Source organism: Mycetocola sp. Y791, assembly GCF_059445325.1.
Genome location: NZ_JCAIUC010000004.1, coordinates 285092 through 341604 on the forward strand (window position 1 = coordinate 285092; position 56513 = coordinate 341604).

Annotated in this window: 51 protein-coding genes and 1 tRNA gene (1 of these 52 cut by a window edge); 34 read left to right on the plus strand and 18 right to left on the minus strand. The window is 64.6% G+C overall.

The genetic code is table 11. The features are described 5' to 3' along the window. Positions 1–134: 134 nt before the first annotated feature. A complete protein-coding gene (locus tag AC1C2N_RS14435) occupies positions 135–560 on the minus strand; it encodes a DUF1801 domain-containing protein (protein ID WP_495434362.1) in 426 nt (141 codons plus the stop codon). Positions 561–645: 85 nt separating this feature from the next. Next, a complete protein-coding gene (locus AC1C2N_RS14440; RefSeq protein ID WP_483404725.1) occupies positions 646–1911 on the minus strand; it encodes a DUF445 domain-containing protein in 1266 nt (421 codons plus the stop codon). 250 nt (positions 1912–2161) lie between these two features. On the opposite strand from AC1C2N_RS14440, the gene AC1C2N_RS14445 reads away from it, so the two are divergent. Then, positions 2162–2782 carry an NADPH-dependent FMN reductase gene (locus AC1C2N_RS14445; RefSeq protein WP_483404724.1) on the plus strand — a complete coding sequence of 207 codons (621 nt, stop codon included), beginning with the start codon at positions 2162–2164 and terminating at the stop codon, positions 2780–2782. 27 nt (positions 2783–2809) lie between these two features. Here AC1C2N_RS14445 and AC1C2N_RS14450 read toward each other — a convergent pair whose 3' ends face one another. Further along, positions 2810–4018: an MFS transporter gene (locus AC1C2N_RS14450; RefSeq protein WP_495434363.1), complete on the minus strand. Its 1209-nt coding sequence runs from the start codon at positions 4016–4018 to the stop codon at positions 2810–2812. A 386-nt stretch (positions 4019–4404) separates the two neighbouring features. On the opposite strand from AC1C2N_RS14450, the gene nrdH reads away from it, so the two are divergent. The 4 genes from nrdH to nrdF are packed head-to-tail and all read left to right on the plus strand — an operon-like array spanning position 4405 to position 8214. Continuing rightward, the gene (gene nrdH, locus AC1C2N_RS14455) at positions 4405–4638 is read left to right on the plus strand and encodes a glutaredoxin-like protein NrdH (RefSeq protein ID WP_108391604.1); all 234 of its coding nucleotides are present in this window, start codon (positions 4405–4407) and stop codon (positions 4636–4638) included. Between the two features lie 38 nt (positions 4639–4676). After that, complete coding sequence (gene nrdI, locus AC1C2N_RS14460; protein WP_495434364.1) at positions 4677–5078, plus strand: class Ib ribonucleoside-diphosphate reductase assembly flavoprotein NrdI; 402 nt, start codon at positions 4677–4679, stop codon at positions 5076–5078. A gap of 14 nt (positions 5079–5092) precedes the next feature. Next, the gene (gene nrdE, locus AC1C2N_RS14465; RefSeq protein ID WP_483404980.1) at positions 5093–7210 is read left to right on the plus strand and encodes a class 1b ribonucleoside-diphosphate reductase subunit alpha; all 2118 of its coding nucleotides are present in this window, start codon (positions 5093–5095) and stop codon (positions 7208–7210) included. A gap of 29 nt (positions 7211–7239) precedes the next feature. Beyond that, positions 7240–8214 (plus strand): class 1b ribonucleoside-diphosphate reductase subunit beta, encoded by a 975-nt coding sequence (gene nrdF / locus AC1C2N_RS14470; RefSeq protein WP_108962271.1) that lies wholly within the window; start codon positions 7240–7242, stop codon positions 8212–8214. Between the two features lie 165 nt (positions 8215–8379). Here nrdF and AC1C2N_RS14475 read toward each other — a convergent pair whose 3' ends face one another. Next, entirely contained in the window at positions 8380–8595 is a 216-nt protein-coding gene (locus tag AC1C2N_RS14475) for a transcriptional regulator (protein ID WP_108391600.1), read from the minus strand. Positions 8596–8681: 86 nt separating this feature from the next. After that, complete coding sequence (locus AC1C2N_RS14480) at positions 8682–9683, minus strand: serine hydrolase domain-containing protein (RefSeq protein WP_495434365.1); 1002 nt, start codon at positions 9681–9683, stop codon at positions 8682–8684. 443 nt (positions 9684–10126) lie between these two features. Between AC1C2N_RS14480 and AC1C2N_RS14485 the strand changes: the two genes are divergently transcribed. Next, entirely contained in the window at positions 10127–11179 is a 1053-nt protein-coding gene (locus AC1C2N_RS14485) for a M23 family metallopeptidase (RefSeq protein ID WP_483404720.1), read from the plus strand. A gap of 20 nt (positions 11180–11199) precedes the next feature. Here AC1C2N_RS14485 and AC1C2N_RS14490 read toward each other — a convergent pair whose 3' ends face one another. Beyond that, positions 11200–11577, minus strand: a complete 378-nt coding sequence (locus tag AC1C2N_RS14490; RefSeq protein WP_483404719.1) for a DUF2255 family protein — start codon at positions 11575–11577, stop codon at positions 11200–11202. 205 nt (positions 11578–11782) lie between these two features. On the opposite strand from AC1C2N_RS14490, the gene AC1C2N_RS14495 reads away from it, so the two are divergent. From AC1C2N_RS14495 to AC1C2N_RS14505, 3 genes are read left to right on the plus strand one after another with little or no spacing between them, the layout of a single operon-like run. Then, the gene (locus tag AC1C2N_RS14495) at positions 11783–12664 is read left to right on the plus strand and encodes an ABC transporter substrate-binding protein (RefSeq protein ID WP_108391597.1); all 882 of its coding nucleotides are present in this window, start codon (positions 11783–11785) and stop codon (positions 12662–12664) included. A 5-nt stretch (positions 12665–12669) separates the two neighbouring features. Further along, positions 12670–13635, plus strand: coding sequence for an amino acid ABC transporter permease (locus AC1C2N_RS14500; protein WP_108962268.1), 966 nt, complete (start codon positions 12670–12672; stop codon positions 13633–13635). Continuing rightward, entirely contained in the window at positions 13632–14399 is a 768-nt protein-coding gene (locus tag AC1C2N_RS14505; RefSeq protein ID WP_483404718.1) for an amino acid ABC transporter ATP-binding protein, read from the plus strand. The genes AC1C2N_RS14500 and AC1C2N_RS14505 overlap by 4 nt, the downstream gene beginning before the upstream one ends. A 48-nt stretch (positions 14400–14447) precedes the next feature. Here the strand turns inward: AC1C2N_RS14505 and hrpA are convergent, their stop codons facing one another. Continuing rightward, positions 14448–18284, minus strand: a complete 3837-nt coding sequence (gene hrpA / locus AC1C2N_RS14510) for an ATP-dependent RNA helicase HrpA (protein ID WP_495434366.1) — start codon at positions 18282–18284, stop codon at positions 14448–14450. Between the two features lie 134 nt (positions 18285–18418). Here hrpA and AC1C2N_RS14515 point away from each other — a divergent pair, with 134 nt between their 5' ends. The 4 genes from AC1C2N_RS14515 (at position 18419) to AC1C2N_RS14530 (ending at position 22600) form a co-directional block, all read left to right on the plus strand. Continuing rightward, positions 18419–19258 (plus strand): aldo/keto reductase, encoded by an 840-nt coding sequence (locus AC1C2N_RS14515; RefSeq protein ID WP_495434367.1) that lies wholly within the window; start codon positions 18419–18421, stop codon positions 19256–19258. Positions 19259–19272: 14 nt separating this feature from the next. Next, positions 19273–20088 carry a DUF1684 domain-containing protein gene (locus AC1C2N_RS14520; protein ID WP_495434368.1) on the plus strand — a complete coding sequence of 272 codons (816 nt, stop codon included), beginning with the start codon at positions 19273–19275 and terminating at the stop codon, positions 20086–20088. Between the two features lie 63 nt (positions 20089–20151). Continuing rightward, a complete protein-coding gene (gene msuE / locus AC1C2N_RS14525; RefSeq protein WP_495434369.1) occupies positions 20152–20748 on the plus strand; it encodes an FMN reductase in 597 nt (198 codons plus the stop codon). A gap of 49 nt (positions 20749–20797) precedes the next feature. Continuing rightward, positions 20798–22600: a thioredoxin domain-containing protein gene (locus AC1C2N_RS14530; RefSeq protein ID WP_495434370.1), complete on the plus strand. Its 1803-nt coding sequence runs from the start codon at positions 20798–20800 to the stop codon at positions 22598–22600. A gap of 46 nt (positions 22601–22646) precedes the next feature. Here AC1C2N_RS14530 and AC1C2N_RS14535 read toward each other — a convergent pair whose 3' ends face one another. The 5 genes from AC1C2N_RS14535 to AC1C2N_RS14555 form a co-directional block, all read right to left on the minus strand. Beyond that, entirely contained in the window at positions 22647–24011 is a 1365-nt protein-coding gene (locus AC1C2N_RS14535) for an L-serine ammonia-lyase (protein WP_483404712.1), read from the minus strand. Between the two features lie 138 nt (positions 24012–24149). Continuing rightward, the gene (locus tag AC1C2N_RS14540) at positions 24150–24716 is read right to left on the minus strand and encodes a CoA-binding protein (RefSeq protein ID WP_483404711.1); all 567 of its coding nucleotides are present in this window, start codon (positions 24714–24716) and stop codon (positions 24150–24152) included. 3 nt (positions 24717–24719) lie between these two features. Next, positions 24720–26009, minus strand: coding sequence for an O-acetylhomoserine aminocarboxypropyltransferase/cysteine synthase family protein (locus AC1C2N_RS14545; RefSeq protein WP_483404710.1), 1290 nt, complete (start codon positions 26007–26009; stop codon positions 24720–24722). 70 nt (positions 26010–26079) lie between these two features. Beyond that, positions 26080–27090 carry a YeiH family protein gene (locus tag AC1C2N_RS14550; protein WP_495434491.1) on the minus strand — a complete coding sequence of 337 codons (1011 nt, stop codon included), beginning with the start codon at positions 27088–27090 and terminating at the stop codon, positions 26080–26082. Positions 27091–27115: 25 nt separating this feature from the next. After that, positions 27116–28753: a dolichyl-phosphate-mannose--protein mannosyltransferase gene (locus AC1C2N_RS14555; protein ID WP_483404708.1), complete on the minus strand. Its 1638-nt coding sequence runs from the start codon at positions 28751–28753 to the stop codon at positions 27116–27118. 170 nt (positions 28754–28923) lie between these two features. Here AC1C2N_RS14555 and rsmI point away from each other — a divergent pair, with 170 nt between their 5' ends. The 6 genes from rsmI to AC1C2N_RS14585 all read left to right on the plus strand — a co-directional run bounded on the left by rsmI (position 28924) and on the right by AC1C2N_RS14585 (position 36109). Beyond that, on the plus strand, positions 28924–29742 hold the full coding sequence (gene rsmI / locus AC1C2N_RS14560) for a 16S rRNA (cytidine(1402)-2'-O)-methyltransferase (RefSeq protein ID WP_495434371.1): 819 nt from the start codon (positions 28924–28926) through the stop codon (positions 29740–29742). Positions 29743–29851: 109 nt separating this feature from the next. Continuing rightward, a complete protein-coding gene (gene metG, locus AC1C2N_RS14565) occupies positions 29852–31447 on the plus strand; it encodes a methionine--tRNA ligase (RefSeq protein WP_495434372.1) in 1596 nt (531 codons plus the stop codon). A gap of 45 nt (positions 31448–31492) precedes the next feature. Then, positions 31493–32419, plus strand: coding sequence for a TatD family hydrolase (locus tag AC1C2N_RS14570; RefSeq protein WP_495434373.1), 927 nt, complete (start codon positions 31493–31495; stop codon positions 32417–32419). Continuing rightward, positions 32416–33276, plus strand: coding sequence for a 16S rRNA (adenine(1518)-N(6)/adenine(1519)-N(6))-dimethyltransferase RsmA (rsmA, locus tag AC1C2N_RS14575; protein ID WP_483404704.1), 861 nt, complete (start codon positions 32416–32418; stop codon positions 33274–33276). The genes AC1C2N_RS14570 and rsmA overlap by 4 nt, the downstream gene beginning before the upstream one ends. A 47-nt stretch (positions 33277–33323) precedes the next feature. After that, positions 33324–34262, plus strand: a complete 939-nt coding sequence (locus AC1C2N_RS14580) for a 4-(cytidine 5'-diphospho)-2-C-methyl-D-erythritol kinase (RefSeq protein ID WP_483404703.1) — start codon at positions 33324–33326, stop codon at positions 34260–34262. 32 nt (positions 34263–34294) lie between these two features. After that, positions 34295–36109, plus strand: a complete 1815-nt coding sequence (locus tag AC1C2N_RS14585) for an ABC-F family ATP-binding cassette domain-containing protein (RefSeq protein ID WP_483404702.1) — start codon at positions 34295–34297, stop codon at positions 36107–36109. 175 nt (positions 36110–36284) lie between these two features. On the opposite strand, the gene AC1C2N_RS14590 is transcribed toward AC1C2N_RS14585, so the two are convergent. Further along, on the minus strand, positions 36285–36488 hold the full coding sequence (locus AC1C2N_RS14590; RefSeq protein WP_090712708.1) for a cold-shock protein: 204 nt from the start codon (positions 36486–36488) through the stop codon (positions 36285–36287). Positions 36489–36816: 328 nt separating this feature from the next. Between AC1C2N_RS14590 and AC1C2N_RS14595 the strand changes: the two genes are divergently transcribed. The 7 genes from AC1C2N_RS14595 (at position 36817) to AC1C2N_RS14625 (ending at position 44220) form a co-directional block, all read left to right on the plus strand. Beyond that, positions 36817–37911 (plus strand): fatty acid desaturase family protein, encoded by a 1095-nt coding sequence (locus AC1C2N_RS14595; protein WP_495434374.1) that lies wholly within the window; start codon positions 36817–36819, stop codon positions 37909–37911. Positions 37912–38017: 106 nt separating this feature from the next. Beyond that, entirely contained in the window at positions 38018–39361 is a 1344-nt protein-coding gene (locus AC1C2N_RS14600; protein ID WP_495434375.1) for an extracellular solute-binding protein, read from the plus strand. 56 nt (positions 39362–39417) lie between these two features. Then, on the plus strand, positions 39418–40317 hold the full coding sequence (locus tag AC1C2N_RS14605) for a carbohydrate ABC transporter permease (protein WP_483404979.1): 900 nt from the start codon (positions 39418–39420) through the stop codon (positions 40315–40317). Next, complete coding sequence (locus AC1C2N_RS14610) at positions 40314–41216, plus strand: carbohydrate ABC transporter permease (RefSeq protein ID WP_495434376.1); 903 nt, start codon at positions 40314–40316, stop codon at positions 41214–41216. The genes AC1C2N_RS14605 and AC1C2N_RS14610 overlap by 4 nt, the downstream gene beginning before the upstream one ends. Positions 41217–41553: 337 nt before the next feature. Beyond that, positions 41554–42456: a MetQ/NlpA family ABC transporter substrate-binding protein gene (locus tag AC1C2N_RS14615; protein WP_495434377.1), complete on the plus strand. Its 903-nt coding sequence runs from the start codon at positions 41554–41556 to the stop codon at positions 42454–42456. Between the two features lie 73 nt (positions 42457–42529). Continuing rightward, positions 42530–43558 carry a methionine ABC transporter ATP-binding protein gene (locus AC1C2N_RS14620; protein WP_483404697.1) on the plus strand — a complete coding sequence of 343 codons (1029 nt, stop codon included), beginning with the start codon at positions 42530–42532 and terminating at the stop codon, positions 43556–43558. 2 nt (positions 43559–43560) lie between these two features. Further along, on the plus strand, positions 43561–44220 hold the full coding sequence (locus tag AC1C2N_RS14625; RefSeq protein WP_483404696.1) for a methionine ABC transporter permease: 660 nt from the start codon (positions 43561–43563) through the stop codon (positions 44218–44220). Here AC1C2N_RS14625 and AC1C2N_RS14630 read toward each other — a convergent pair. Further along, entirely contained in the window at positions 44207–44725 is a 519-nt protein-coding gene (locus AC1C2N_RS14630; protein WP_483404695.1) for a MarR family winged helix-turn-helix transcriptional regulator, read from the minus strand. The genes AC1C2N_RS14625 and AC1C2N_RS14630 overlap by 14 nt on opposite strands. 85 nt (positions 44726–44810) lie before the next feature. Here AC1C2N_RS14630 and AC1C2N_RS14635 point away from each other — a divergent pair. The 3 genes from AC1C2N_RS14635 to AC1C2N_RS14645 all read left to right on the plus strand — a co-directional run bounded on the left by AC1C2N_RS14635 (position 44811) and on the right by AC1C2N_RS14645 (position 47432). After that, positions 44811–44882: transfer RNA gene (locus AC1C2N_RS14635), tRNA-Gln, on the plus strand. Positions 44883–44963: 81 nt separating this feature from the next. After that, positions 44964–46415 (plus strand): bifunctional UDP-N-acetylglucosamine diphosphorylase/glucosamine-1-phosphate N-acetyltransferase GlmU, encoded by a 1452-nt coding sequence (gene glmU, locus AC1C2N_RS14640; RefSeq protein WP_495434378.1) that lies wholly within the window; start codon positions 44964–44966, stop codon positions 46413–46415. Positions 46416–46454: 39 nt separating this feature from the next. After that, on the plus strand, positions 46455–47432 hold the full coding sequence (locus AC1C2N_RS14645; protein ID WP_108391572.1) for a ribose-phosphate diphosphokinase: 978 nt from the start codon (positions 46455–46457) through the stop codon (positions 47430–47432). A gap of 251 nt (positions 47433–47683) precedes the next feature. Here AC1C2N_RS14645 and AC1C2N_RS14650 read toward each other — a convergent pair whose 3' ends face one another. The 3 genes from AC1C2N_RS14650 to gnd all read right to left on the minus strand — a co-directional run bounded on the left by AC1C2N_RS14650 (position 47684) and on the right by gnd (position 50415). After that, a complete protein-coding gene (locus AC1C2N_RS14650; protein ID WP_483404693.1) occupies positions 47684–47932 on the minus strand; it encodes a hypothetical protein in 249 nt (82 codons plus the stop codon). A gap of 64 nt (positions 47933–47996) precedes the next feature. Continuing rightward, positions 47997–48824, minus strand: a complete 828-nt coding sequence (locus AC1C2N_RS14655) for a CPBP family glutamic-type intramembrane protease (RefSeq protein ID WP_483404692.1) — start codon at positions 48822–48824, stop codon at positions 47997–47999. 142 nt (positions 48825–48966) lie between these two features. Beyond that, complete coding sequence (gene gnd, locus AC1C2N_RS14660; protein WP_483404691.1) at positions 48967–50415, minus strand: NADP-dependent phosphogluconate dehydrogenase; 1449 nt, start codon at positions 50413–50415, stop codon at positions 48967–48969. Between the two features lie 394 nt (positions 50416–50809). Between gnd and AC1C2N_RS14665 the strand changes: the two genes are divergently transcribed. The 4 genes from AC1C2N_RS14665 (at position 50810) to AC1C2N_RS14680 (ending at position 55057) form a co-directional block, all read left to right on the plus strand. Further along, positions 50810–51655, plus strand: coding sequence for a sugar phosphate isomerase/epimerase family protein (locus AC1C2N_RS14665; RefSeq protein ID WP_495434379.1), 846 nt, complete (start codon positions 50810–50812; stop codon positions 51653–51655). After that, positions 51652–52695, plus strand: coding sequence for a Gfo/Idh/MocA family protein (locus AC1C2N_RS14670; RefSeq protein WP_495434380.1), 1044 nt, complete (start codon positions 51652–51654; stop codon positions 52693–52695). The genes AC1C2N_RS14665 and AC1C2N_RS14670 overlap by 4 nt, the downstream gene beginning before the upstream one ends. Then, positions 52692–53858 (plus strand): Gfo/Idh/MocA family protein, encoded by a 1167-nt coding sequence (locus AC1C2N_RS14675; RefSeq protein ID WP_495434381.1) that lies wholly within the window; start codon positions 52692–52694, stop codon positions 53856–53858. The genes AC1C2N_RS14670 and AC1C2N_RS14675 overlap by 4 nt, the downstream gene beginning before the upstream one ends. 128 nt (positions 53859–53986) lie before the next feature. Further along, positions 53987–55057 carry a LacI family DNA-binding transcriptional regulator gene (locus tag AC1C2N_RS14680; RefSeq protein ID WP_495434382.1) on the plus strand — a complete coding sequence of 357 codons (1071 nt, stop codon included), beginning with the start codon at positions 53987–53989 and terminating at the stop codon, positions 55055–55057. Positions 55058–55135: 78 nt separating this feature from the next. Here the strand turns inward: AC1C2N_RS14680 and AC1C2N_RS14685 are convergent, their stop codons facing one another. Further along, positions 55136–55996 (minus strand): sugar phosphate isomerase/epimerase family protein, encoded by an 861-nt coding sequence (locus AC1C2N_RS14685; protein WP_495434383.1) that lies wholly within the window; start codon positions 55994–55996, stop codon positions 55136–55138. 166 nt (positions 55997–56162) lie between these two features. Between AC1C2N_RS14685 and uxaC the strand changes: the two genes are divergently transcribed. Continuing rightward, positions 56163–56513, plus strand: the start of a protein-coding gene (gene uxaC / locus AC1C2N_RS14690) for a glucuronate isomerase (protein ID WP_495434384.1). The gene runs 1062 nt beyond the window's last position; the window shows 351 of its 1413 coding nt (coding positions 1–351); its start codon is at positions 56163–56165; its stop codon lies beyond the right edge, outside the window.

Below are 56513 nucleotides of genomic sequence, written 5' to 3' on the forward strand. Positions count from 1 at the left end.
ACCCGGCGGTTACCGGTGTGGTTCGTCGGTCCCGCATTTCCAATGTAAGAGCGCGAGGTGAACGCGAGAAAGCCTCAGGATTTCAGTCGTGTAAACACTCCCTGACAGCAACCAGGCGCGCAGGGGTCACGTTCTCACGGGTCTGAATGGAGCGAACCATCCGCTTCCGCGAACGCGTGGACGATGAGTTCACGCAGGACATCGAGGTCGATATCGTCGAGTCGCTTGATGTAGACACAGCCCTTGCCGATGGTGAACTTTCCCAGCGAGGCCAGAAGATGCTCGCTCCGCATGTGACCCTGCAGTCCGTACAGGGTGAGTGCGTTCTTCCGCGGGGCGAACCCGACCCTCATCGTGTCACCCTCCCGCCCGGTGGCGTAACGGTAGTGAAACGAGCCGAAACCGATGATCGACGGGCCCCAGAGCTGTGGTTGCTCACCCGTTGCATCGGCTATCAGGTGGGTGAGGCGCGCTGCGTCTGCCCGTTTGCGCTCATCTTCGATCGTCTCGATGAGCGCCTGGGGATCCCCGTCACCTGACGGGGTCTTCGGGGCGGTCATGGTCTCATGCTGGCACCGTCGTGTGGCACGGTCAACGGCCTTCTGGGTCTTTCCGCCTGAGCGTTGCCCGGGCGACAAGGGCGGGTCAGCCGCCGAAGACGAGGGTGGCGACCGTGTAGATCGCGAGCCCGGCCAGGGCACCGACCACCGTGCCGTTGATGCGGATGAACTGGAGGTCCCTTCCGACCTGGAGCTCGATTTTCTCGCTCATCTCGCGGGGGTCCCAGCGCTCGACCGTGTCGGTGATGACGCTCGCGATCTCGTGACGGTAGGTGTTAACGAGGTACACCGCTGCATCCGTCACCCAGAGATCGAGCTTGGTGCTGAGGCGCGAATCGGTGGAAATGCGGCTGCCGAGGTCGTTGACCGTGCGCGCCAGCTGCACTCGCAAACCGCTCCCGGGGTCGTCGAGGGAGTCGATGAGGGCCGCCTTTGTGGTGTTCCAGGTCGATGAGGCGAGCTCGCGCACCCGGGGGCTGTCGAAGAGTTCGGATTTCGCGCTCTCGAACCTGGCGATCATGAGCGGGTCGTTCTGCAGGTTGTCGGTGAGCGTCAGCAGGTAGTTGTCGATGGCGCGGCGGGCCGGATCGAGTTCGTCATCCTTCATCCGGCGGACGAATCCGAGCGCTTCGCGGTATAGCCGGTCGTCGACGACGCGGTCAAGGAACGAGGGAACCCACGAGGGAAGGCGGGATGACACGAGTCGAGCGAAGGCCTCCGGGTTGTTCACCAGCCAGTCGTCGATGCCGTCGAGGACGAGTCCAACGGCCGCGTGATGACCGCCGCCAGCCACGACGCTCTCGCCCCACGCACCGACTGACTCGCTCCACGGCTGCTCGATGAGGTGCGTCCGCGCGAGCTTCTCCAGGACGTCGCGCACGTCGTCGTCGTCGAGCAGCGAGAGGATTCCCTTCGCCCCAACCGATACCTCGTCGGCAAGCCTCGTGGCATTCTCCGGGCGCGCGAGCCAGTCCCCGAGCTTCTGGCCGATGTGGGTCGATTCCAGCTTGTGACGGACGACCGGTTCTGAGAGGAAGTTCGACTCGACGAAATCGCCGAGGCTCGCCCCGATCTCATCCTTGCGGCGGGGAATGATCGCCGTGTGCGGAATCGGTAATCCGAGCGGATGCCGGAACAGCGCCGTCACGGCGAACCAGTCGGCGATCGCCCCGACCATGCCGCCCTCACTTGCCGCGCGGACCCAGCCGAGCCACGGGATCTCGTCCTGGAGCGCGAAAGAGACACAGAAGATCACGGCCATCAGGATGAGCAGAGCGGTTGCGGTGCGCTTCATGGATACGAGGCCCCTGCGCCGTTCGAGGTCTTCCGGGGTGAGGAGGGGGATCGTCATTGGGCAATCGTACGTCGGGTTACCGGCCTGCCGTCAGGCGGTTGCGCCCCGGGCTTTGTTGCCTCATACGTCGTCCACGTTCTGGCGGCATCCGTCGGATTCGGTTACGTGGTACCCGCTTGGGGGGCTTGTGCTCTCATCTCACACAGCCAAGCTTGGTAACACACAGAGTGGACTGCCCCGCCGCTCGTGGCCCCGACCCTCGCGAGGACTGCTGCCCCCAGTTGTTCGCCGTTGCAGGAGTTGCCCAATGATGTTTGAAGAACGTATTGCAGTTCCAGAGAGCCGAACCCCGATCAGGCTCATGGTGGTTATCGGAAGTGTGCGACCCGGCCGTTCAGGCCTGGCCGTTGCCCTTTGGGTCCACGAGTGTGCGACAAAATTCGGCGGGTTTGACATCGACTTCGTTGACCTGGCCGAACTGGACCTTCCGTTCATGAATGAGCCGAAGCACCCGAAGCACCAGGAATACCGCCACAGGCACACGATCGCGTGGGGAGAGCGCGTCAGCGCCGCAGATGCGTTCCTGTTCGTGACCCCCGAGTACAACCACAGCTACTCGCCCGCGCTCAAGAACGCGCTCGATTATCTGCACCACGAGTGGTCGGGGAAGCCGGTCGGCCTGGTCAGCTATGGCGGGCTGGCCGGAGGCACCCGTGGTGCGGCAGCACTTCGACCGGTGCTCTCGGCGCTCGCCATGGTTGGCACTGAGTCGAACGTCGAGATTCCCTACGTCTCCCGTCAGATCGACGATGGGTTCTTCGAGCCGACCGACGGGCAGGCAGACAAGCTCACGCTCATGCTGGACGAGTTCGGCCGGCTTTCACCGGCCCTCAGCAGTGTCAGGGGTCGCGGGCTCCTCGCCGTGTAGCTGACGGCCCGGCTCAGGAGGCCCGGTTCAGGAGGTCTGGATCTGGATCGGCTCTGTGTCAGGGATCGGGCCCCCGTCCCGACCCCTGAGGTCGGGGTGCCACCGTTTTCCGAGAAGCGGCACCATGAAGCCGAGGAAGGCGAGGGCGCTCGCGGCCCAGAATGCGCCGATCGCTCCGTTCGAGTCGATGAGAATGCCGGCGACGGCTGAGCCGAGCGCTGCGCCGATGAGCTGCCCGGTTCCCATCCAGCCGTACGCCTCGGCGGTGTCGCTGAACTTCACGCTCGACGACACCATGGCGAAGAGCACGGTGAGCGCCGGGGCGATCCCGATGCCAGCGACGAACAGCACGATCGACAGGGCGACGATGTCTGAGAACAGGGTCGACAGCGCGATGCCGGCGAAGACGATGAACATCCGTCTGGCAAGTGCCCACGGTCCGATGGCGATGTGCCCGAGTGCGAGGCCACCGGCGAGGCTGCCGAGTGAGAGGATGCCGAGGACGATTCCCGCTTCAAGTCCGCTGTGTCCGAAGACTGCGACGACACCGACCTCGAGTGCGGAACAGGCGCCGATGAGGAGGAAGCCGACAACCGTCGCGAGCAGGACGGCCGGTCGTTTCAGGACCTGGCCGATCTTGCGCTTGCTGCGCGGGATGCGAACCCGCCCGACTTCCGGCGAGGCGATGAACCAGGTTCCGCCGATTGCCAGGATGCCAACGGCGGTGAGGATGCCCCACTCGGTGCCGACCTGGGTCGAGATGAACGTCGTGATGACCGGGCCGAGGACCCAGATGATCTCCTGCGCGCTCGCGTCGAGTGAGAACAGCGGGGTGAGCTGCTTTGAGTTGACCATCTTGGGGTAGATGGTGCGAACCGCGGGCTGGACAGGGGGTGTTGACAGACCGGCCAGGAAGGAAAAGGCCATGTACCACGGGACGCTCATCTCGATGAGCGCGACCGCGGTTACCGTTGCTCCGCAGACGATGACGGTCAGCACGAGGACGGGGCGCATACCCCAGGTGCCCATCCACCTGCTCGTCAGCGGGCCGGCGAGTGCCTGGCCGACGCTCGATGCAGCGAGAACGATACCAGCGGCGGCGTACGAGCCGGTGACCTGCTCGACGTGAAGGAGGAACGCGAGCGACAGCATCCCGAACGGGAACCGCGCGACCAGCTGGGCAAGGATGATTCGAGCGACGCCCGTTGTTTTCAAAAGGCTGGAATATGCGCTCATGTGTCAAGTCTATTGACAGCGAGACGCCCCTCCTGTTGCTCCCCGGCGGGAACGGAGACGGGGAACTGCGACACGCCGATGGCCCGAATTGGGGACAGATTTAATGTCGGTGGTGGCCCGTAGCGTTGCAACTGTGGAGAACCGCGGATGTGACGCCCGGCACTCGCAGAAATACGGCATTCCGCCCCGGATCCGGGTGTGGAGAGACCGGTGGATAAATGGTGGATAACGGAAGAAAACGGTGGAATCACTTGTTGATAACTACAGGGGTGTAACTACTAGCTCTAGGGGTGCTCCCCAAAGCGACCAACTATATGTAGTATTGGACCACCGGCAGGCACTGCCGAGAAGATCAGGATTTTTTCCAGGAAAGGGGCCAGAGTCACATGACAATTACGGTCTACACAAAGCCTTCATGCGTGCAGTGCACTGCGACCTACCGTGCCCTCGACAACAAGGGCATCGAGTACAACATCCTCGACCTTTCTGAAGACGAGAATGCGCTTGAGGCTGTCAAGGCGCTCGGCTACCTTCAGGCGCCTGTCGTCATCACGGACGAAGACCACTGGTCCGGATTCCGCCCCGACAAGATCAACGAGCTGGCATCACGCCTGTCCTGATCCCGTCACACCACGATTTCGACTCGGCGGGGCAGAAGATGGCCAGGCTGGTGTATTTCTCCAGCGTCTCCGGTAACACCCAGCGATTCGTTTCGAAGCTCGGTGTCCCCGCCAAACGGATCCCGCTGCACGCGAAAGATCCGCACCTCGCCGTGAGCGATCCGTACATTCTCGTCACCCCGACCTACGGCGGGGGCGACGGCAATGGAGCGGTGCCCAAGCAGGTGATCAGGTTTCTCAACGATGAGAACAACCGCGGCCTGCTTCGGGGGGTCATTGCCGCCGGCAATACCAACTTCGGTGCTGCCTATGGGCTTGCGGGGGATGTCATCTCCGCCAAGTGCAAGGTGCCGCACCTTTATCGATTTGAAGTATTCGGAACACCGGATGACGTGCGTGTCGTCCACGATGGATTGGAATCATTTTGGCTGGAACAGTAGTAACAGAGGTGCCGATGGACACCGGCATGGACTACCACTCGCTCAACGCGATGCTCAACCTGTACGGCCCGAACGGCGAGATCCAGTTCGACAAGGACCGTGAGGCGGCGCGGGAGTTCTTCCTGCAGCACGTCAACCAGAACACCGTGTTCTTCCACTCGCTGCGCGAGCGCCTCGACTACCTCGTCGAGAAGGAGTACTACGAGGCTGCCGTCATCGACGCATACTCGTTCGACTTCATCCAGAGCCTCAACGACCTCGCCTACTCCAAGAAGTTCCGCTTCCAGACCTTCCTCGGTGCGTTCAAGTACTACACGTCGTACACGCTGAAGACGTTCGACGGTAAGCGGTACCTCGAGCGTTTCGAAGACCGCGTCGTCATGACGGCTCTCGGACTCGCCCAGGGCGACGAGAAGCTCGCAGTCGCGCTGGTCGAAGAGATCATTGCCGGCCGGTTCCAGCCCGCGACGCCCACCTTCCTCAACTCGGGCAAGGCCCAGCGCGGCGAACTCGTTTCCTGCTTCCTGCTTCGCATCGAAGACAACATGGAGTCGATCTCCCGCGGCATCAACTCGTCGCTGCAGCTCTCCAAGCGTGGCGGCGGCGTCGCACTCCTCCTCTCGAACATCCGTGAGGCCGGAGCGCCGATCAAGCAGATCGAGAACCAGTCAAGCGGAATCATCCCCGTGATGAAGCTCCTCGAAGACTCCTTCAGCTACGCCAACCAGCTCGGTGCCCGCCAGGGTGCCGGTGCCGTCTACCTGCAGGCGCACCACCCGGACATCATGCGGTTCCTCGACACCAAGCGTGAGAACGCCGACGAGAAGATCCGTATCAAGACGCTCTCCCTCGGTGTCGTTGTTCCCGACATCACCTTCGAGCTCGCGAAGAAGGGCGAGGACATGTACCTGTTCTCGCCGTACGACGTGGAGAAGGTGTACGGAGTGCCGTTCGCCGACATCTCGATCACCGAGAAGTACCACGAGATGGTCGACGACGCGCGGATCAAGAAGACCAAGATCAAGGCGCGTGACTTCTTCCAGACCCTCGCCGAGATCCAGTTCGAGTCCGGTTACCCGTACATCATGTTCGAAGACACGGTGAACAAGGCGAACCCGATCAAGGGTCGCATCAACATGTCGAACCTGTGCTCGGAGATCCTCCAGGTCAACACGCCGACCACATACAACGCCGACCTGTCGTACGACGTGATCGGCAAAGACATCTCCTGCAATCTCGGATCGATGAACATCGCACTGTCGATGGACTCGCCCGACTTCGGCAAGACGGTGGAGACCGCCATCCGCGGCCTCAGCTCGGTGTCAGACCAGAGCCACATCGAGTCAGTGCGTTCGATCGAAGACGGCAACGACAAGTCCCACGCGATCGGCCTCGGCCAGATGAACCTGCACGGCTACCTTGCTCGTGAGCGCATCTACTACGGCTCCGAAGAGGGCATCGACTTCACGAACATCTACTTCTACACGGTGCTCTACCACGCACTGCGCGCATCCAACCGGATCGCGATTGAGCGTGGAATCGCATTCGACGGATTCGCTGACTCGACCTACGCCTCCGGTGAGTTCTTCACCAAGTACACCGACCAGGTGTGGGAGCCGGCAACCGCCCGCGTCGCCGACCTGTTTGCGAACTCGGCCGTTTCGATCCCGACGCAGGCCGACTGGGCAGCGCTGAAGGCATCCGTCATGGAATTCGGGATCTACAACCAGAACCTGCAGGCTGTCCCGCCGACCGGCTCGATCTCGTATATCAACAACTCAACGTCGTCGATCCACCCGATCGCGTCGAAGATCGAGATCCGCAAGGAAGGCAAGCTCGGCCGCGTCTACTACCCGGCGCCGTTCATGACGAACGACAACCTGGACTACTACCAGGACGCGTACGAGATCGGCGCGGAGAAGATCATCGACACCTACGCCGCTGCGACCCAGCACGTCGACCAGGGCCTGTCGCTCACGCTCTTCTTCAAGGACACCGCGACGACCCGCGACATCAACAAGGCGCAGATCTACGCATGGCGCAAGGGCATCAAGACGATCTACTACATCCGCCTGCGCCAGCTTGCGCTCGAGGGCACCGAGGTTGACGGCTGCGTCAGCTGCATGCTCTGATCTCGATCTTCGACTACTAAGGAACAACAATGATTGAGAAGCTCAAGCTGGTCGACCACGTCCAGGCGATCAACTGGAACAAGATCGAAGACGAGAAGGATGTCGAGGTCTGGAACCGGCTCGTCAACAACTTCTGGCTGCCGGAGAAGGTCCCGCTGTCGAACGACATCCAGTCGTGGAACACGCTCACCCCTGAGGAGCAGCAGCTCACGATGCGCGTGTTCACGGGGCTCACGCTTCTTGACACCATTCAGGGCACCGTCGGCGCTGTTTCCTTGATTCCGGATGCCGTCACGCCGCACGAAGAAGCGGTGTACACCAATATCGCGTTCATGGAGTCGGTGCACGCCAAGAGCTACTCGTCGATCTTCTCGACGCTGTGCTCGACGAAGGAAATCGACGAAGCGTTCCGGTGGTCGGTCGAGAACGAGAACCTTCAGAAGAAGGCCGCGATCGTCATGGATTACTACACCGGTGACGACCCCCTGAAGCGCAAGGTCGCCTCGACGCTGCTCGAGTCGTTCCTGTTCTACTCGGGCTTCTACCTGCCGATGTACTGGTCATCCCGTGCAAAGCTCACCAACACCGCAGACCTGATCCGCCTCATCATCCGTGACGAGGCAGTTCACGGTTACTACATCGGCTACAAGTTCCAGAAGGGTCTCGAGAAGGAGACCGAGGAGCGCCGCCAGGAGATCAAGGACTACACGTTCAACCTCCTGTTCGAGCTCTACGACAACGAGGTGCAGTACACGCAGGACCTCTACGACGGAGTCGGCCTGACCGAAGACGTCAAGAAGTTCCTGCACTACAACGCCAACAAGGCCCTCATGAACCTCGGCTACGAGCCGATGTTCCCGAAGACCGTCACCGACGTGAACCCGGCGATCCTCTCGGCGCTCTCGCCGAACGCCGACGAGAACCACGACTTCTTCTCGGGGTCGGGCTCGTCGTACGTCATCGGCAAGGCAGTTGTCACCGAAGACGAGGACTGGGACTTCTAGCGCCCCAGATGATGCCGGCCCGTAAAGGGCAGCTCAAAGGCCCGGACCCGCAGGATTCTGCGGGTCCGGGCCTCTTTTGTGCCTGCTCTCGTTGGACAACCGGAATCCGATGCGTCGAGTCGTGGCGCGAAATCGCCGCCAGGCAGAGCGTCGAGCGCCCGTCCGCTATCGTTTGCCGTACTTCCGGTGGACCGCCTGCTTGCTCACGCCGAGCCCCTGGGCAATGGCCTCCCACGATAACCCGGCCTGGCGAGCGCTTCGGACCAGGCCTGCCTCTGTGCGAGCTACTTCCCGATGCAGCTCAGCGACGACTCGCAAGGCCTCGACTGGCCCCTTGCCGTCCATTGATCCAACAAGGGTCTTCATCCTCTCGGTCTCCATCCGTCAAGGGTAGTTGACGAGCGACGTCGCCGGTAGGCACTGCAATCTTCGGAGTCTGCGAATGCCGCTGGGGATACGCCCGATCATCATGCTGATCCGCCCGTGATCGCGGGTGGCGGGGGCACCGTTCCGGGTGTTGTGAACTCCGTAAGCAGCCGAAACCCCTGTCTGTCCACGGAGCGGTGAGCCGCTGAGAGCACAACGACTCCGGTGCCGGCGTCTCGGTCGACCCCTATCCAGCTGCTAAACCCGCCGGTGCTGCCGTTGTGCCACGTGATGTCGCGGTCCTTGTACCTGAGCGTGATCCACCCCGCGCCAATACTGACGCGGGGCGTGAATTCCGCGACCGGGTCGAGTGCGGTGAGACCCCGAGTTGTCCCGTCGAGGACCGCGCGAAGAAAGTCCCGCATGGTAGTTATGCTGGCGCGGATGCCACCCGCCGGAGCGAGGGCTTCACCCACCCATGCGGGCACGGGACGTCCGAATCGGCTGGATCCCCTCAGGTCCATGGGTCCCAGGTCGTCGGCGTTTGCTGGAGTGGAGAACCCAGCACCCATGACGTCGCGCAGAAGTCGTCCGTAGGTACCTCCGGCTGCGTTCGCCACAGCGTGCCCGAGCAACTGGAAACCGAGGTTCGAGTATCTGGTCCGAGGGGTGCCAAGGCGCACGTCGCGGGTCTGCTCGAGCAACTCCGTTAGAGAATCGCCGTAAGGGTTGTCTCCGCGGGTGAGGACTCGAATATTTCGGCGAAGGGGATGCATCCCTGGGGGCAAGCCAGGAAGGCCGGAGCGGTGAATGGCCAGGGAGCTGAGCGTTACGGAGCCGACTTCTCCGTGGCCATCGAGTGGCAGCAGATCACGCAGGACGGTCGACGGCGAAATAAGGCCTGACTCTGTCGCATCCCGGTACAGCATGCCCGTGAGCGCCTTGGAGATCGAGCCAATCTCGAAGGACGAGTAAAGGTCGGAGCCCACCGTCGCGATCATCTCGCGATGAGGGGCAACAACCGCCACGGCTACCGCAGAGGAGCGAAACGCTCCATCCACAGCGTCCACAAGCTCGGCATCCCCCGTCCATTTCGTGGTCACGATTGATCTCCTCTCTCAATATCCTGACCGCCTGCGATTGCCCACAAGATGCGATTCAAGGGGTCGGATACGTCAACACTCGCTGACGGCGTCTTTGGTCAACTCTAGGCGACGAGAACCGGAAGCGTCAATAATTGTTGACGCGAATCTGCATGGTCGACGGGCTCGCCAGACAGCCAGGCATAGAGGCGATGGACCCGGTGCCCGCCGTCTCTTTTTGCACTCGGACGCGTTTCTGGCAGTGAAAATGTGAATACCTGCTGAGATCACGGCAGAGGGGTGACGCCGCAGGGAAGTTGACATAGTCTCAGGGCAGCTGGACACGTCAGTGCATGGTGGAGGATGTTCCTCGTTCACGGGCGATCCCCGGGGCGCGACCCCGCGGGCGTGAGACTGACGACCTGCCCGGCAGGCGGGGTGTCGACGATGCGAGCGCAGCGCGGATGAGCAGGCGGGCCGATCGCGTGATGCGCGCGGACCAGGACCAGGGAACGAACCAGTCGCTCCCGGAACCGGAGCGCCACCGGTCCATCTTCAGGTCGCACCCACACCGGGCAGCCCACGCCCTGCCTCGAGCGAGCGAGCACCAGCAGGCGCGCCAGCTGCAGAACCGCGGCAAGGCACGGCATGCCAGGCCCGGGAGAGCCCACGGCGGCGGACTCCGAACGGCGTTCGCCGTGATGCTCGCCCTGCCCGGTCTTTTCCTCACCGCCGCTCTTCCGTACCAGGGGGCCTCGCCGGCAGCCGCAGGCGGAACCGACGTCCTGAGCGAAACCGGACTGCAGTCCTTCACCGTTTCCGTGGGCACGCAGCCGGATGTCGAGCGCGATCTCTACTCAGCCACGAGTATGGAAGAACTGATCGCGGCTCGTGCGGCCGCTGCGGCCGCGCTTGCCGCGGCGGAAGCGGAGGCCGAGGCAGTGGAAGCTGAAGCTGCGGCGGTGGCGGCCCTCGCGGCGCGGGAGAAATTCAACGACGACGCCGAATGGTCCGGCTCGGATTCGCGCCCGTCTGACTCCTCCGACACGTACTTCGACCTCGACGACGGTGAACTGAGTGAGTTTCTCGTTGGCAGGTCGGGATCATGGGTGCGACCCGTCGAGGCGCCGGTCTCCTCGCCGTATGGGCCCCGTCACATCATCTGCAACGCCGCGGGGTGTTCCAACTCCTTTCACGACGGTGTCGACTTCGGTGCGAGCTGCGGAACCCCGGTGGAGGCCGTCTCGGCCGGTCGGGTGGTGTTCGTCGGCGCCGCCGGTGCCTATGGGAACCGGGTTATTGTCGACCACGGCGGCGGCATCGAGTCGATTTACGGACACCTCAGCGACGGGTCGTACGCGGTCGAGGTGGGCGACCTGATCGAGGCGGGCACTGTTGTCGCGGAGGTGGGAGCGACCGGGGTCGTCTCAGGTTGTCACCTCGACCTCAAGATTCGGGTCGAGGGTGAATACGGCTCGCCCGTGGCTTATCTCTCCGCGCGCGGAGTGACGGTGTAACCACGGATGCGGGACGTCACTCAGTCAGCGGGCAGCACTTCGAGCGTGGTCTCCGGAGCCTCGGGCCCGACGACCGTGTTCACGATGCGTGGCCCGTACCTGTCGTACTTGGCGTGATAGGCGGCATCAACGTCAGGGGCGACAGACCGGTCGGCAGGCACGAAGCGAACATCCTTCTCCAGCTCACCGGCGCGGATCCGACCCGAACCGCTCGCCTTCGCCCGCACGTACCAGGGGTTCGTCGAGCCATAAGCCGAACGCACATAGACGCTGTCGCCGGAGCGAACCACCCAGATCGTCACGTACGGTCGGAGTGTGCCGTCAGCGCGCGTCGACGAGATCTGAAGTTCGTCGGCAGCCGCCAGCGTGGCCAATTCGTCCGCGGTCCATGCAGTCATCGCTGTCGCCCTTTCTCGAATGGGTCTCAACGCTACGCCTGACCGCCGAAGATGGGGAGGCCCGCCCCCAGTGCGACCCGGATTCGCAACCCGGTGTCGACGTATCGACCGGGTTGTGCCGTACGGGCGATTCCAGTGCCGAAGCGCCGGTGAAGTAGTCTCGATATGTCGTCCCGGTCGACGAAGCGAATTTAAGGAAATCACCATGCGCACTCAATCCCTTGTCGCACCCCTGGCACTCGCGGCATCCGTCGCGCTTGTGCTCACCGGTTGCGTGAATAACGAAGAAGCGCCGAGCGGTGAGTCGACCGCCGGCAGTTCCGTCACCGCCGATGAAGCGCTCGTCGCTCTCGTGCCCGAAGATATTGCCTCCGCGGGAGTCCTGACCATCGGCGTTGACGCCAGCTACGCGCCCAACGAATTCGAAGCAGACGACGGGTCGGTCACCGGCTGGGACGCCCAGCTGGCCGAAGCTGTCGCGGCAAAGCTTGGCCTCGAGGTCGAGTGGGAGAAGTCCCTCTTCGACGCCATCCTGCCCAAGGTCGCCGGCGGTACGCTCGATCTCGGCTGGTCAAGCTTCACCGACAATGCCGAGCGCCAGGCACAGGTCGACTTCGTCGACTACTACAACGCGGGCCTCCAGTTCGCGAAGACTCCGGATGCCGCTGACGTTACCGAATTCTGCGGCGTCACCGTCGCCATCCAGGCCTCGACGACATCGGAGCAGTTCCTCCAGGATGCCAGCGACGCGTGCGTCGCCGACGGTAAGGAACCCGTTGACATGCTGAAGTCCGACAACCAGGACGAGGCGACAAACAACGCTGTCCTCGGTCGGGCCGACTACCTCCTCGGTGACTCACCGATCGTGCAGTACGGTGTTGCCCAGTCGGACGACAAGCTCGTGCTGAGCGGAGACGTCTTCGACGCTGCCCCATACGGCGTCGTCATCGAAAAGGGCGGCGACCTCGTCGAGCCGATCCAGGCCGCGATGCAGTCGCTCATGGATGACGGCACCTACCTCGAGATCCTCACCGAGTGGGGCGTCGAAGACGGCGCCATCTCCGAGGCAACGATCAACGCAGGCTGATGCCCATGGATTCTGATACCGAACCAATCAAAGCGGTCAAGCTTCGCCACCCGATTCGGACGACGTTCGCCGTCCTGATCCTGCTGTTGCTCGCTGCGTTCATCTGGGATGCCGCGAACCGGGAGGCCTACCAGTGGCCGCTCGTCGGGCAGTACCTGTTTGATCGCCGCATCAGCCAGGCTGCTCTCATCACGCTCGCCCTGACCATCCTGTCGATGATCCTCGCGATCGTGATGGGACTCGTCCTCGCCGTCATGCGGTTGAGCGAGAACCCCGTGCTCAAAGCTGTCTCGTGGGTCTACCTGTGGCTGTTCCGCGGTACCCCGGTCTACGTGCAGCTCGTGTTCTGGGGACTCCTCGGCACCATTTACCGATCGGTGACCATCGGCGTCCCCTTCACCGACATCGAGTTCTTCACCGTTTCCCCGTTCTCGGCGATCGACCTGTTCTGGCTCGCCGTTCTCGGCCTCGCCTTCAACGAAGCCGCGTACATGGCTGAAATCGTGCGCGGCGGCATCCTGAGCGTCCCTCGCGGCCAGGACGAGGCGGCGCGTGCGCTCGGAATGAGCTGGCGTCAGACCATGCTCAGGATCGTCGTCCCGCAGTCGATGCGCGTCATCATCCCGCCGACGGGCAACGAGGTGATCTCGATGCTGAAGACGACCTCGCTCGTGACAGCGCTCGGGTTCTCGCTCGAGCTGTACGCTCGCACCCGCGCCATCTCGGCACAGATCTATGCGACGGTCCCGCTGCTCATCGTTGCGAGCATCTGGTACCTGCTCGTGACGAGCATCCTCATGGTTGGCCAGCACTACCTGGAGAAGTACTACGGCCGGGGTGTCGCGCCGCAACGCGCCCAGGATGCGGATCCGACCGATCCTGACGCCTCAGCCGGTCCGGGTGCGGACGACGCCGTCGATGGGCGGGCGAACGCCGACCAAGTTCCGCCACCGAAGAGAGAACACCTATGACCGATCTCCCCATGGTCCAGGCGGATCACATCGTCAAGAGCTTCGGCTCGCACGAGGTCCTCAAAGACATCTCGGTCACCGTCAACCGTGGTGAGGTCGCGTGCCTCATCGGCCCGAGCGGATCGGGTAAGTCGACCTTCCTGCGCTGCATCAATCACCTCGAGTCCATCAACGGTGGGCGCCTCTGGGTCGACGGCGAGCTCATGGGCTACCGCCAGCGTGGCGACAAGCTCTACGAGATGTCGCCGGCCGAGGTTTCGAAGCAGCGCGCCGACATCGGCATGGTGTTCCAGTCGTTCAACCTGTTCCCGCACATGACCGTGCTCGAGAACATCATCGAGGCACCGACGCGGGTGAAGCGCGTCAAGAAAGCGGATGCCGTCGCAACCGCGTATGAGCTCCTCGATCGCGTCGGTCTCGCCCAGAAGGCCAAGGCTTATCCTGCGCACCTCTCAGGCGGGCAGCAGCAGCGTGTCGCGATAGCGAGGGCGCTCGCAATGAGTCCCAAGCTGATGCTGTTCGACGAGCCGACAAGCGCGCTCGATCCCGAGCTCGTCGGCGAGGTGCTCGATGTGATGAAGGAACTCGCGACCTCAGGCATGACCATGATCGTCGTGACGCACGAGATCGGCTTCGCCCGTGAGGTCGGTGATTCCCTGTTCTTCATGGACGAGGGCGTCATCGTCGAGTCAGGAGACCCGCGCGAGGTGCTCGCGAACCCGAAGCACGAGCGCACCCAGTCGTTCCTGTCCAAGGTTCTCTAGCCGGGGCATCCGCCGGGGCATCCGCCGGGGTCGCCGTTGTGACGGCGACTACCCGGCGAGGACCTTCCGGATGCGCTGAAGCGAGACTGTCTCGTTCGCGCCGATGTTCTGGGCGAACAGGCTGAGCCTCAGTTCCTCGATCATCCAGCGCGCCTTGACGATGTGCGGTGGTGCGAATCGGGCTGGTGGCAGCGTTCCGCCGGCGGCCTCGTACAGTTCGATCGCCGCCTGTACCTCGTTCATCCACACGCGGTCCCGATTGGGGTTGTCGGCGAGTTTCTCGATCCTGTGGGTGATGCCGGCGAGATACCGGGGCACCTGTGCGAGGCGGAGCATGCCGGTCCTCGACACGAAGCCCGGGTAGATGAGTGCGGACAACTGCTGGGTAGCGTCGCTGAGCGCGGGCAGAAGCGCGAGGCTTGTGGCCTTCTTGAGCGCCTTGTCGGCGGTGCGGGATGCCGTCAGCACCTTCGCAACGAGCGAGACGGTGTCGAACATCGTGTTCATCATCGCCCCGGAGATGCGGTCGCGAACCGTCTCGAACTCGGCGCGCATGAAGATTGCACCGTCGGGCTTGACCCGGTACAGCACATCGTCGACGCACGCGGCGAGGCAGTCGTCGAACAACGCCTGTGTCGATGGATACGGACTCGTGGCCAGGGAGAGCTTCTCGGCGCCGGTGAGATGCTGCTGCACGTAGGACACGGGGGAGGGGAGAGCGAGGAGGAGCAGCCGGCGAACGCCATCCGGCATCGACTGGGCCTGGTCCTTTTCGGTCGCCATGATTCGAATGGACACGGAGCTGCCCTCGTCGACGAGGGCGGGATAACCCCGGATCATGTTGCCGCCCTGCCGGGTGTCGACGAATCGCGGCAACTCGTCGAAGTCCCAGCGGGTGATCCCCGAACGCTCGAGCGCGTTGGGTGTCGCCTCGGCGATCTGCGCGACACTCTGGCGGGTCCGGGCCTTGAGCCGTTCCTGAAGCTCCACGAGGTCTTTGCCGCTCGCGACCGGGCGGCCTTTCTCGTCGACGACGCGGAACGTGACCTTGAGGTGGTCCGGCACACGCGAGAGGTCGAAATCGCCCGGTTCGATCTGCATGTACGACAGCCGTTTGATCGCCATCGCGAGGTGCGCCGTCAGAGTGTCGGCGTTGGTCGATTCCGGCTCGGGCGGCCCGGCGGGCAGTTCAGCCATGAGGCGCCTCGCCCAGTCGGCGGCCGGCACGATGTTGCGCCTGATCGCCTTGGGCAGGGATTTGATCAGTGCTGTGACCAGCTCGTGTCTCAGCCCGGGAACCTGCCAGTCGAAACCGGCAGGGGAGAGACGGGCGAGGAGAGCAAGCGGCACCTGCACGGTGACCCCGTCGTCGTCTGAACCCGGTTCGAACCGATAGCGCAGGCTCAGTTTCTGGTCGCCCTGGCGCCAGACCGGCGGGAACTCGGCCTCGTCCACGTCGGGAGCATCGTCGGGAAGCAGGTCTTCCTGTTTGATCGTGAGCAGGTCAGGCGTCTTCTGTTTTGCCGTGCGCCACCAGCCCTCGAACGTCCTGGTGGAGAAGACGTCGGCGGGAATCCGCGAATTGTAGAAGTCGAAGACGGCTTCGTCGTCGAAGAGGATGTCGCGTCGACGCGTGCGTTCCTCGAGGTCGGCGAGCTCTTTCCGGAGCTTCCGGTTGGCGCGGTCGAATGCCTGGGGCGAATCCCACTCACCCTCGACGAGGGCGTGCCGGATGAAGAGTTCGCGGGACAGCTCGGGGTCGATCTTCGAGTACTGCACCCGACGCCTCGGGATGATGGCGAGCCCGTAGAGCATGACCTTCTCCCACGCGACGACAGCGCCCTGCTGCTTCTCCCAGTGCGGCTCAGAGTAGGAGCGCTTGACCAGGTCACCGGCGATCGCTTCCGCCCAGGCGGGGTCGATGGCCGCGTTGGTGCGCGCGAACAGGCGGGAAGTTTCAACCAGCTCGGCCGCCATGATGGCGTTCGGCTGCTTCTTCGCGAGGGCCGACCCGGGGAAGATGACGAACCGCGACTGCCGAGCGCCGATGTAGTCGCCCTTCTTCGCCGGACCGGGGCGCCCCGGCTGCTTGCCGCGCGCGGAGTTCGCCGCCGCTGCCGCGGCATCCTTCAGTCCGATGTGCGAGAGCAGTCCGGCGAGCAGTGACTTGTGGATGCCGTCGGGGTTGGTCGTTCGGTCGGCCATCGTGAGGCCGAGCGGCTTCGACAGCTGGCGAAGCTGGCGGAAAACGTCCTGCCACTCGCGCACGCGCAGGTAGTTGAGGAACTCGTTCTTGCACAGCCGACGGAAGGCGCTCGAGCCCAGTTCCTTTTGCTTCTCCTCGATGTAGTTCCAGAGGTTGAGCAGTGAGAGGAAATCGCTCGTCGGGTCGGTGAACCGCGCGTGCTTCTCATCGGCCTGCTGGCGTTTCTCGAGTGGGCGCTCGCGCGGGTCCTGGATGGTGAGCGCGGCGACGATCGCCATGACCTCCCGCGAGACGTTGTGCTTCTTCGACTCGACGACCATCCGCGCGAAACGGGGATCGATCGGGAGCCGGGCGAGGTCGCGGCCCACACGCGTCAGTCGCGGAGTGCCTGTCGCCTTGCTGTCGATCGCCCCGAGTTCGCTCAGCAGGTCGAGGCCATCCTTGATCCCGCGGGAATCCGGCGGCTGCAGGAACGGGAACGCCTGGATGTCGCCGAGCCCGAGCGAGACCATCTGCAGAATGACCGCGGCGAGGTTCGTGCGCAGAATCTCCGGCTCGGTGTATTCGGGCCTGGCGAGGAAATCCTCTTCCGAGTACAGGCGGATGGCGATGCCGTCGCTCGTGCGGCCCGATCGGCCGGAACGCTGGTTGGCCGAGGCCTGCGAGATGGCCTCGATCGGCAGCCGCTGCACTTTGGAGCGCACGCTGTACCGCGAGATACGGGCGGTTCCAGCGTCGATGACGTACTTGATACCAGGAACCGTGAGGCTGGTCTCCGCGACGTTGGTCGCGAGGACGATCCGTCGGCGAACCCCGGCCTTCGCACTCGGCTGGAACACCTTGTGCTGGTCGGCCGAGCTGAGGCGACCGTACAGGGGGAGAACCTCGGTGACACCGGCGCCGCCCTCGGAGTATCGGGCGTTGAGCGCGTCGGCGGTGTCGCGGATCTCGGTCTCGCCACTGAGGAAGACGAGAACGTCTCCCATCGACTCACCGGCCAGTTCATCGATCGCAGCGGTGATGCCGTCGATCGGGTCGAGGTCCGGCTCGTCGGGCTCGTCGTCAGCGTCGGTGTCATCGGTCGGCTTGTCAGCGACGAGCGGCCGGTACCTGATCTCGACCGGGAACGTGCGCCCGGAGACCTCGATGATCGGTGCGTCGTCGAAGTGGCGTGAAAAACTCTGCGGGTCGATGGTCGCCGACGTGATGATGACCTTGAGGTCGGGGCGCTTCGGCAGTAACTGCTTGAGATACCCGAGCAGGAAGTCGATGTTGAGGCTGCGTTCGTGTGCCTCGTCGATGATGATCGTGTCGTATGCCCGCAGCATCCGATCGCGGTGGATCGCGTTCAGCAGGATGCCATCGGTCATCAGTTTGACCCTGGTCTCCGGGCCGGCCTGGTCGGTGAACCGCACCTGGTATCCCACGAGTCCGCCGAGGTCGACGCCGAGTTCCTCGGAGATCCGCTCGGCGATCGTGCGGGCCGCCAGCCGCCTCGGCTGGGTGTGGGCGATCGACTCGCGGCCGAGCTCGAGGAGAATCTTCGGCAACTGGGTGGTTTTGCCCGAACCAGTGGCTCCGGCGACGATGACGACCTGCGAATCGCGGATGGCGTCGGCGATCTCGCCCCGCATCTGGCTGACCGGCAGCTCGGGAGGGAAGGAGATCGTAAAAGACATAGCCATCCATCGTACGACGGACGACACGTGAACGAGCGGGATTCGCACGGTGACCGGGACGATCGATTCCGCTGACGGCGAAGAGGCAGCCCCGAAGGTTGGTCGGCGCTGGGCTCGGGTGGTTAGCTGGTGCGATGACGACAACGTGGACCGGTCCGGTACTTCCCCTCAATTCAGGCGCAACCATCCCGCAGCTGGGCTTCGGCGTGTTCAAGGTCGACCCCGCCGAGACCGAACGCATTGTGACGGATGCACTCGAACTCGGCTACCGCCACATCGACACCGCCGCCATCTACGGCAACGAGGAAGGCGTGGGGCGAGCGATCGCGAAAAGCGGCATCCCGCGCGAGGATCTCTTCATCACCACGAAGCTGTGGAACGAGGACCAGGGCACCCAGTCCGCGTTCGACGCGATCGACCTGAGCCTCGAGAAGCTCGGCCTCGACTCGGTCGACCTGTATCTGATTCACTGGCCGACACCGAAACGCGACCTCTACCGCGAAAGCTGGAAGGCGTTGCAGCAGATCCAGGCCGACGGCAAGGCCACCTCGATCGGCGTCTCGAATTTCCTCGTCGAGCACCTCGAGAATCTCCTCGCCGACGGTGGCGCTGTGCCGTCCGTCAACCAGATCGAACTCCACCCGGCGCTGCAGCAGCGCGAGGTCGTCGAGTTCTCCCGCGAGCACGGAATCCAGATCGAAGCCTGGGGACCGCTCGGGCAGGGCAAGTACCCGCTCTTCGAAGAGTCCAGCGTTGCAGACGCCGCCGCGGCGCACGACAAGACCCCGGCTCAGGTGGTGCTCAGGTGGCACCTGCAGAACGGGTTCATTGTCTTCCCGAAGTCGAACAGTCGCGAGCGGATCGCCGAGAACCTCGATCTCTTCGACTTCGAGCTGACGGATGCCGAGATGGCCGCGATTTCCGCGCTCGAACGTGACGGTCGCGTCGGCGCTCACCCGAACGACGTCAACTGAGCGAGGACGCCACCATGGCATTACCAGACACCTTCGCCTCGAGCACGGACAGTGTGTCGTCAGACTGGGCCACCTGGCACGAGGCGCGAGAGCGGTCGACGTCGTCGCCGTTCGGTCTCGCGTCGCTCGCTGCGACCCACTGGCTGACCGCGGTGCCGGAACAGCTGGACTCGGTACCGGGACTGTGGCACGCAGGACTCGACGGAATCGTCGGTGAGGGTTCCGAGCTCGACGGGCTGACCATTCTCCAGGGCGGCCGGCCGGTCGGCGTCGTCACTGACGACACCGTGACGCTGATGAGTGGCCAGGACATCGAGTGGGGCGACCGGCGGTTGCGCTTCTTCGAACGCGATGGCGCGCTCGCCCTTCGCGTGCTCGACCCCGACGCGCCGACCAGGATGCGGCTTCGCGGCATCGACGTCTTCGAGCCTGACCTTGCCCTCGTGCTCGAGGGGAGTTTCAGCCCGGCCGCGCCCAACTCACGGGTGGAGATCACGGCCATCGATGGGCATGTCTCCGAAGACCTGCCCGCCGGGGTTATCGCCGTGCCCTTCCCGGACGGCGCCATCGAGACGTTGACCGTCGTCGCCGAACGTGGTGGCCTGCACGCCGTCTTCGGCGATGAAACCAACGGCACAGAAACGTACGGATTCCGCTTCATCGACATGCCGGCACCGGATGCCGATGGCCACGTCACCGTGGACTTCAACCGCGCGTACCTTCCCCCGTGTGCATTCGCCGACTTCTACGTGTGCCCGCTGCCCCCGGCGGGCAACCGGCTCAGCCGTCCGATCCGCGCTGGAGAAAAGAACGTCAGACTCGAGCAGTAGCGCCCGTTACGTCGTGTTGCGCCCTGCGCCCGGTGGAGCCGCGAATCGGCGTAGCGTCGCAGCATGGTCGAGATTTCCGCACAACAGCCGCTCCGAGTCGTTGCCGTGTCGGGGAGCCTGCACACCCCGTCGAAGACGAGCGCGCTCATCAATGCCATCCTCGATCGCGTTGCCAGGGAGCATCCGATCGAGGCGCACGTCATCGAGCTCACGGCGATCGGCCCTGAGTTCGCCGGTGCGCTCACCCGGGAGCAGCTTCCTCCGGGCGTTGAGAGCGAGCTGGTCAGGATCGAGAACGCCGACCTGCTGATCGTGGCCAGCCCGGTGTACCGCGGCTCGTTCACCGGGTTGTTCAAGCACCTGTTCGACTTCGTCGGCCAGTACTCTCTCATCGACAAGCCCGTCCTCGTCGCCGCGACGGGTGGTGGCGACCGGCACGCGCTCATCCTCGAGCACCAGTTCCGGCCGCTGTTCGGATTCTTCCAGGCGCTGACCCTGCCAATCGGGGTCTACGCCTCGAACTCAGACTTCACCGACTACGTGCTCACGAGCCGTGCTGTCCAGGAACGGATCGACCTCGCGGTGCTCCGCGGGCTGCCGTTCGTCCGCAACCGTGTGAGGGACGCCAGCTCGGTGTCCGATTACGTCGGCGCGTGGTAGATCGCGGCTGAGCGTAGGCTGAAGTATGGTCAATCGCCTCGCTTCAGCCATGAGTCCCTACCTTCGTTCGCACCGGGACAACCCGGTCGACTGGCGGGAATGGGGGCAGGACGCCTTCGACGAGGCCGCGGCGCGCGACGTTCCCGTCTTCATTTCGATCGGCTATGCCACCTGCCACTGGTGCCACGTCATGGCGCGAGAGTCATTCAGCGATCCGGCCATCGCCGAGTACCTCAACGAGCACATGGTGAGCATCAAGGTCGACCGCGAGGAACACCCGGCCGTCGACGCCAGCTACCTGGCCCAGGCCAGTGCGTTCACGTCCCAGCTCGGCTGGCCGCTCAGCGTCTTCGCCACGCCCGACGGGGCCGCATTCTTTGCCGGAACCTACTTTCCGCCGGTGCCGATCTCCGGGCATCCGTCGTTTCTCCAGGTCCTGCACGCTGTGACGGATGCCTGGACCAACCGACGCGAGGCCGTCACCGCGAGCTCCACGGCGCTCGCCGCAGCAATCGCGGCGACGGCGGTCCAGGACCAGGCTGCGGGGCTGCCAGACATCGCGAGCGTCGATGCAGCTGTGGCGACGCTCGAAGCTCACGAGGACCGTGAGTACGGCGGGTTCGGCGGAGCACCCAAGTTCCCGGTCGCCCCCGTTCTCCGTTTCCTGCTCTCGAGGCCAGGGGGCGTCCCGCTCGCGACGCGCACGCTCCAGGCCCTCGTGACTTCCCCGCTTCGTGACGCTGTCGATGGCGGCTTCTTCCGGTACGCGACGAAGCGGGACTGGAGCGAACCGCACTACGAGCGGATGCTGTACGACAACGCGCTCCTGCTCGATGCCTACAGTCGCGCGTACAGCCAGGACACCTCCCGCACGTGGGCGAGAACAGCGGCGGAGGGCATCGCACAGTTCCTTCTGGGCACACTGCAGCTGCCGACCGGGGGATTCGCCAGCGGGCAGGACTCGGAGTCAATCATCGACGGCGAGCGGTCGGAGGGTGGGTACTACCTGCGCGACGCCGATGGCCGTGCCGGGCTGATTCCACCCGCCCTCGATGAGAAGGTGCTCACCGGCTGGAACGGACTGGCGATTGAGGCTCTGACGCGTGCCAGCGTGGTGTTCGACCGTGCGGACTTTCTGGAGTCGGCACGGTGGGCCGCCGACTACCTGCTCGAAAACCACAGGAATGCCGACGACACGCTGGTTCGGGCATCCGTCGCCGAGCGCCGGTCGACCGCGCGAGCGACCCTCGAGGACTACGGGATGCTCGCCGGGGCACTCCTGGAGCTGTCCCTCGCGACCGGCGAGCTGCCGTACGCGCAAGCGGCGAGGTCACTGATCGATCAGACCTTCGCGGCGGGAACGCCCGATCTGGTGTTCGGCGAACCGGGGGGAGGGGACCCCGTCCTCGCCGCCAAGGGCATCGCGCTCGCGGGCGACCCTTCCGAGGGGGCGTACCCGTCCGGCATCAGCGCGACAGCGACGGCCGCGTGGAAGCTGTACCTCGTCACCGCCGATCGGCGCTACGCCGACGCTGCCCAGTCGGCGATGGCTCCCCTCGGTGACGTCGCCGTTGCCAACCCGATTTCATTCGGCGCCTCGCTCGAGCTGATGGCGGCGATGGCCGTCGGGCCGCGACAGCTCGTGATCGTCAGTCCCGACGGCAACGTCGACCCACTGCCGGAGAGCGTGCGCCACGACTCTTCAGACGTCGTTGCGGTTGTGACCGAGCAGCAGGCGCGAGAGCTCGCGGCCGCCGGCTTCGAACTGTTCGAGGCGAGGCTCCCGGTCAACGGTCGCCGGGTCGCGTACGCCTGTGAAGCGTTCACCTGCCGGATGCCGACGCCCGTGTAACCCGGCGCCGGTTCAGTGCGGTGCAGTGCGGTCAGCCGTGAGCGACTCAGCACTCGACGACGTTGACCGCGAGTCCGCCCTCGCTCGTTTCCTTGTATTTGCTCGACATGTCGACGCCGGTCTGCCGCATGGTCTCGATGACGGCGTCGAGCGACACGAGATGGCTGCCGTCGCCGTGGAGGGCCAGCCGTGCGGCGCTCACGGCCGTCGACGACGCTATAGCATTCCGTTCGATACACGGGACCTGCACCAGGCCACCCACCGGGTCGCAGGTGAGTCCGAGGTGGTGCTCCATCGCGATCTCTGCGGCGTTCTCGACCTGCGCCGGCGTGCCTCCAAGCACGCCGCAGAGCGCGCCGGCGGCCATCGCGCAGGCCGAACCGACCTCGGCCTGGCAGCCACCGACCGCCCCGGAAATCGAGGCGTTCGCCTTGAACAGCGAACCGATGGCCGTCGCCGTCAGAAGAAAGCGCCGGATGCCGTCGGCTGACGCTCCCGGGACGAAGCGCAGGTAGTACGACGCAACCGCGGGAATGATGCCGGCCGCACCATTGGTCGGCGCGGTGACCACTCGCCCGCCGGCGGCGTTCTCCTCGTTGACGGCGAGCGCGAACGAGTGCAGCCACTCGGACGGCAGTTCACGGCCGCCCTCAGCCTCGGCGATTTCGAGGTGTTCCCTGACCGCCGCCGCGCGACGCTTGACCTGGAGGCCGCCGGGCAGAACTCCGGGCGTAGCGAGCCCGTTCGCGACAGACTCGGCCATGGCAGCCCAGATGGCGTCGAGGCCGCGGTCCACGTCGTCCGGGCTGCGCACCGCTTCCTCGTTCCGGCGGGCAACCTCGTCGATCCTGAGCCCTTCGCTCGTGCACAGGTCGAGCAACACGGCGGCGGTCGGGAACGGCAGGGGATAGCGGACGACGGGACGGTCGCCGTCGCCCTCGCCGTCGCGGCGGATGAAGCCCCCGCCAACCGAGTAGTAGGTGTCGGTCACCAGCGGCACACCGGCACTCCAGGCAGTCAGGGTCAGCGCGTTGGGATGCCCAGGAAGCCGGGTACGGGGCTCGAACGTGATGTCTCCCTGCTCGAACGCGATCGGGCGCTCGCCGGCAAGTAAGAGTGTCGAACCGGGCCTGAGGCCGGACCACGCTCCGCGAACCACGGTGGGGTCGCAGGTGTCCGGTCGCAGTCCGGCGAGCCCCGCCACGACGGCATCCGGGGTTCCATGACCGATGCCTGTCGACCCCAGCGACCCGAACAGTGCGCAGGTGACCCGCTCGACGGCGCCGAGGAGACCGGCGCCGGTGAGGCGCGTCGCGAAGTCGAGAGCCGCGCGCATCGGCCCGACCGTGTGCGAACTCGACGGGCCGATACCGATCGAAAAGAGTTCGAACGCCGAAACGTAGGCCGTCATGGGTGCTCCTCGCAGAAGTGCTGTCCTGCCACTATAGGCAGACCGAGCGTGGGCACAGGCGGGCGCCGCAGATCGGCGAACCGCGCCGCAACGTTCGTGCGAAATTCCCCGGCTAGGGCACGTTAACTGCGGAAAAACTCAGGTGAGCTGCTTCCGGGAGGAGATCTGGCCCGTGTCGAAGCCGAACAGGTTGAGGCCGCCGTGGAACCGCGCGTGCTCGACCTTGATGCACCGGTCCATGACCACGGTGAGGCCGTTCTCCTCGCCGTAACGTGCGGCTTCCTCGTTCCAGATCCCGAGCTGAACCCACACGGTCTTCGCTCCGACCGCGAGTACATCGTTCATGACCTCGGGGATATCGCTCGCCTTGCGGAACACGTCGACGATGTCGGGCACCTCGGGCAGGGACGCGAGGTCGGGGTACGCCTGGTGTCCGAGGATCTCACCCGCATTCGGGTTCACGAAGTAGACGCGGTAGTTGCTCGACTGGAGCAGGTAGGTGCCAACGAAGTAACTGGCCCGCGTCGGATTCGCTGACGCACCGACGATGGCAACCGATTTCGCGGTGCGGAGGATGCTGAGCCGCTGTTTCGCGTCAGGGCCGACCCACGTGCGCTGGGACTTCAGCAGCTTCGCGAGCGGTGAGGCAGCGGGAAGCGAGCAGGTGAGACCGTTCTGCAGCTGGGTGGTAACGAGATCCGACATGGTTTATGCCTCCACTGCCCGGGTGAGCGCCTGGTCAAGATCATAAATTATGTCGTCGGCATCCTCGATACCCACGCTGAGCCTGAGGACGCCGGGAAGCACGCCGGCGTCGATGAGCTGCTGCTCGGTCAGCTGGGCGTGCGTCGTTGATGCGGGGTGGATGATGAGCGTCTTGGTGTCGCCGATGTTCGCGACGTGGCTCGCGAGCTCCACGGATTCGATCAGTTTCTGACCGACCGCCCTTCCGCCCTTGACCACGAAGCTGAAGACGCTGCCCGCGCCCCTCGGCAGGTACTTCTCGGCGCGAGCGTGGTGCGGGTGCGACTCGAGGCCCGCCCAGTAGACGGCCTCGATCCGCGGGTCCTGCTCGAGCCAGGTCGCCACGGTCCTGGCGTTGTCCACGTGCGCCTGCATCCGGTAGGACAGCGTTTCGATGCCCTGGGCGAGGGTGGCGGCCGAGGTTGCCGAGAGCGCTGGGCCGATGTCCCGCAGTTGCTCGGCGCGGAGCCTGGTGAGGAACGCGTATTCGCCGAAGTTGCCCGACCATTCGAGGCCGCCGTAACTCGGTACCTTCTGGCCGAACAGCGGGAACTTGTCGCTGTGCCAGTCGAACCGCCCGCTCTCGACGACCACTCCGCCGAGCGTCGTCCCGTGGCCACCGAGGAACTTCGTCGCCGAGTGTGTGACGATGTCTGCGCCCCACTCGATCGGGCGGTTGAGGTACGGCGTGGCGATGGTCGAGTCGATCACGAGCGGGATGCCGTGTGCGTGCGCGACATCGGCGAGGCCCTCGATATCTGCGACCTCACCCGACGGGTTGGCGATGGTCTCGGCGAAGATGAGCTTCGTTTTGTCCGTAATCGCGGCGGCGTAGTCCGCCGGTGTCGACGACTGCACGAAGGTGGTCTCCACTCCGAATCGCCGGAGCGTGACGTCGAGCTGGGTGATCGACCCGCCGTACAGGTTCGCTGACGCGACGATGTGGTCACCTGCGCCGACCAGGCTCGCGAAGGTGATGTACTGCGCTGAGAGGCCGGATGCCGTCGCGACGGCGCCGAGTCCACCCTCGAGGCTCGCGACCCTCTCCTCGAAGCTCGCGACAGTCGGGTTGGCCAGCCTTGAATAGATGTTGCCGTATTTCTGCAGCGCGAAGCGGGCGGCGGCATCCGACGTGTCATCGAAGACGAATGCGGTCGACTGATAGATCGGAAGCGCGCGCGCCCCTGTTACCGGGTCAGGAATGTTGCCAGCGTGAATTGCACGCGTGCGGAAGCCATACTCGCGATCTGCCATGGGCACACGCTACCCGAGGCAGGCACGCCACTCGGCTGTCGCCGTAACAGAGCGACACGAAGCCCACCGATCAGGAGAACAGGTGTATTGCGGCGAGCGCGAGAGCGGCGATGAGTGCCCAGGAGAGCAGGCCGACGACGAGCGTGCGCCACCCCGTCGTCACCAGTTTCTTCACGTCGACAGCGGCACCGAGACCGAAGAGCGCCATGGCGAGAAGTGCGGTCTGTGCCGTGTCGGCGGTGGCGAGCACGACGTCGGGAATGTCGAGAAAGGTGCGGGCCAGGATCGCTGCGATGAACCCAACGACGAACAGGGGCACGAGCGGCGGCCGCGTCGACTCGGGATTGGCCCGAAAGCGGCGGCGTTCCACAACGCCGGCAACGGCCACGATCGGCGCGAGCATGACCACGCGAGTGAGCTTGACGACGAGAGCGACAGCCAGGGCGCCTCCGCCGGCGACCTGGGCCGTCGCGACGACCTGGCCGACGTCGTGCACGCTCGCTCCGACCCAGTGCCCGAACTGCAGGTTGTCGAGGCCGAGCGGATGCCACAGGGCGGGCAGGACGGCGATGGCGAGGGTTCCGCAGAGGGTGACGAGCGCGACGGGCTGCGCCTGCTCCGAGTTCTTTGCCCTCACGACGCCGGACATGGCCCCGATGGCGCTCGCCCCGCAGATGGCGAAGCCTGTCGCGATGAGCAGGGGCTCGTGCCCTGGCAGGCGGAATGCACGACCGAGCAGCCAGGTGCCGCCAAACGTGATCAGCACGATGGCCACCGTTGAAAGGAACACGCCCCAGCCGAGCGACGCGACATCGAAGAGGCTGAGCTTGAGCCCGAGCAGGACGACGCCGATGCGCATGAGCCGCCTCGCCGACAGGGCGAGCCCGGGCGCGAGCGTCCCGCGGACCATCGGCTTCGCGGCGGGCAGCTGGGCGACGAGGATCCCGAGCACGACGGCGGCCGTCAGGAGCGGCACCGCGGGAATGAGCGTCGACAGCGCCCACGCGATGACAGCCGCCAGCGCGGCGACCGCCAGCCCCGGGAGCCACACCGGCCGTTTCTCGGTGGTCGTCATCGCCATGTCGTTCCCCGTGTTTCCCATGTCGTCATACCCATGTCGAGAGCCAGGAGTGAAGTTGCCAGAACCAGAACGGCACGGTCGTCGCGGACCAGAGCGGGTACCAGAAGGCGCTGAGGAGTGCGGCGAGAGCGAGGAACACTCCCGTCACACCGAGTCCCCTCGTGCGCTCATACCGCGGATCGTTCCTCGACCCGATGATGAGGCCGATCACGAAGGTGAGGCCGAGGAGGAGGTACGGCTCGAACGCGATCGTGTAGAACTGGAACACCGTGCGTTCGGTGTACATGAGCCACGGCAGGTATCCCGCCGCAGCACCGGTGAGGATGAGGCCAACCGTCCACTCCCGCCGCCGGATCAGACGGTAGACGAGGTACAGGGTCGCGGCCGCCGCAGCCCACCAGATCAGAGGGTTGGCGATGGATGTGATCGCCTGCGAACACGGGGCGAGCTCGCAGCCGTCGACCCCGGTGGCGGGCGAGGCGTACCACATGCTCGTCGGGCGGATCATGGCGAGCCAGCCGAGAGGATTCGCTGAATACGGATGGGGAGCGGCCAGGCCGACATGGAAGTTGTAGATCGACTGCTGGTAGAAGAGGAAGCTCTGCCAGACCGATGGCACCCAGGAGAAGGCGCCGGTCCAGGCGTTGCCCGGCTGTTCGGCCCAGTGCCGGTAGTACCCATTGTCTGTGACGAACCAGCCGATCCAGCTGGAGAGGTAGGTGAGCAGTGAAATCGGTACGAGCAGCAGGAACGTCGCTGGCCCCTGGGTGAGCACGGATGCCGAAAACCACGCGGGCAGGCCGAGTCGGCGGCGGGCGAGCGCGTCGACGACGATGAGGTAGAGGCCGAACGCGGCGAGGAAGTAGAAGCCCGACCACTTCACACCGGCCGCGAGCCCGAACGCGACACCCGCGGCAACGAGCCAGGGCCGCCACCAGATCACCGGGCCCCACTCGGGCGCGGCTCCGGCCGAACGCCGTTCGGCTGTGCGGGCGGTGAGCCTGGACTCATGCCAGCCGCGATCCGCGAGGATAAAACCGAAGCCGAGCAGCGCGAAGAACATGAGCGAGTTGTCGAGGATCGCTACCCGCGACATGACTATGGCGTGCCCGTCGATGGCGAAGAGGAAGCCGGCGACCACGGCGAGGAGCGTGGATGCGAACAGTTTCCGCGCGATGAGGGTGAGCAGGAGGACGGCGAGCGTGCCGAGGAGAGCGGTCGAGATCCGCCAGCCGACGCTGTCTGCCGCTCCGAACACGGCGAGACCGAGCGCGATGATCCACTTCCCGAGCGGGGGATGAACGACGTATGACGGGTCGGTGAGGAACCCGTCCACCCTGCCTGCGTTGAAGTCGGTGTCGGCCTCGGGCGGCCACGCTGACTCGTAGCCGTGGTGCAGCAGGGTCCAGGCGTCCTTCACGTAGAAGGTCTCGTCGAAGACCAGGGCGTGCGGGGTCCCGAGGTTCCACAGTCGGAGGACCGCGGCGAGGAGAGTGACCAGGATCGGCCCGCCCCAGTACCACAGCCGTCGTCGGCCGGGCGTGGACAGGAGCCGACCCCACCAGTCGTCGAGCCGGGATCCGCGGGGCTCGACCAGGTCGGTCGGTCCGGTCGCCGCGCCACTCACAAGGTGGGAGAAGGACTCACGGGAGGGGACGGACACCCTGCAATGGTAGCGACCCGGTTTGCTCTGCGGCCGGGACCGCACCGGTCGCGCCGAGAGCATCAGTTGCGGTCGAGAACATCCGGCGCAACTGGCGCTCTCGCCCGCAACTGATGCTTTCGACAGCGACGGAACGCGGCCGGGTTCTGGCGGGGTGGGAGACTTAAGCCATGATCATCCTCGCAGCGACCCCGATCGGAAACCTCGGGGATGCGTCCAAACGACTCGTCGACGCCCTCAGCACCGCTGAGGTGGTCGCTGCCGAAGACACCCGCACCACGATCAAGCTTCTCAAGGGGCTCGGCATCGCGCACAAGCCGCGCCTCGTCAGCCTCCATGAGCACAACGAGCGGGAGAAGTCGACGGAACTCGTCGAGTTCGCCCGCAACGCCGACCTCCTCGTGCTCAGCGACGCCGGAATGCCGACGGTCTCCGACCCCGGCTACCACCTCGTGGTCGCTGCCGTCGACGCCGGGGTCGGTGTCACCGTCATCCCCGGGCCGAGCGCCGTCATCACGGCGCTCGCCGTCTCCGGGCTGCCGACGGACCGGTTCAGTTTCGAGGGCTTCCTCCCGCGCAAGCAGGGTGACCGCCTGACGACACTGCGCGCGCTCGAGCACGAGCGCCGAACCATGGTGTTCTTCGAATCGCCCAACCGGCTGGCGTCCTCGCTCGCCGATGTGGCATCCGTTTTCGGTTCTGACCGACGCACGGTTGTGTGCCGGGAACTGACGAAGATGTTCGAGGAGGTCAAGCGCGGAACGGCCGCCGAGCTCGCCGAATGGGCAACGGCCGGCGTGCGCGGCGAGATCTGCATCGTGATCGCTGGGGCCGAGAAACGGGAGTTCAGCCTGCACGACGGCGTCGTCGAGGTGCTCGAGCGCGTGAGCGCGGGGGAGCGGTTGAAGGATGCCGCCGGCTCGGTGTCCGAGGCAACCGGAATCAGCAAGCGCGAGCTGTACCAGGCGGCCCTCGCCGTGAAGAACTGACCTCCTGGACCCGCGGCAGCGCCACCCGAAGCCGTGTCGCCGCCCGATCGTCGCGCGCCCACGGGTAACGCGGCCCGAGGGTGCTCGTATCGGCCATAAGATTGACAGTATGGCCAGCGGTAATTCCTTCTACATCACAACGCCCATCTTCTATGTGAACGATGCGCCCCACATCGGGCACGCATACACCGAGGTGGCCGCTGACGTGGTTGCGCGCTGGCACAGGCAGGCCGGCGATGACACCTGGTCGCTGACCGGGACCGACGAGCACGGCGAGAAGATTCTCCGCACGGCTACCGCAAACGGAACGACGCCCCAGAAGTGGGCGGACAAGCTCGTTACCGAAGCGTGGAAGCCGCTGCTCGAGACGATCGACATCCGGAACGACGACTTCATCCGCACCACAGAGGAACGCCACGAGTCGAGTGTGCAGCTCTTCCTGCAGCGGCTCTACGACGACGGCTACATCTACTCGGGCGAGTATGAGGCGCTGTACTGCGTCGGCTGTGAGGAGTTCAAGCCGCAGTCCGAAATCGTCAACGGCACTGGCCCGTTCGAAGGCCAGAAGGTGTGCGCGATTCACTCGAAGCCGCTCGAGCTGCTCAAGGAGAAGAACTACTTCTTCCGGATGAGCGACTTCACCGAGCGGCTGCTTGCCCTCTACGAGGAGCGGCCGGACTTCGTCCAGCCCGAGTCGGCGCGCAACGAGGTCATCCAGTTCGTCCGGCAGGGACTGAGCGACCTGTCGATCTCCCGCTCGAGCTTCGACTGGGGTGTGAAGGTCCCGTGGGACGACAGCCACGTCGTCTACGTCTGGTTCGATGCCCTGCTCAACTACATCACCGCCGTCGGCTATGGGCAGGATGACGCCACCTTCGACCGGCGCTGGCCGGCAACCCACATCGTCGGCAAGGACATACTCCGCTTCCACGCGGTGATCTGGCCGGCAATGCTCATGGCTGCCGGGCTCGAGGTGCCGAAGCAGGTCTTCGGCCACGGCTGGCTGCTCGTCGGCGGCGAGAAGATGTCGAAGTCGAAGCTCACGGGCATCGCACCGACCGAGATCACCGACACGTTCGGTTCGGATGCTTTCCGGTACTACTTCCTCCGCGCCATCGCTTTCGGCCAGGACGGCTCCTTCAGCTGGGAAGACCTCTCAGCCAGGTACCAGGCCGAGCTGGCCAACGGGTTCGGAAACCTCGCGTCGCGTGTCGTCGCGATGGTCACCAAATACTTCGACGGTGTCGTTCCCGCGCCCGCCGACTACACCGACGTCGACCTGGCCATCCAGGAGGTCGTGAAGACGGCATCCGCTGACGCTGACCGCGCCATCGACGCGCTCGCCATTCACGATGCGCTCGCGTCCATCTGGACCATCGTCGATGAGCTCAACGGCTACATCACCGATTCAGAGCCGTGGGCACTCGCCAAGGACCCGGCGAACCGCGCTCGACTCGGCACAGTTCTCTACACGGCTGTCGACGGCTTGCGCGCGCTCGCCGTGCTGCTCTCCCCGGTGCTGCCGAAGGCAAGCGGGAAGCTGTGGGAGGCGCTCGGCGCACCCGAGGCGCTCGGTGCTCTCGACGACCAGCCCATTCGTGAGGCCGGGCGTTTCGGTCAGCTGCCCGAAGGCAGCACGGTCTCTCCGCTCCAGCCGCTCTTTCCCCGGATCGAGCCCGCTGTCGTTGAGCCCACTGTCGCGTAGCCGGGATCGAAGGCGCTCTGGCGCGGGGTGGGGTACCGTCGAGATATGACCGATCCAGTGCACGTACGCACGCGCGACGCTGGCGAGCGGCGGGACAGAAGCTTCCCACCGCTTCCCGAGAGCCTCGCGGTTGGGGTCTACGATAACCACACTCACCTTGAGATCGCCGACGGCGATGTCGCCCTCGATTACCGCGAGCACCTCGACCGCGCATCGAGCGTCGGAGTGCGCGGTGTCGTGCAGGTGGGCACCGATGTTGCGACGTCGATCTGGAGCGCCGAAACCGCGGCGATCGAGCCACGCATGCTCGCTGCTGTCGCTATCCACCCCAATGAGGCTCCCCTGCTCGACGAAGCCGGCACCCTCGATGACGCTCTCACCGTCATCGCCGAGCTGGCCACTCGGCCGCGCGTGCGGGCAATCGGTGAGACTGGGCTTGATTTCTACAGGACCGCTGAGCCTGGACGCGCCGCCCAGTACGCCTCGTTTGAGGCGCACATCCAGATGGCGAAGGAGAACGACCTCGCGCTCCAGATCCACGACCGCGATGCACACGCCGAGGTGATTGCGACTCTCAAGCGGGTCGGTGCTCCCGCACGCACGGTGTTCCACTGCTTCTCCGGCGATCGTGAACTCGCCCAGATCTGCACGGAGAACGGCTGGCACATGTCATTCGCCGGAACCGCGACGTTCAAGAACGCCGCGAACCTCCGGGATGCCCTCGAGGTCGCCCCGCGCAGCCTGCTGCTCATCGAGACGGATGCCCCCTACCTGACCCCGATGCCGTATCGCGGGCGGCCGAACGCGCCGTACCTCATCCCGCACACGCTGCGGTCGATCGCCGCAACGCTGGGTACCGACCCCTCGATGCTCGCCGCGCAGATCTCGTCGAACACGGAATACGTGTACGGCCACTGGGACGACGAGCCCGTCGTCTCCCCGCCAAACCCCTATGAGGATGTACCCGTATGACGCTTCTTGGCCCCGCCGAGATCCGCGACCTCGCTGAACTTCTCGATGTTCAGCCCACCAAGAAGCTCGGTCAGAACTTCGTCGTCGATGCCAACACCGTCCGTCGCATCGTCAAGGTCGCGAAAGTGGCCGCGGGGGAGCACGTCGTCGAGGTCGGCCCCGGTCTCGGTTCACTCACCCTCGGCCTCCTCGAGGTTGGCGCGAGCGTCGTCGCCGTCGAGATTGACTCCCGCCTCGCCGGTCAGCTGCCCCGCACCGTTGAGCTGCTGCAGCCGGGCGCTGACCTCACGGTCATCAGTGCCGATGCCATGCGCATCACGGAGCTTCCCGGCGACCCGACCCGGCTCGTCGCCAACCTGCCGTACAACATCTCGGTTCCTGTGCTGCTGCACCTGCTCGAGCACTTCGCATCGATCACCGCCGGTGTCGTCATGGTGCAGGCTGAAGTCGGTCACCGGCTCGCTGCTGAACCGGGGTCGAAGGTCTACGGCAGCCCGAGTGTGAAGGCATCGTGGTACGGCCACTGGCGAACCGCGGGCAACGTCTCACGCCAGGTGTTCTGGCCGGTTCCCAACGTTGACTCGGTGCTCGTCGCCTTTGAGCGGCGAACGGATGCCATCGGCACCGAAGAAGAGCGGCTCATGACCTTCCAGCTCGTCGACGCCGCCTTCCAGCAGAGGCGCAAAATGCTGCGCCAGTCGCTCGGGCAGGTGCTCGGCAGTTCGCAGGCTGCGACGGATGCCATGGTGGCAGCCGGCATCGCGCCGACGGCGCGCGGCGAGGAGCTGACCGTTCACGATTTCCTCGCGATCGCGAGGAACGCGCGCACCGACGCTCCGGACGAGGCGGCTCACTAGGGACCTTTGGCGCTCAGGCAGCGCTCCCAAGGGTTTAGGTTGGAGATATGACGGATCCGGTAGCCCTCCATTTCGCCCACGCCAGGGCACCGGGGAAGATCAACCTCTTTCTGAAGGTCGGGCAGCTGCAGGACGACGGGTACCACGAGCTCGCGACGGCCTTCCAGGCGGTTTCGCTCTACGAAGAAGTGCGGGCGTACCCGGCTGACGACTTCTCCGTCTCGTTCACCGGCACTGTCGATACGACCGGGCTCTCCACTGACGGATCGAACCTGGCGATCAAGGCTGCCCGCCTGCTGGCCCGCAAGACCGGGTACACCGGCGGAGTTCGGCTCGAGATCGAGAAGAACGTCCCGATCGCGGGCGGGATGGGTGGGGGCTCAGCGGATGCAGCGGCGACTCTCGTCGCGTGCGACGCGCTGTGGGGAACCGAAGCGTCGCGCGACGAGCTTGTAGCCATGGCGGCGAAGCTCGGAGCCGACGTCCCGTTTGCCCTCACCGGTGGAACTGCGATCGGCACAGGGCGCGGTGACCAGCTCAGCCCGGCGCTCGCGAAGGGCCGTTTTCACTGGGTGCTCGCTCTCGCGGAGTTCGGCATGTCGACGCCGGACGTTTACACCGCGCTCGACCGTCACCGGGAGAAACACGCTCAGGACATCTCTCCGGCGTCACTGCAGCCCACGGTCGACGCCGATGTTCTCCAGGCTCTCCGCGCCGGCGACCCGCGACAGCTCGCAGAGGCACTCCGAAACGATCTGCAGGCGCCGGCTCTCGGGCTCGCGCCCGGGCTCGCCGGCATTCTTGAACTGGGCGAACGGATGGGCGCACTCGCCGGTATCGTTTCCGGATCGGGTCCGACCCTCGCTTTTCTCGTGCCGGATGCCGACACCGCCCTGGAACTGCAGGTCGAGCTCAGTGCGTCCGGCCTGCACGCGCTTCGGGTCACTGGCCCGGTTCATGGAGCGCGGCTCGTCCAGGAGTGGTGATCGCCCCTCGCTCCGGCGCATAGTCTTGATGGGTGGCCCATCTACTCGGAGCTGAACAGCTCCACCTTGAATACCCAACCCGCGTGATCTTCGACTCTGTCACTGCCGGGGTGAACGAAGGCGACAGGATCGGCGTCGTCGGACGCAACGGCGACGGCAAGTCGACCCTGCTCTCGCTGCTCGCCGGACGCCTCGAGCCCGACGGCGGACGGGTGACGCGTCGCAGGGGCATCACCGTCGGCGTCCTCGACCAGCGTGACGAGCAACCCGACGATCTCACCGTCTCCGCTGCGATCGTCGGCACGATCGAGGAACACGAGTGGGCCGGTTCCTCCCGGGTCCGCGATGTGATCGCCGGGCTCGTCCAGGACATCCCCTGGCACGCCACAATCGGGTCGTTGTCGGGCGGACAGCGCCGCCGCGTCGCACTCGCTGCCCTCCTCGTCGGTGACTGGGACGTTATCTTCCTCGATGAGCCCACGAACCACCTCGATGTCGAGGGAATCGCCTGGCTTGCCGGACACCTCAAGAAGCGGTGGGCGGCGAATGCCGGTGGCCTCATCGTCGTCACCCACGACCGGTGGTTCCTCGACGAGGTGTGCACCCAAACGTGGGAGGTCCACGACCAGATCATCGAACCGTTCGAGGGTGGCTATGCCGCGTACATCCTCCAGCGCGTCGAGCGCGACCGCATGGCCGCGGCATCCGAATCACGCAGGCAGAACCTCATGCGGAAGGAACTGGCCTGGCTGCGCCGCGGTGCTCCCGCCAGGACCACGAAGCCCAAATTCCGGATGGATGCCGCCGCCGACCTGATCGCCGACGAACCACCGCCCCGCAATACTGTCGCGCTCACCCAGCTCGCCACGTCGCGTCTCGGCAAGGACGTCGTCGACCTGATCGACGCCGGCGTCGTCTATCCGGACCCCGAGTCCGAATCCGGCTGGAGGACCGTGCTCAAGGACATCGAGTGGCGGATCGCTCCGGGGGAGCGCACCGGCATCCTTGGTGTCAATGGAGCGGGCAAGTCGACCCTGCTCGGACTGGTCACCGGCGACGTGAAGCCGACCTCGGGAACCGTGAAGCGGGGCAAGACGGTGCGCATTGCGAGCCTCACCCAGCAGCTCGATGAACTGAAGGAAATCGAGCACGAACGGGTTTCGACAGTCGTTGGTATGCAGAAGGCGGCATATGTCGCCGGCGACAAGGAACTCACGCCGGGCCAGTTGCTCGAACGGATGGGATTCACGAGCGCGCAGCTCTCTACACCGGTCAAGGACCTCTCCGGAGGCCAGCGCCGCCGGCTTCAGTTGCTCCTGATCCTGCTCGATGAGCCCAACGTCCTGATCCTCGATGAGCCGACGAACGACCTGGACACGGACATGTTGGCCGCGATCGAGGACCTCCTCGACTCGTGGCCAGGGACGCTTCTTGTCGTGTCCCACGACAGATACCTGCTTGAGCGGGTCACCGACCAGCAATATGCCGTGCTCAACGGACACCTCCGGCACCTGCCGGGTGGTGTTGACGAGTACCTCGCGCTCAGGTCAGGGCAGGCGGCGGCCCCGCTGATCGCACCGCTCGCCGGTGAGGCGGCTCCAGCAGCGGGCGGGGCGCCCAAACTCGGCGGAGCGGACCTCCGAAACGCGCAAAAGGAGATCGCGTCGATCGAGCGCAAACTCCAGAAGGCCAGGCAGAAGGTCGTCGATACCCATGAGCTTCTGGCGAACGCCGACCAGACCGACTACGCGGCGCTGGGGGCACTGACCGATACGGTCAGTGCGCTCGAGACGACGATCGTCGATCTCGAGACCCGCTGGCTCGAACTGTCCGAGCTGCTCGAGTAACACACACACCAACACAACGCCCTCCCCGGTTCCCGGGGAGGGCGTTGTGTTGTGAGAGGGATGCGTGGTGGCGCAAAAAAATCACCGGCTCCGTCAGACCAACCTTTTCAGGTGGTCCGGCGGAGCCGGTGATCAAAGAATTACGGTGGCGGCCTTACGGTCGCTTACGCAATAGTTAGAGCGGGCGGATGTTCTCAGCCTGCAGGCCCTTGGGGCCCGTTGCGGTTTCGAATTCAACCTTCTGGTTCTCTTCGAGCGAGCGGAAGCCGCTGGAAGCGATGGCCGAGAAGTGCGCGAACACGTCGGCGCTTCCGTCATCGGGAGCGATGAATCCGAAGCCTTTTTCTGCGTTAAACCACTTGACGGTTCCTGTTGCCATGATGATCTCCTTAGGAGTCTTGCGTGGATGACGACTGTCGTCATCCCAAATGCGGCGTACCTGTCCGCTCCTACAAGAAACGGCGGCTCTTCAGATGAAGGAACCGCCGTAAATCAATCACTGCGTAACACTACTACTGCGTAAACAAACCTAGCTCAGGTCATCACCGAACGCAACCCCAATCTCAATATGGCTGCATATATGCCCAAACGCGGTCTATTTTCCGTTAGCGGCATGAACCCTCCCGTAGTCTCGGAGCATCCGGGGCACACGCCCGTACTTCATATATCACGGCTGGGAAGTCGGGCTCGACCCTTTTGGAGGTGCCATGACAGCAACAGCTACCCTTGGGCCTGTTCGCAAGACCACCACACGAATCGCCGGGATGGAGAATCCGACGAACACGTTCTCAGCTTTGCTGAAGACGGTTCGTGAAGCGGGTCTGCTTCAGCGCCGCACCGGCTTCTATCTCATTAACCTCGCCGTTCTCACGGTGGCGCTGATCGGCCTCGGCGTCGGCTTCGTCCTCCTCGGCGACTCCTGGTTCCAACTGCTGATCGCGGCAGGACTCGGGATCATCCTCACCCAGTTCGCTTTCGTCGCCCATGAGGCGTCACACCGCCAGGTTTTCGAATCGGGCCCTGCAAACGACCGCCTTGGTCGCATTCTCGCCGACGCTGTCGTCGGCATCAGCTACGCCTGGTGGATGACCAAGCACACCCGCCACCACGCCAACCCGAACACGGTCGGCAAGGATCCGGACATTGAGATCGACACGATCTCGTTCATCGAAGAGGATGCCGCCAAGGCGAAGGGCGCTCTCGCCTTCATCACGCGCCGCCAGGGCTACCTCTTCTTCCCGCTGCTCACCCTCGAGGGCCTCAACCTGCATTTCCGCTCAATCGTGACGTTGTTCACGACTGAGAAGGTCGACAAGCGCTGGCTCGAACTGACCCTTATCGCTCTCCGTCTCGGCAGCTACCTGGCGATTCTCTTTATCTTCCTCCCGGTCGGAATGGCCTTCGCCTTCCTCGGGGTTCAGATGGCTGTCTTCGGCGTCTACATGGGTGCGTCGTTTGCTCCGAACCACAAGGGGATGCCGCTGATCCAGGAAGGCGCGAAGGTGGACTTCCTGTCAAAGCAGGTTCTCACCAGCCGCAACATTCGTGGATTCGGCATGAGCTACTTCATGGGTGGCCTCAACTACCAGATCGAACACCACCTCTTCCCGAGCATGCCGAGGCCGCACCTCAAGCACGCACGGGACATCGTGATCGAGCACTGCAGGAACCTCGGCGTCCCGTACACCGAGACGTCCCTTGTGCGCTCGTATGCGATCGTCATCGACTACCTCAACCGGGTGGGGCTCTCGGCACGCGACCCGTTCGACTGCCCCATGGTCAACCAGTTCCGCCGTCCCTAAACCGGTCGGCACCGTCCAATACCCCCGCGGGTGATCGTGATCCGCGGGGGTATTGCTCTATCTCTACATCGATGTAAAGCTGTAATCCCTCACGAAGGAGTGTTGGATGCCAGGCAATGTATTTCCATCGATTCCGTCCCTTTCTCGTCGATCAGTACTGCTTGGCGGTGCAGCCGCCCTCGGCGGCGCGGCTCTTCTGCCGGGGCTGTCCGGGTGCGCGCAGGCGGGTGCCGCAGGGAGTTACCCGCTGAAGTTCTGGCATCTGCTCTCTGGCGGTGACGGGATCGTCATGGCGGGACTCGTCGATGCGGCGAACCAGGCAAACCCCGAGTTCTACGCGTCCCAGACCGTGCTCGCCTGGGGTACGCCCTACTACACGAAACTTGCAATGGCATCCGTTGGCGGCAGGGCACCAGACGTTGCCATCATGCACGCATCGCGCCTCCCGGGGTACGCCCCCGGTGGCCTGCTCGACCCCTGGGATACGGAGCTTCTCGCCGAGTTCGGAGTGACCGAGGAGAATTTCCCGCCGCGCGTGTGGGAGAAGGGGGTCATCGACGGCAAGCTGTACTCGGTCGCCCTCGACGCGCATCCGTTTATCCTCATGTACAACACGGAGATCGCCGAGCAGGCCGGGGTGCTCGGCCCTGACGGGCAGCTGGTTGAGATCACCTCGCCCGAGCAGTTCCTCGACGTGGCCAGGGCCATGCAGGCGGTCACGGGCAAGCACGGGCTGTCATACGGTTACCTCGGCGACGGTGCCCAGATGTGGCGGTTGTTCTACACGTTCTACAAGCAGCTCGGCGCCGACATGGTTCTCGAGAACGGTAAAGAAGCCCAGATCGACGAAGAAGCGGCTGTCACGTCGCTCTCGTTCATCCAGCAGCTGCTCGACGGCACCATCGCGACGAAGAGCGGGGACTATGCCAGCGCGGTCGCCGAGTTCGTCAATGGGGAGAGCGGCATGTTCTTCACCGGGGTGTGGGAGCTGCCGACGGCGCAGAACGCGGGTTTCGCCTTCGACGCCCAGCCCATTCCGACGCTGTTCGGAACGCCGGCCGCCTACGCGGACTCCCACGCGTTCGTGCTCCCTCACCAGTCAACACCGGACGAGAACAAGCGGCGCGAGGTCTACCGCTTTGTCTCCGAGCTGCTCAAGGGGTCGATCGACTGGGCGGGGGCCGGCCACATCCCGGGCTATCTGCCGGTGATTGACAGTGACGAGTACGCGGATCTCATGCCGCAGGCGCACTACGCCGCGGCGGCCGAGGTGCTCAACTACGACCCCTCAGCGTGGTTTACCGGCTCCGGTTCGGATTTCCAGACCTATTTCGCCGAGAACGTTCAGGGTGTGTTCCTCTCCGGCAGTGACCCCGCTGAAGGTATCAGGGGGTTCGCCAGCCGATTGAATGCGCTGCTCGCCAAACCCAACCCGGTCGCCGGGTCCTGAGAGAGGAGCCTGACGTGACGACATCGGCAGTAAGCAACCGCGCACAAGCCGCCACAGTGGCACGGGGCGACACGAAGAACGCGCGAAAGCGCAAAGACAATCTCGCCGGCTGGGCGTTCATCGCCCCGTTCGGAGTGTTCTTCGTCCTCTTCCTCGTCTGGCCGATCGTCTTCGGCCTGTATCTCAGTTTCACAGGAACGACGCTCACCGGCGCCGGCGGGGAGTTCGTCGGCTTCGCCAACTACGCCGAGGCACTCGTTGACCCCGACATGTGGCGGGCCATGCTCAACACGCTGTGGTTCACGGTCCTCTCGACGATTCCGCTCGTGCTCATCGCGCTCGTCATGGCGTTGCTCGTCGACCTCGGCCTGCCGGGCCAGTGGCTATGGCGGCTCTCCTTCTTCATGCCGTTCCTCCTGGCGTCGACTGTCGTCTCCCTGATCTGGGTGTGGCTGTTCAACCCGCAGCTCGGCCTCATCAACGAGATGCTCAAGCCGTTCGGTGTCGAGCCCATCGCGTGGCTGCAGGATCCGAAGTGGGCGATGCTCGGGGTGGTGATAGCCACGGTCTGGTGGACCGTCGGCTTCAACTTCCTGCTGTACCTCGCCGCCCTGCAGAACATTCCCGAACAGCAGTACGAGGCAGCGGCTCTCGACGGTGCGGGCAAGTGGAGGCAGCTCTTCTCCATCACCGTCCCGCAGCTCGCGCCGACAACGGGGCTCATCATCATTCTTCAGGTCCTCGCGTCGCTCAAGGTGTTCGATCAGATATTCCAGATGACCCAGGGCGGCCCGGCCGGCACGACCCGCTCTGCCGTCGTCTATATCTTCGACCTCGGCTTTACCGGGTATCGCTTCGGATACTCCGCCGCTGTGTCCTTCATCTTCTTCGCGGTGATCATCCTGGTCTCGCTGGTCCAGCTGAGAATCACGTCTCGAAAGGGAGCGCGGTCATGACCACTCTCGAACTTCCCAAGGAAGCCAGAGTCGCGGAGCCGCGGCCCAAGGCGCCGCGCCGCCCCGGAGAGAAGCCCTTTGGGATTGGCCGGATCGTCGCCCTCGTCATCCTCACTCTCATGGCCATCTCGTGGCTCCTTCCGTTTGCCTGGGCCCTCGTTACGTCCCTGAAGACAGAAGCGGATGCCGGTGCGACGCCGGTCAGCTGGCTCGCGCCCAACGGATTCACTCTCGAGGCGTACGCGAGCGTGCTCGAAGAAGGAAATATCCCGGTCTGGGCGATCAACAGCCTGCTCAGTTCGGCGATCATCACCGTGCTGACCGTCGCAACGAGTGCACTCGCGGCGTACGCGTTCTCCCGCCTGGACTTCACCGGCCGCAAGTGGCTCTTCTTCGTGATCATCGCGTCGATCATCATCCCGCCGCAGGTGCTCATCATCCCGCTGTTCTACGAGATGCTCGCGTTCAACATGGTCGACACCTACTGGGGCCTCATCCTGCCGCAGGTCGTCGCCCCGCCGATGGTGTACATCCTCAAGAAGTTCTTCGACCAGATTCCGATCGAGCTCGAAGACGCGGCGCGGGTCGACGGAGCGAGCCGGCTCAGGCTCTTCTGGTCGATCGTGCTGCCGTTGTCACGTCCGATCCTCGCGGCGGTGTCGATCTTCGTGTTCATCGCGGCGTGGAACAACTTCCTCTGGCCGTTCATCGTCATCAACGACACGTCACTGATGACGCTCCCTGTTGGACTGCAAACCGTGAAGAGCGCATACGGAGTTCAGTACGCCCAGAACATGGCGATGGCGCTTCTCGCGGCCCTCCCGCTCATCATCATCTTCCTCTTCTTCCAGCGCCAGATCATCAAGGGCATAGCCACGACTGGGTTCGGCGGGCAGTAGTCCGGCCAGAGAAGGGGACCAGGCGCATCGGTGCGTAACCGGGGCCTGAACGGAATTCACGCAAAGTCGATTGGGTGCCGGGTCGGCACCTCGATCTTGCCGCCACAGGCCGTGGATGTGAAGATAATTTCACTGGCGGTCATCCCGTCGGATTTTCTGTTACGAACGGTGACGGTTCATCTCGCGTTTGGCAGAAAACACAGCTAACTTAAACGCTGTGCCCCGGAGTTGGGAGCGCAGATACTCCATCCCAGAACGCCTCGCACTGCGTGGCGTCAGTTTCTGTGCCCTGCATTCAATGGCCGGATGACGCACGACACAGCGAAGAGGACACACAGTGAAGAAATCCCCCCTGAAGAGCGCACTCGCCACCCTGGCGATCCTGCCCATCGCTGCCCTGCTCGCCGGCTGCGCCGGAAACGCCGGCTCCGGCGATGGCGGCAGCGAGAACGAGACAGTCAAGATCGGCGTTGTTGGCGCGAGTGACCCGTACTGGGAAACCTACGTTGACGCCGCAGCCGACGAGGGCATCACCGTCGAACTCGTCGATTTCTCCGACTACAACCAGCCCAACCCTGCGCTTGCCGAGGGCGAGATCGACCTTAACCAGTTCCAGCACATCGTCTACCTCGCCCAGTACAACGAATCAAACGGTCAGGACCTCGTTCCGGTTGGTTCGACGGCGATTTACCCGCTCGGCCTGTACTCCACTCAGTACGAGTCCGTCGAGGACATCCCGGAGGGCGCGACGATCGCCGTGCCGAACGACCCAAGCAACCTCGCACGTGCTCTCCTCGTGCTCCAGTCAGCGGATCTCCTCACGCTCGAGGGCGGCGGAGACAGCTACTCAACGGTCGCTGACATCGATGAATCGAAGTCACGCGTGACGGTCACCGAGCTCGACCCCGCACTCACGGCTACGTCGCTTCCCGACGTCGCCGCGGCGATCATCAACAACGAATTCATCCTGGACTCGGGCCTCGAGGCCACCGATGCCATCGCCCAGGACGACCCGTCAGACCCGAACTCCATCCCCTACGTCAACATCTTCGCGGCTCGCGCGGAAGACAAGGACAACGAGACGTTCGCGAAGCTCGTGGAGATCTACCAGGACACGACGGCCGTCACGGACGGTGTCGTTGACAACTCGGGAGGAACGGCTCTCATCGTCAAGACCCCGGTTGAGGAGCTGGTCGAATCGCTGAAGACCGAGCAGAAGCAGATCGCGGAACAGGGCTAGCCCTGCCACAGCCCGATCCCCGGCGCCGGAGCAACTGCTCCGGCGCCGGTTCGCGTCACCGAGAGGAACACCAATGAGCATCGTCAGCATGACGGATGTCGTCAAGTCCTATCCGCCAGCCCAAAAAGGTGGCGCGCCGGTCGTCGCCATCGACGGCGTGAGCATCGAGGTTGAACCCGGTGACGTCTACGGGATCATCGGATACTCGGGAGCGGGGAAATCCACGCTCGTGCGCCTCGTGAACGGGCTCGAGAAGGCCACGTCGGGAAGCATCGTCGTCAACGGCACCGAGATCACCTCGCTGCCCGAGCGCTCAATGCGCGCTGTTCGCGGCGACATCGGCATGATCTTCCAGCAGTTCAACCTTTTCAACTCCAAAACCGTCGCGAAGAACGTGGCGTATCCGCTCGAGGTGGCTGGCCGTCCGTCGGCCGAGATTACCGCCCGAGTGGCCGAGATGCTCCGGTTCGTCGGCTTGAGTGACAAGGCGAAGAACTACCCGGATCAGCTGTCCGGAGGTCAGAAGCAGCGCGTCGGAATCGCGCGCGCCCTCGCGACCTCGCCCTCGTTGCTGCTGGCAGACGAAGCGACGAGCGCGCTCGACCCGGAGACGACGAGCGAGGTCCTCTCACTCCTCGACCGGGTCAACCGGGAACTCGGCGTCACGATCATCCTCATCACCCACGAGATGGACGTCATCCGCTCGCTCGCCACCAAGGTGGCGGTGATGGACGGAGGCCGGATCGTCGAGCGGGGAGATGTCTTCGACGTTTTCTCCTCGCCGCAGAACGCGGCATCCGCCCGGTTCGTGTCCACCGTCGTCCAGGGCGTTCCGTCACCGGTTGAGGTCGCGACGCTCCGCGCTCGCCACGAAGGACGGATCGTCACCTTCTCGTTCCGGGATGGCAGCGACTCGCAAGCGCAGGTCTTCCTTGACCTCGCGTCAGCCGGCATCCGCTTCGAACTCGTCTATGGCGGGATCAACGACATTCGCGGCCGGGCCTTCGGCCACCTGACGCTCGCCCTTCAGGGCGATGATGCCGCACTCGACGCCGCACTGGCGCAGATCGAAACCCACTCTGAAGTGACGGAGGTGCGCTGAGCATGGACAAACTGATCGATCTTCTTCCCCAGCTGGGTGAGGCGGCATGGGAGACGCTCTACATCGTCGCGGTGAGCCTGGTGTTCGGCGGTATCGCTGGCCTCGTGATCGGACTCGGGCTTTACGTGACGCGAGCGGGCTCGATTCTCGAGAACCGGGTCGCGTTCACGGTGATCAACGTTCTCGTCAACATTTTCCGGCCCATCCCGTTCATTATCTTCATTGCGGCCATCCAACCGGTCGCGCGGCTCGTGCTCGGTACCGGAATCGGCAACGGGGCGCTGATCTTCGCGATCTCCATCGGTGCCGCGTTCGGTATCAGCCGCATCGTTGAACAGAACCTGCTCACGGTGTCGCCCGGTGTCATTGAGGCCGCCCGCGCCGCCGGCGCCAGCCCGCTGTACATTGTCCGGACCGTGCTGCTGCCGGAAGCGCTCGGGCCGCTCATCCTCGGCTACACCTTTGTCTTCATCGTGCTCGTCGACATGAGCGCGGTTGGCGGATACATCGGAGGTGGCGGCATCGGAAACTTTGCGATCCAGTACGGCTACCGGCAGTTCAACCCGATCGTCACCTGGGCAGCAGTGCTCGTGGTGATCCTCTTCGTTCAGCTGATCCAGTTCTTCGGCAACGCCCTCGCGCGCAAAATCATGCGTCGCTAGTCGGGGCGGCCTCGTCGAAGTCGAGGCTCAGCTTGCGCAGCAGCCCCGCGAGCCGGTGCTGATCGGAGGGCGACAGCGACGCCAGGATCTCCGATTCGGCATCGACGAGCCTCGTGATGGCCGCGTCAACGCGGGTGAGTCCGGTCGGGGTCATCACCACGAGAATGCCGCGGCCGTCTCCGGGGTCTGCTTTGCGTTCGACGAGACCGGATGCCACAAGCCGGTCGATCCGGTTGGTCATGGTCCCGCTCGAGACGAGGGTCTGCTGCAACAGCTGCTTGGGACTGAGGGTGTATGGCCGGCCCGCGCGGCGCAGGGCGCTCAGTACGTCGAATTCCCACGACTCGAGCTTCGAGCGGGCGAACGCGGTGCGCCTGGCGCGATCGAGGTGCCTCGTGAGTCGCGATACCCGCGAGAGCACCTGGAGAGGAGCGAAGTTCAGGTCGGGCCGCTCGCGCTCCCACGCCTCGACAATCCTGTCGACTTCGTCACTGGTTTCGGCCATTTCTCCATTATCGTGCCTCGGACCGGACGGGTCGGCGGCCATTATCTGGCAGACTTGACTCTTGCGGAGGCTCCGGCCTGCGTGGTCCGCCTTAGTGTAATGGCAGCACGGCAACCTTTGGAGTTGTTCGGTCCAGGTTCGAGTCCTGGAGGCGGAGCGGAACGAGCGGCTCCGTGCCGGCACAACAGCAACGGTCCACCTGAAACCTGGCCCAATCGACACTTCGGGGGATATACCTGTGGCAGACACCAAACTCGCAATCGTCATTCTGGCCGCTGGCCAGGGCACTCGAATGAAGTCAGCTACCCCGAAACTCCTGCACCCGCTCGCGGGAGTGCCCATGGTCAGCCATGTGCTGGCAACGGCACGGGCTCTCGACGCCGCACACGTGGTCGCGGTGGTCAGGCACGAGCGCGACAGCCTCGTCGAGGTCATCACCGCCGAACTGCCGGGGAGCATCATCGTCGACCAGGACGAGGTTCCCGGAACCGGACGCGCGGTTGAGCAGGCCGTTGCGGCCCTTCCCGACACCTTCGAGGGAGACGTTCTCGTCATCAACGGTGACGTGCCGCTTCTCGACGCCGACACCCTCACCTCCCTGGTCTCGCGGCACAGGGCGGATGGCGCCGCTGCGACGCTGCTTTCGGCGGTTCTCGCCGACGCGACGGGCTATGGGCGAATCATCCGCACGGCCGACGGCGCCGTCGACTACATCGTGGAGCAGAAGGACGCGACCGACGCGGAACGCGCGGTGTCCGAGATCAATGCTGGTGTCTACGTCTTTGCCCTGTCGATGCTCCGCACCGAGCTCGCAAAACTCACCACGGACAACGCGCAGGGGGAGAAGTACCTGACGGATGTCGTCGGCCTGCTCCGGGCGGACGGCCTCGAGGTCTCGGCCATCCCCGTCGCTGAACCCTGGCTCGTCGAGGGAGTGAACGATCGCGCCCAGCTGAGCGCCCAGGCGGCACGACTCAATGCGATGATCATCCGCGGCTGGCAGCTCTCCGGGGTCACCATCCAGGACCCGTCATCCACGTGGATCGATGTGCAGGTGACGCTCGCGCCCGATGTCACAGTCAAGCCAGGGACCCAGCTGCTCAGGGCGACCGACGTTGCCACCGGCGCGATCATTGGCCCAGACACGACACTTGTCGACTGCGAGGTCGGCGCGAACGCTGAGGTGAAGCGCACAGACGCAACCCTCGCCGTGATCGGTGCGGGAGCATCGGTTGGCCCGTTCTCCTTCCTCCGCCCTGGCACGGTCCTCGGCGCCGACGGCAAGATCGGTGCGTTCGTCGAGACGAAGAACGCGAAGATCGGCACCGGCAGCAAGGTTCCCCACCTCTCCTACGTCGGTGACGCCGAGATCGGGGAGCAGTCGAACATCGGCGCCGGCAGCATCTTCGCCAACTATGACGGAGTAAAGAAGCACTCATCGGTCGTCGGGTCGCACGTGCGGACCGGCTCGCACGGCGTGTTCGTCGCGCCGGTTACAATTGGAGACGGCGCGTACACAGGTGCAGGCACCGTCGTCCGAAAGGACGTGCCCGCAGGCGCGCTCGCGATCACCGTCGCTCCGCAGCGCAACATGGCGGGCTGGGTCGAGACTCATCGGGCCGGTACAGCGGCCGCCACCGCGGCTGCGGCGGCGTCCGGACAGACCACAAACCCCCACGAAGAAAACTAAGCGGTACAACGCCGGCTCGGCCGGCAGGAAGCGGGCCATGTGTCTGGCATCAAAATGAGCGGAGAGAAACGACTCGTCCTCGTATCGGGTCGTGCTCACCCACAACTGGCTGTCGACATTGCAGCCGAACTTGGCTCCGAACTCGTTCCGACCGACGCGCGCACGTTCGCCAACGGTGAGCTGTATGCGCGTTTCGACGAGAGCGTTCGCGGGTCGGATGCCTTCGTGATCCAGTCGCACACGGCTCCCATCAACGAGTGGTTGATGGAACAGCTCATCATGGTCGACGCGCTCAAGCGCGCCTCGGCCAAGCGCATCACCGTCGTCGCACCGTTCTACCCCTATGCCCGTCAGGACAAGAAGGGCCGGGGCCGCGAACCTATTTCTGCGCGGCTCGTTGCCGACCTGTTCAAGGTCGCAGGCGCGGACCGGATCATGTCGGTCGACCTGCATGCCGCGCAGATCCAGGGTTTCTTCGACGGTCCGGTGGACCACCTGTTCGCCATGCCCGTGCTGCTCAACCACTTCCGCGAGAAGCTCGACCCTGAAACGCTCACCGTGGTGTCGCCCGACATGGGCCGCGTCCGCGTCGCCGACATCTGGAGCGACAAGCTCGGGGTGCCGCTTGCCATCATCCACAAGCGCCGCGATCCGCTGGTTCCCAACCAGGTCTCCGTCCACGAGATCGTCGGGCAGGTGGAGGGCAGGGTCTGCCTCCTCGTTGATGACCTCATCGACACCGGTCGGACCATCGTTCGCGCAGCGGAAGCTCTTAAGGCCGCCGGTGCGATCGGCGTTGTCGTCGCTGCCACACACGCGGTCTTCAGCGACCCGGCCACAGAGATCCTGCAGAGCGATTTCATCGACTCGGTCGTCGTGACCGACACGCTCCCCATTCCGGACGAGAAGCGGTTCGAACGCTTGACGGTCCTGCCCATCGCTCCGCTGCTGGCCCGTGCCATTCACGAGGTCTTCGAAGACGGTTCAGTGACGAGCATGTTCGACGGGGCGGCGTAGCCCCAAACCCTGACTGAGTGGCGCCGGACTGCCGGTGCCACTCAGGGTAGAGGACGGGATATCCCGATTACCCCGTCCTCCAAGACCCTCGGTGATGGTCCGGCGTCCGGGTGCTCTCACTAGCGCCTAAGCGGGCCATTTTCGGGGAGGATCTTCTACCGAAATGGTAGGTAATCCTTCGCCAGAATGGAAGAGTCTAAAGATTTCCGGGTGGCCGGTTTCTCACGAAGCGAGGAACGGCGCGAGGCCGTCTAGCCTGAGAAGCCGTGAAGGTCCGACCGGGCGATGCGGGCGGCGCTCTCAAGCAGGTCGTCCTCGGCGATGGCGATGCCCGCGTCGGCGAACCGCTCGCGCAGTGCTTCGAGAACCTCTGCTTCATCGTGCCCGGCGAGGTCGGCTTCCTCCTGAATGAGGATGCCGGCGATCTTGTCGTCGATCAGCTGCTGGTGCTGGTCCTGCACCGGCGCTGTTGTGTCCCGTGCGATTTCTGAATCCGACATGTGGCCTCCCTGGTGTTCTTCCCATTCTGCAGGCAGCGCATGGCGCGACCAAACTGTCGTGCGGCTAGTAGAGGAAGATTGCCAGCCAGTCCCGGTTGTGGGCGTGGAGCAGGACGAGGAACAGGATGAAGTCGAAGAGCAGGTGGACGCTGACGATGTAGCTCAGTGACTTCGTCTGGCGGAAGATCCATCCCTGCAGCACCGCAAACGGGTAGATGATGAACGGGCCCCACGCGTGGAATCCCAGTTCCCACAGGAACGACGTGAAGAGGACCGCCTGCAACAGGTTCGCCTGCCAGTCCGGGAAGTGTCGCCGAAGCAGCGCGAACGTCGTGCAGATGAAGAACAGCTCGTCCCAGATCCCGAGCGCGTTGGTTCCGAGGAAAAGCCGCGCGATACTTCCTGGGTCGGATGCCGCTGGCCAGTTCTCGTAGACGCCCGTCGGAATCATGTAGACCGGCAGCAGGAACCAGCCGAGAATCACGACGGCAATGAGGTAGCCGAACTCGATCCTGGTCCAGCGCTTTCCGGTCAGAACGGGGAACCTGATGGCGTGGTCGCGGTAGACGAACCGCGACACGAGGTAGGGGATGAGCACCGCCGCAGCAAGGGCAGCACCCATGAGGAGCATGTGCTCCCACTCGATGTCGGTGTTGATGGGAACGAGGCTGAGCGCGAGCAGCCCGACAGCGATGAGCACGAGGTCACGGGCCAGACGCCGGTCAATGAGCACCGCCGCGAGAAGCGTGACGGCGAGGGCGATGTAGCCGGCCGGGCGCTCATCGAGTCCGAAGATGAGGAATCCCGACAGTGCGAGCAGGATGCCTGGCAGGAGCTTCCAGCTCACCGCTGGACGGGTTTCTGTCGCGACGAGCGTTGGGGTGTTGGTCATGTCAGGGATCCTCGGTGAGCCGGGCTGTGAATCTCGAGCGTACAGGGATTTCGGAGCCGGCCGCTGGTGTGCCGCGCGCAAAGAGAACGGGCCCCCCGCTGTGCGGGGAGCCCGTAATCTGAGGAGTTCTGTTAGACGGAGATCAGTGCGTGTCTGCCGCTTCGATCTCTGACCGATCTCCCGACCACAGCGTGTGGAAGGTGCCCTCGGTGTCGACCCGACGGTAGGTGTGCGCGCCGAAGAAGTCCCGCTGGCCCTGGATGAGGGCGGCGGGGAGCCGGTCGGCGCGAAGACCGTCGTAGTACGACAGTGACGACGCAAAGGCGGGGGATGGGATGCCGGCCTGCGCTGCCGCAACGACGACCCGGCGCCATGCGTCCTGTGTGCGCGAAACGGCGTCGGTGAAGTACGGTGCCGTCACGAGTGCGACAAGTCCCGGGTCCTGGTCGTATGCCTCGGTGATTCGGTTCAGGAACTGGGCACGGATGATGCAACCGCCGCGCCAGATCTTGGCGATGTCGCCCTTCTTGATGTCCCAGTTGTACTGCTCTGCACCAGCGACGATCTCGTCGAAACCCTGGCTGTACGCGATGATTTTCGACGCGTAGAGCGCCTGGCGCACGTCTTCGACGAATGCGTCTGCATCGTCGACCGTCCACGGCGTCGACGGTCCCGGCAGGTGCGCCGCGGCCCGGCGCTGGTCCGGCTTGGACGACAGCGACCGTGCGAACACGGCTTCGGCGATGCCGGAAACGGGGATGCCGAGGTCGAGCGCCGTCTGGACGGTCCACGCTCCGGTTCCCTTGGCGCCCGCCTGGTCGACGATGACGTCGACGAGGGGCCGTCCGGTTGTGGCGTCGACCTGACGGAGGACCTCGGCGGTGATCTCGATGAGGTAGCTCTCGAGCTCGCCCTTGTTCCACTCGGTGAAGATATCGGCGATCTCGGCGGGGGATTTGCCCGTGCCGCGGCGGATGAGGTCGTATGCCTCTGCGATGAGCTGCATATCGGCGTACTCGATGCCGTTGTGGATCATCTTGACGAAGTGGCCGGCACCATCGGTGCCCACGTGCGTGACGCAGGGCTCGCCTTCGGCGACAGCGGCGATCGACTTCAGGATCGGTCCGAGGGTCTCCCACGCTTCCGCCGAGCCGCCTGGCATGATGCTCGGTCCCTTGAGTGCGCCTTCTTCGCCGCCGGAGATCCCGGCACCCACGAAGTTGATCCCGGTCTCGCGAACTGCCTTCTCGCGGCGGATCGTGTCGGTAAACAGTGCGTTGCCGCCGTCGACGATGATGTCGCCCGGTTCAAAGACCGCGGTCAGCTGGTTGATGACAGCGTCGGTGCCAGCGCCAGCCTTCACCATGATGATCGCGGTCCGCGGCTTCGAGAGCGACGCCGCGAATTCCTCGATCGTCTCCGCCGCGACGAAACCGGCCTCGGGGAACTCAGCAACGACGGCGCGCGTCTTCTCGGGGGACCTGTTGTAGATCGCAACAGTGTTGCCCTCACGGCTCGCCAGGTTTCGAGCGAGGTTCGATCCCATCACCGCCATCCCGATCACGCCGATGTTTGCCTGTGCGTTGGCCATGAAGGTCTCCTCTAGATGTGATGCAGTGGAAATAGTGTGAACGGATGTCGCCGGCGGGAGAATCTGGAGCGCCACAGTGGTGCCGGTCAGGGTCAACGCTAGCAAACTGAGCGCTCCCGCCCCGAGAGATGACCGGTCTGCCGTGACCGTACGGTGTGGTCGGAGCCGCGCCAAATGTGTCGAGACCCCGGCCCCCTGAGACAGGGTCTCGGCGGGGTGTCCCTGCGCTCGGAAATGGCGAACGGGTACCTGTCGCTACCTCCATCAGACACGGGAGCGGATTTTTTGTCAACCGGTTGCCAAAACCCCAATGGGCCCCTAGAGTTGGCCCATGGCCCGCGGATTTGTCCCGCTGGTTCCCAACGACGCGAACACGTAAGGCGGAGACGACGCAATGACCGACACTGTCACCTGGACCCTCTCCGGCTTTGGCGACGAAATCGACCCGGACCCGCGGATCCAGAGCGCCGTCCTCAAGGCCCTCGGCAGCGAACACATCGAGGTGCGCAGTGCGTGGGGGACCAACGTCGTCGACCTCGACGATGATCAGCTCGCCGATCTCACGATGCTTCTCTCCGCCGAAGGCATGCGGGCGTCAGCCGTCGCATCGCCCATCGGAAAGGTCGACGTCTCGCTCGATGCCGACCTGGAGGTGCAGAGGCTGCGCCGCGTCATCCGCGTCGCTCACGCACTCGACACTCCCAACATCAGGATTTTCTCCTTCTTCCGCGCCGACGGTGTCGAGGTAGAAGACATCCGTGACGACGTGCTCGTGCGTATGCGTCTGCTCGCCGATGAGGCCGAGCGTGAGGGCATCACCCTTCTCCACGAGAACGAGAAGGACATCTACGGCGACACTCCCGAGCGCGTCCTCGACCTCGTTGAGTCCGTGTCCTCGAGCGCTCTTCGGCTCGCCTGGGACAGCGCGAACTTCGTGCAGGTCGGCGTCGCCAATCCCCACGATGCCGGCTACGCGATGCTGAGGCCGTACCTCGACTACCTCCAGGTCAAGGACGCGGATGCCGCGACCGGCTCCGTCGTTCCCGCTGGCCAGGGAGACGGGCAGGTGCTGGCAACCCTCACCGCGCTGCGCGACGACGGCTACACGGGCTTCGCCTCGCTCGAGCCTCATCTCGACGCGGCACACACCCTCGGCGGGTTTTCGGGACCGAGCGCATTCGGCCAGGCCGCTCGTGCATTCGACGGTCTACTCCGCAGCATCGGTGTGTCGACGAAGTGACCGGTCTCACCCGTGCCGCGGTCATTGGCTGCGGAGACATCGCAGCGCTTCACTTCGCCGCGATCGCCGCCCTCGAGAATGCTGCCGTCGTTGCCGTGTGCGACACCGATCCTGCCAGGCTCGCCACGGCATCCGCCGCTCTCAACGTCCCGGGTTTCGACGATCACGTGCGGCTGTTCGACGAGGTTCGGCCTGACGTCGTCCATATCTGCACACCGCATCACACGCACGCGGTGATCGCGGTCGACGCGCTCGAGCGGGGGATCTCGGTTGTGCTCGAAAAGCCTCTCGCCCACACCCGGGCGGAAGCAACACGGTTGACGGAGGCAGCGTCACAGAGCGGCGCCAGAATCGCCGTGTGCTTCCAGAACCGGTACAACGCCCCGGTGCAGGCGGCCAGGGAGCTTCTGGCCTCCGGCAGGACAGGGGCGATCATCGGGGCATCCGCAACGGTGCTCTGGCAGCGTGGCGCCGAGTATTACGAAGATCGTCCGTGGCGTGGCCGGTGGGCGACCGGCGGGGGAGGTCTGCTCATGAACCAGGCGATCCACACCGTCGACCTGGTGCAGTGGCTCGTTGGGCCGGTCGCCTCGGTGCGCGGCAGCGCCAGTACCCGGCTGCTCGACGAGGTGATCGAGGTCGAGGACACCGCCGAGATGGTGCTTACCCACACAAACGGCGCTCGAACCGTCTTCTACGCGACGCTCGCCAACGTCGCCAACGCCCCGGTCGCCATCGACATCGTCACCGAGAAGGCGACGCTCAGCCTCCGCGGTGCCCTGACCGTGACGTGGGCAGACGGCCGGGTGGAGACCGTATCCGAGCGGACGCTCGCTGCTGGCGAGCGTTCGTATTGGGGTGTGTCCCACGAGCTGCTCATTCGTGACTTCTATTCGGCGCTCGATACCGGCGTTCGGTTCTGGATCGATCCGGCCGAGGCGCGCAAATCATTCGACATCATTCAGGACGTCTACGACCAGTCTTACCCGGAACGAGCCGGGTGGACGCAGGAAACCACAGAACGGAAAACTCTTTCATGACGCAGAAAGTTCGACTCGGAATCATCGGTTTCGGTACGCAGGGATCGATGTACGCGAAGTTCATCGCCGACGGCATGGTCCCGAACATGGTCGTAACGGCCATCGCTGACATCGACCCTGCCAAAGCGGATGTCGTTCGCGCGGCCTATCCGGACACCGCGTTCTACGACGACTACATCGCGCTGCTCGAGAGCGGCGACGTCGATGCCGTCGTCACGACGGTTCCACACTTCCTGCACCCGCAAATGGGGATCGACGCGCTGTCGCGTGGCATCCACGCGCTCGTCGAGAAGCCCGCGGGTGTCTACACCAAACAGGTCAGCGAACTGCTTGCGTTCGCCGAGACGGTGCCTGACCTGAGCTTCGGCATCATGTTCAATCAGCGCAACAACCCGCTCTACCGCCGGCTCAAGGAGATCGTCGACGCCGGGGAGATCGGCGAGATCCGCCGGAGTAACTGGATCATCACGACCTGGTGGCGCCCGCAGGGGTACTACAACCAGAGCGAGTGGCGCGCCACCTGGGGCGGAGAGGGCGGCGGAGTGCTCGTCAACCAGGCACCGCACCAACTCGACCTCTGGCAGTGGATCTGTGGAGTCCCGGAGAAGGTCTTCTCCAAGGTCGCCTACGGGTTCCGCCGCGACATTGCCGTCGAAGACGAAGTGACCGCTGTCGTGGACTACGGCGACGGACGCACCGGCGTGTTTGTCACGGCGACCCACGATCTCATCGGCACCGACCGGTTCGAAATCCTGGGAGACGCGGGCAAAATCGTCGTCGAAAACAGCAAGACAGCGACCGTGACTCGCCTGGCAAAACCCGAGCGTGAACTCTCGGAGAGCATGTCCATGCAGGACGTTGGCAAGCTCTTCATGGGGCAGCTCGACTCGACCGAGTTCTACACGACGGAGACGATCGAGTTCGAGTCCGCGTGGGGCGACCAGCACGCGGGTGTGCTCGAAAACTTCGCGGCGAACATCCTCGACGGCACACCGTTGCTGGCGCCCGGGTCCGACGGCATTCGGGGTGTTCGCCTCGCGAACGCCATCCACCTCTCCAGTTGGACCGGGAAGGAAGTCCCGCTCGACTTCGACGAGAGCGAGTACCTCGCGGAACTCAACAAGCGCATCGCTGACGAGGGCAAGTTTCCCGTCCGGTCGTAAGAAGTGATCGGACCCCGCGGCCGGAGCGCCGCGGGGTTCGCCCGCTGGGTGATGAGCCGTGCGCTACCGTAGAACTTCCGAGAAGGCCCGCCGGGCAGCGTGCATTGTGCACGTCCAAAGGAGTAGCCGTGCCGCGTGAGATCGCCGAGAACGACCCCATCGCAGGGGCTCCCAAAGCGCGCTCGCGCGCGGGGCGACCGGGGAAGAACGCGCCGACGATCTACGACGTCGCCGAGCTCGCCGGTGTAAATCCGTCGACGGTGTCCCGAGCCCTCAGCCAGCCGGGCCGGATCAACATCAAGACCGAGGAGCGAATCCACGCCGCGGCGAAGGAACTCAACTATCGGCTCAACCCGATGGCCCGCGCGCTCCCGACCGGGCGGACGAGCACGCTGGGCCTCCTCCTGGCCGACATCACGAACCCGATGATCTTCGGCATTGTGCGCGGAGCCGAACACGCCGCTGCGGAGCAGGGCTACACGCTCGTCATCGCCGAATCCCAGGAGTCGGGGGAGCGGGAGGCGACCACCGCCGAGCGGATCCAGCCGTCCGTTGACGGGCTGATCCTCGGAACGACCCGGCTTCGCGACGAAGAGATCCAGCGCCTCGCCGCACACAAACCCCTCGTGTTGATCAACAGGGAGGTCGACGGAGTGTCGAGCGTGCTCCCTGATGTCGACCCCGGCATCGATGGAGCGCTCGAGCACCTCGAGTCGCTCGGTCACAAGTCGATTGCCTACCTTTCCGGCCCCGCCAACTCGTGGATGAGCTCGACCCGCTGGACGAGCCTCCTCGACAAAGCTGTCGCGCGCGGAATGAACGTCGTCGAGATCGGTCCAGGCGTTCCGACTCTCGACGGCGGCCGTGCCGCCCTCACCCGGATCCTCGCGTCCGGTGTCACCGCCGTTGTCGCATACAACGACCTCATGGCCATCGGCCTGCTCCGCGCGGCGAGCGAGGAAGGCATCTCGGTGCCTGAGCAGTTCAGCATCGTCGGCTTCGACGACATCTTCGGGTCAGACTTCACGACACCGGCGCTGACCACGATTCGCACCCCCCTCGACCGGGCCGGTGCGCGTGCCGTCCGGCGTGCCCTGGCGCTCGTGGCCGGAGGGGCCGGCGACGATGGCAGCGAGTCGGAGGAGAAGATCGAGACCGAGCTCGTCATCCGTCAATCGACGGGCCCCGCTGCGTCCTGAGCGCTCCGGCAGGTCTCACAACGGATGCCGTCCCGCGTGATCGCGAGGCGGCATCCGTTTTCCGTCGGGAGCGAGTTTCTAGAACAGGTCGCCGTAGCCGAGTCCGACGAGGTTGTCGTGTGAGGTCTGGAGGCAGTCGAAGACGTCCCTTCCGTAAAGATCGTCCTGCTCGACGAGGAGATACTGCACGTCGCTCGCCAGGCTCTCCTCGATGATGGCGCGGAAATCGAGGTTGCCCTCGCCGACCTCGGCGAACTGGACGACGCCCGTGAACGCGGCCATGAACGTCGGGAAGTCGCCGGTGGCCAGTGCCGCGAACGCCTCGTCGGGGATTTTCCCGATCCGGTAGTCCTTGAGGTGCACCATGGCGACGCGGTCGCGGTACTTGCGGATCGTACCGACGGGGTCGAGGCCGCCGCGCTGTACCCAGTGCACGTCGATCTCCAGTCCCATGTCTGGCGCGCGGTCGGCGATGATGTCGAGAAGGTGCTTGCCCTCGTACTTCGCGAACTCGATGTGGTGATTGTGGTAGTACAGGCTGATGCCTTCGTCGGCCAGTCGGCGGGCGACCGCGTTGGTCTCGTCGCAGAACTCGAGGACCTTATCGAGCGACACCATGGCATCGAATGGCAGCATCCCGATGCGCAGCATCGTCGTGTCGAGTGCGCGGCAATCCGCAACGATCTTGTCGAAGTCAGTCGACAGCGATTCGCCCGGCATGCCGGGGGCGACGCGGAGCGAGGCTGAGAGTGACGCAATATTCATGCCGAGCTCGTCCCGCGCGCGGGCCAGCTCGGAAACGTTCTCGGCCGTCATCGGAACCTGAGACACTTCGACGGCGTGATAGCCGATGTCGGTGATCCTGCGGAGCGTCTCGAACGTGCCGTTCTGGGCGAAACTGTCTTTGAGCATCATTGCCTGGACGCCGATTGTGGCCACGTGGGTTCCTCCATTGGATTCGTCGCTTCCCTCGTTGGAAGCCGATTGCCGCAGCGGCCGAAAGGGCCGCTGTCTTCCGCTCAGTCTGTCATGGGGTTAGGATGTTTGGCAACCGGTTGACACTCCCCGCTGGTTGGGCGAAATTTATTCAGATGAAGGTGTATCAATGAAGCTGCAACTCGACCCGGACCGGTTGTTTCCCGCCGACCCCGCAACCCGCGCCGTCGCCAGGACACTGTTCGAGCACGTTGAGAGCCTCCCGATCATCTCGCCGCACGGCCACGTCGATCCGGCGATCCTCGTCGAGGACAAGCCGTTCCCCGACCCGGCCGAGCTGTTCATCCGCTATGACCACTATGTGACGCGGCTGATGCACGCCGCCGGCATCGACCTCAGCGAGCTGGGTGTCCCGAACCGGGCGTCAGGCGAGGCTGTCGCTTCACCCCGTGAGGTGTGGCGCACGTTCAGTGAGAACTGGCACCTCTACGCCGGCACGGCATCCGGGTACTGGCTGCAG

What these genes read in the sequence shown, in the direction of transcription:
- AC1C2N_RS14435 (WP_495434362.1), bottom strand. Translation starts at nt 560, where the DNA reads ATGACCGCCCCGAAGACCCCGTCAGGTGACGGGGATCCCCAGGCGCTC.
- AC1C2N_RS14440 (WP_483404725.1), bottom strand. Translation starts at nt 1,911, where the DNA reads ATGACGATCCCCCTCCTCACCCCGGAAGACCTCGAACGGCGCAGGGGC.
- AC1C2N_RS14445 (WP_483404724.1), top strand. Translation starts at nt 2,162, where the DNA reads ATGATGTTTGAAGAACGTATTGCAGTTCCAGAGAGCCGAACCCCGATC.
- AC1C2N_RS14450 (WP_495434363.1), bottom strand. Translation starts at nt 4,018, where the DNA reads ATGAGCGCATATTCCAGCCTTTTGAAAACAACGGGCGTCGCTCGAATC.
- nrdH (WP_108391604.1), top strand. Translation starts at nt 4,405, where the DNA reads ATGACAATTACGGTCTACACAAAGCCTTCATGCGTGCAGTGCACTGCG.
- nrdI (WP_495434364.1), top strand. Translation starts at nt 4,677, where the DNA reads ATGGCCAGGCTGGTGTATTTCTCCAGCGTCTCCGGTAACACCCAGCGA.
- nrdE (WP_483404980.1), top strand. Translation starts at nt 5,093, where the DNA reads ATGGACACCGGCATGGACTACCACTCGCTCAACGCGATGCTCAACCTG.
- nrdF (WP_108962271.1), top strand. Translation starts at nt 7,240, where the DNA reads ATGATTGAGAAGCTCAAGCTGGTCGACCACGTCCAGGCGATCAACTGG.
- AC1C2N_RS14475 (WP_108391600.1), bottom strand. Translation starts at nt 8,595, where the DNA reads ATGGAGACCGAGAGGATGAAGACCCTTGTTGGATCAATGGACGGCAAG.
- AC1C2N_RS14485 (WP_483404720.1), top strand. Translation starts at nt 10,127, where the DNA reads ATGAGCAGGCGGGCCGATCGCGTGATGCGCGCGGACCAGGACCAGGGA.
- AC1C2N_RS14490 (WP_483404719.1), bottom strand. Translation starts at nt 11,577, where the DNA reads ATGACTGCATGGACCGCGGACGAATTGGCCACGCTGGCGGCTGCCGAC.
- AC1C2N_RS14495 (WP_108391597.1), top strand. Translation starts at nt 11,783, where the DNA reads ATGCGCACTCAATCCCTTGTCGCACCCCTGGCACTCGCGGCATCCGTC.
- AC1C2N_RS14500 (WP_108962268.1), top strand. Translation starts at nt 12,670, where the DNA reads ATGGATTCTGATACCGAACCAATCAAAGCGGTCAAGCTTCGCCACCCG.
- AC1C2N_RS14505 (WP_483404718.1), top strand. Translation starts at nt 13,632, where the DNA reads ATGACCGATCTCCCCATGGTCCAGGCGGATCACATCGTCAAGAGCTTC.
- hrpA (WP_495434366.1), bottom strand. Translation starts at nt 18,284, where the DNA reads ATGTCTTTTACGATCTCCTTCCCTCCCGAGCTGCCGGTCAGCCAGATG.
- AC1C2N_RS14515 (WP_495434367.1), top strand. Translation starts at nt 18,419, where the DNA reads ATGACGACAACGTGGACCGGTCCGGTACTTCCCCTCAATTCAGGCGCA.
- AC1C2N_RS14520 (WP_495434368.1), top strand. Translation starts at nt 19,273, where the DNA reads ATGGCATTACCAGACACCTTCGCCTCGAGCACGGACAGTGTGTCGTCA.
- msuE (WP_495434369.1), top strand. Translation starts at nt 20,152, where the DNA reads ATGGTCGAGATTTCCGCACAACAGCCGCTCCGAGTCGTTGCCGTGTCG.
- AC1C2N_RS14530 (WP_495434370.1), top strand. Translation starts at nt 20,798, where the DNA reads ATGAGTCCCTACCTTCGTTCGCACCGGGACAACCCGGTCGACTGGCGG.
- AC1C2N_RS14535 (WP_483404712.1), bottom strand. Translation starts at nt 24,011, where the DNA reads ATGACGGCCTACGTTTCGGCGTTCGAACTCTTTTCGATCGGTATCGGC.
- AC1C2N_RS14540 (WP_483404711.1), bottom strand. Translation starts at nt 24,716, where the DNA reads ATGTCGGATCTCGTTACCACCCAGCTGCAGAACGGTCTCACCTGCTCG.
- AC1C2N_RS14545 (WP_483404710.1), bottom strand. Translation starts at nt 26,009, where the DNA reads ATGGCAGATCGCGAGTATGGCTTCCGCACGCGTGCAATTCACGCTGGC.
- AC1C2N_RS14550 (WP_495434491.1), bottom strand. Translation starts at nt 27,090, where the DNA reads ATGGCGATGACGACCACCGAGAAACGGCCGGTGTGGCTCCCGGGGCTG.
- rsmI (WP_495434371.1), top strand. Translation starts at nt 28,924, where the DNA reads ATGATCATCCTCGCAGCGACCCCGATCGGAAACCTCGGGGATGCGTCC.
- metG (WP_495434372.1), top strand. Translation starts at nt 29,852, where the DNA reads ATGGCCAGCGGTAATTCCTTCTACATCACAACGCCCATCTTCTATGTG.
- AC1C2N_RS14570 (WP_495434373.1), top strand. Translation starts at nt 31,493, where the DNA reads ATGACCGATCCAGTGCACGTACGCACGCGCGACGCTGGCGAGCGGCGG.
- rsmA (WP_483404704.1), top strand. Translation starts at nt 32,416, where the DNA reads ATGACGCTTCTTGGCCCCGCCGAGATCCGCGACCTCGCTGAACTTCTC.
- AC1C2N_RS14580 (WP_483404703.1), top strand. Translation starts at nt 33,324, where the DNA reads ATGACGGATCCGGTAGCCCTCCATTTCGCCCACGCCAGGGCACCGGGG.
- AC1C2N_RS14590 (WP_090712708.1), bottom strand. Translation starts at nt 36,488, where the DNA reads ATGGCAACAGGAACCGTCAAGTGGTTTAACGCAGAAAAAGGCTTCGGA.
- AC1C2N_RS14595 (WP_495434374.1), top strand. Translation starts at nt 36,817, where the DNA reads ATGACAGCAACAGCTACCCTTGGGCCTGTTCGCAAGACCACCACACGA.
- AC1C2N_RS14600 (WP_495434375.1), top strand. Translation starts at nt 38,018, where the DNA reads ATGCCAGGCAATGTATTTCCATCGATTCCGTCCCTTTCTCGTCGATCA.
- AC1C2N_RS14610 (WP_495434376.1), top strand. Translation starts at nt 40,314, where the DNA reads ATGACCACTCTCGAACTTCCCAAGGAAGCCAGAGTCGCGGAGCCGCGG.
- AC1C2N_RS14620 (WP_483404697.1), top strand. Translation starts at nt 42,530, where the DNA reads ATGAGCATCGTCAGCATGACGGATGTCGTCAAGTCCTATCCGCCAGCC.
- AC1C2N_RS14625 (WP_483404696.1), top strand. Translation starts at nt 43,561, where the DNA reads ATGGACAAACTGATCGATCTTCTTCCCCAGCTGGGTGAGGCGGCATGG.
- AC1C2N_RS14630 (WP_483404695.1), bottom strand. Translation starts at nt 44,725, where the DNA reads ATGGCCGAAACCAGTGACGAAGTCGACAGGATTGTCGAGGCGTGGGAG.
- AC1C2N_RS14650 (WP_483404693.1), bottom strand. Translation starts at nt 47,932, where the DNA reads ATGTCGGATTCAGAAATCGCACGGGACACAACAGCGCCGGTGCAGGAC.
- AC1C2N_RS14655 (WP_483404692.1), bottom strand. Translation starts at nt 48,824, where the DNA reads ATGACCAACACCCCAACGCTCGTCGCGACAGAAACCCGTCCAGCGGTG.
- gnd (WP_483404691.1), bottom strand. Translation starts at nt 50,415, where the DNA reads ATGGCCAACGCACAGGCAAACATCGGCGTGATCGGGATGGCGGTGATG.
- AC1C2N_RS14665 (WP_495434379.1), top strand. Translation starts at nt 50,810, where the DNA reads ATGACCGACACTGTCACCTGGACCCTCTCCGGCTTTGGCGACGAAATC.
- AC1C2N_RS14675 (WP_495434381.1), top strand. Translation starts at nt 52,692, where the DNA reads ATGACGCAGAAAGTTCGACTCGGAATCATCGGTTTCGGTACGCAGGGA.